Annotated in this window: 54 protein-coding genes and 1 tRNA gene (2 of these 55 running past the window's edge); 37 read left to right on the plus strand and 18 right to left on the minus strand. The window is 40.3% G+C overall.

What is annotated here, in order from left to right; translation table 11 throughout:
* The 4 genes from miaA to glnA form a co-directional block, all read left to right on the plus strand.
* On the plus strand, positions 1-705 hold the 3' portion of the coding sequence (gene miaA, locus AYR53_RS08335; protein WP_068223767.1) for a tRNA (adenosine(37)-N6)-dimethylallyltransferase MiaA. 228 nt of this gene lie to the left of the window's left edge; only the last 705 of its 933 coding nucleotides appear in the window; its start codon lies off the left edge, out of view; its stop codon occupies positions 703-705.
* Between the two features lie 5 nt (positions 706-710).
* Positions 711-1,979, plus strand: coding sequence for a methionine gamma-lyase family protein (locus AYR53_RS08340; RefSeq protein WP_068280821.1), 1,269 nt, complete (start codon positions 711-713; stop codon positions 1,977-1,979).
* A 189-nt stretch (positions 1,980-2,168) separates the two neighbouring features.
* Positions 2,169-2,567 (plus strand): MerR family transcriptional regulator, encoded by a 399-nt coding sequence (locus AYR53_RS08345; RefSeq protein WP_068223776.1) that lies wholly within the window; start codon positions 2,169-2,171, stop codon positions 2,565-2,567.
* 21 nt (positions 2,568-2,588) lie between these two features.
* Positions 2,589-3,929, plus strand: a complete 1,341-nt coding sequence (gene glnA, locus AYR53_RS08350; RefSeq protein WP_068223778.1) for a type I glutamate--ammonia ligase — start codon at positions 2,589-2,591, stop codon at positions 3,927-3,929.
* An 89-nt stretch (positions 3,930-4,018) separates the two neighbouring features.
* On the opposite strand, the gene AYR53_RS08355 is transcribed toward glnA, so the two are convergent.
* From AYR53_RS08355 to AYR53_RS08380, 6 genes are all read right to left on the minus strand, one after another.
* Positions 4,019-5,302 (minus strand): ISL3 family transposase, encoded by a 1,284-nt coding sequence (locus AYR53_RS08355; protein ID WP_068224565.1) that lies wholly within the window; start codon positions 5,300-5,302, stop codon positions 4,019-4,021.
* 344 nt (positions 5,303-5,646) lie between these two features.
* Positions 5,647-6,819, minus strand: a complete 1,173-nt coding sequence (locus AYR53_RS08360; RefSeq protein WP_068224685.1) for a hydroxymethylglutaryl-CoA synthase — start codon at positions 6,817-6,819, stop codon at positions 5,647-5,649.
* Between the two features lie 12 nt (positions 6,820-6,831).
* Positions 6,832-7,239 (minus strand): hypothetical protein, encoded by a 408-nt coding sequence (locus tag AYR53_RS08365; RefSeq protein ID WP_068224684.1) that lies wholly within the window; start codon positions 7,237-7,239, stop codon positions 6,832-6,834.
* 213 nt (positions 7,240-7,452) lie between these two features.
* On the minus strand, positions 7,453-8,187 hold the full coding sequence (locus AYR53_RS08370; RefSeq protein ID WP_068224683.1) for an alpha/beta hydrolase: 735 nt from the start codon (positions 8,185-8,187) through the stop codon (positions 7,453-7,455).
* A gap of 247 nt (positions 8,188-8,434) precedes the next feature.
* A tRNA-Ser gene (locus AYR53_RS08375) sits at positions 8,435-8,522 on the minus strand.
* A gap of 134 nt (positions 8,523-8,656) precedes the next feature.
* On the minus strand, positions 8,657-8,866 hold the full coding sequence (locus tag AYR53_RS08380) for a hypothetical protein (RefSeq protein WP_068224682.1): 210 nt from the start codon (positions 8,864-8,866) through the stop codon (positions 8,657-8,659).
* Positions 8,867-9,245: 379 nt separating this feature from the next.
* On the opposite strand from AYR53_RS08380, the gene AYR53_RS08385 reads away from it, so the two are divergent.
* Both AYR53_RS08385 and AYR53_RS08390 read left to right on the plus strand, forming a co-directional pair.
* A complete protein-coding gene (locus AYR53_RS08385) occupies positions 9,246-9,851 on the plus strand; it encodes an Ntn hydrolase family protein (RefSeq protein WP_068224681.1) in 606 nt (201 codons plus the stop codon).
* 297 nt (positions 9,852-10,148) lie between these two features.
* Positions 10,149-10,337: a hypothetical protein gene (locus AYR53_RS08390; protein ID WP_068224680.1), complete on the plus strand. Its 189-nt coding sequence runs from the start codon at positions 10,149-10,151 to the stop codon at positions 10,335-10,337.
* Between the two features lie 123 nt (positions 10,338-10,460).
* Here the strand turns inward: AYR53_RS08390 and lexA are convergent, their stop codons facing one another.
* Positions 10,461-11,081, minus strand: a complete 621-nt coding sequence (lexA, locus tag AYR53_RS08395; RefSeq protein ID WP_068224678.1) for a transcriptional repressor LexA — start codon at positions 11,079-11,081, stop codon at positions 10,461-10,463.
* Between the two features lie 137 nt (positions 11,082-11,218).
* Between lexA and AYR53_RS08400 the strand changes: the two genes are divergently transcribed.
* Complete coding sequence (locus tag AYR53_RS08400) at positions 11,219-11,458, plus strand: DUF896 domain-containing protein (RefSeq protein WP_068224674.1); 240 nt, start codon at positions 11,219-11,221, stop codon at positions 11,456-11,458.
* Between the two features lie 87 nt (positions 11,459-11,545).
* The gene (locus AYR53_RS08405; protein ID WP_068226225.1) at positions 11,546-11,770 is read left to right on the plus strand and encodes a YneF family protein; all 225 of its coding nucleotides are present in this window, start codon (positions 11,546-11,548) and stop codon (positions 11,768-11,770) included.
* Positions 11,771-11,940: 170 nt separating this feature from the next.
* Here the strand turns inward: AYR53_RS08405 and AYR53_RS08410 are convergent, their stop codons facing one another.
* Positions 11,941-12,567, minus strand: a complete 627-nt coding sequence (locus AYR53_RS08410; protein WP_068280818.1) for a lysophospholipid acyltransferase family protein — start codon at positions 12,565-12,567, stop codon at positions 11,941-11,943.
* Positions 12,568-12,698: 131 nt separating this feature from the next.
* Between AYR53_RS08410 and AYR53_RS08415 the strand changes: the two genes are divergently transcribed.
* The 21 genes from AYR53_RS08415 (at position 12,699) to hemW (ending at position 36,192) form a co-directional block, all read left to right on the plus strand.
* Entirely contained in the window at positions 12,699-13,448 is a 750-nt protein-coding gene (locus AYR53_RS08415; protein ID WP_068224671.1) for a tRNA1(Val) (adenine(37)-N6)-methyltransferase, read from the plus strand.
* Complete coding sequence (locus AYR53_RS08420) at positions 13,441-13,707, plus strand: GIY-YIG nuclease family protein (RefSeq protein WP_068224668.1); 267 nt, start codon at positions 13,441-13,443, stop codon at positions 13,705-13,707. The genes AYR53_RS08415 and AYR53_RS08420 overlap by 8 nt, the downstream gene beginning before the upstream one ends.
* Before the next feature lie 80 nt (positions 13,708-13,787).
* Positions 13,788-14,780, plus strand: a complete 993-nt coding sequence (locus AYR53_RS08425) for a D-2-hydroxyacid dehydrogenase (RefSeq protein ID WP_068224665.1) — start codon at positions 13,788-13,790, stop codon at positions 14,778-14,780.
* A gap of 239 nt (positions 14,781-15,019) precedes the next feature.
* Positions 15,020-15,841 carry a 30S ribosomal protein S2 gene (gene rpsB, locus AYR53_RS08430; RefSeq protein WP_068224662.1) on the plus strand — a complete coding sequence of 274 codons (822 nt, stop codon included), beginning with the start codon at positions 15,020-15,022 and terminating at the stop codon, positions 15,839-15,841.
* Positions 15,842-16,090: 249 nt separating this feature from the next.
* The gene (gene tsf / locus AYR53_RS08435) at positions 16,091-16,975 is read left to right on the plus strand and encodes a translation elongation factor Ts (protein ID WP_068224659.1); all 885 of its coding nucleotides are present in this window, start codon (positions 16,091-16,093) and stop codon (positions 16,973-16,975) included.
* A 116-nt stretch (positions 16,976-17,091) separates the two neighbouring features.
* The gene (gene pyrH / locus AYR53_RS08440; protein ID WP_068224656.1) at positions 17,092-17,817 is read left to right on the plus strand and encodes a UMP kinase; all 726 of its coding nucleotides are present in this window, start codon (positions 17,092-17,094) and stop codon (positions 17,815-17,817) included.
* Positions 17,814-18,377, plus strand: a complete 564-nt coding sequence (frr, locus tag AYR53_RS08445) for a ribosome recycling factor (protein ID WP_178378349.1) — start codon at positions 17,814-17,816, stop codon at positions 18,375-18,377. The genes pyrH and frr overlap by 4 nt, the downstream gene beginning before the upstream one ends.
* Positions 18,378-18,500: 123 nt before the next feature.
* Positions 18,501-19,268: an isoprenyl transferase gene (locus AYR53_RS08450; protein WP_068224651.1), complete on the plus strand. Its 768-nt coding sequence runs from the start codon at positions 18,501-18,503 to the stop codon at positions 19,266-19,268.
* Between the two features lie 17 nt (positions 19,269-19,285).
* Entirely contained in the window at positions 19,286-20,068 is a 783-nt protein-coding gene (locus AYR53_RS08455) for a phosphatidate cytidylyltransferase (protein WP_068280815.1), read from the plus strand.
* 41 nt (positions 20,069-20,109) lie between these two features.
* Positions 20,110-21,381 carry an RIP metalloprotease RseP gene (gene rseP, locus AYR53_RS08460; protein WP_068224646.1) on the plus strand — a complete coding sequence of 424 codons (1,272 nt, stop codon included), beginning with the start codon at positions 20,110-20,112 and terminating at the stop codon, positions 21,379-21,381.
* Positions 21,382-21,445: 64 nt separating this feature from the next.
* The gene (locus AYR53_RS08465; RefSeq protein WP_068224644.1) at positions 21,446-23,158 is read left to right on the plus strand and encodes a proline--tRNA ligase; all 1,713 of its coding nucleotides are present in this window, start codon (positions 21,446-21,448) and stop codon (positions 23,156-23,158) included.
* Between the two features lie 117 nt (positions 23,159-23,275).
* The gene (locus AYR53_RS08470) at positions 23,276-27,616 is read left to right on the plus strand and encodes a PolC-type DNA polymerase III (RefSeq protein WP_068280812.1); all 4,341 of its coding nucleotides are present in this window, start codon (positions 23,276-23,278) and stop codon (positions 27,614-27,616) included.
* Positions 27,617-27,781: 165 nt separating this feature from the next.
* Positions 27,782-28,255: a ribosome maturation factor RimP gene (gene rimP, locus AYR53_RS08475; protein WP_068224638.1), complete on the plus strand. Its 474-nt coding sequence runs from the start codon at positions 27,782-27,784 to the stop codon at positions 28,253-28,255.
* 20 nt (positions 28,256-28,275) lie between these two features.
* Entirely contained in the window at positions 28,276-29,418 is a 1,143-nt protein-coding gene (gene nusA, locus AYR53_RS08480; RefSeq protein ID WP_068224635.1) for a transcription termination factor NusA, read from the plus strand.
* 14 nt (positions 29,419-29,432) lie between these two features.
* On the plus strand, positions 29,433-29,738 hold the full coding sequence (gene rnpM / locus AYR53_RS08485) for an RNase P modulator RnpM (RefSeq protein ID WP_068224632.1): 306 nt from the start codon (positions 29,433-29,435) through the stop codon (positions 29,736-29,738).
* Positions 29,728-30,042 (plus strand): L7Ae/L30e/S12e/Gadd45 family ribosomal protein, encoded by a 315-nt coding sequence (locus tag AYR53_RS08490; protein ID WP_068224629.1) that lies wholly within the window; start codon positions 29,728-29,730, stop codon positions 30,040-30,042. The genes rnpM and AYR53_RS08490 overlap by 11 nt, the downstream gene beginning before the upstream one ends.
* Before the next feature lie 4 nt (positions 30,043-30,046).
* Complete coding sequence (infB, locus tag AYR53_RS08495) at positions 30,047-32,587, plus strand: translation initiation factor IF-2 (protein WP_068224626.1); 2,541 nt, start codon at positions 30,047-30,049, stop codon at positions 32,585-32,587.
* 20 nt (positions 32,588-32,607) lie between these two features.
* The gene (gene rbfA / locus AYR53_RS08500; RefSeq protein ID WP_068280808.1) at positions 32,608-32,964 is read left to right on the plus strand and encodes a 30S ribosome-binding factor RbfA; all 357 of its coding nucleotides are present in this window, start codon (positions 32,608-32,610) and stop codon (positions 32,962-32,964) included.
* Between the two features lie 189 nt (positions 32,965-33,153).
* The gene (gene truB / locus AYR53_RS08505) at positions 33,154-34,071 is read left to right on the plus strand and encodes a tRNA pseudouridine(55) synthase TruB (protein ID WP_068224620.1); all 918 of its coding nucleotides are present in this window, start codon (positions 33,154-33,156) and stop codon (positions 34,069-34,071) included.
* A 25-nt stretch (positions 34,072-34,096) separates the two neighbouring features.
* Entirely contained in the window at positions 34,097-35,053 is a 957-nt protein-coding gene (gene ribF, locus AYR53_RS08510; protein WP_068224616.1) for a riboflavin biosynthesis protein RibF, read from the plus strand.
* Complete coding sequence (gene hemW / locus AYR53_RS08515) at positions 35,050-36,192, plus strand: radical SAM family heme chaperone HemW (RefSeq protein WP_068224613.1); 1,143 nt, start codon at positions 35,050-35,052, stop codon at positions 36,190-36,192. The genes ribF and hemW overlap by 4 nt, the downstream gene beginning before the upstream one ends.
* 103 nt (positions 36,193-36,295) lie before the next feature.
* Here the strand turns inward: hemW and AYR53_RS08520 are convergent, their stop codons facing one another.
* The 4 genes from AYR53_RS08520 to AYR53_RS08535 all read right to left on the minus strand — a co-directional run bounded on the left by AYR53_RS08520 (position 36,296) and on the right by AYR53_RS08535 (position 40,058).
* Positions 36,296-37,567 carry an ISL3 family transposase gene (locus tag AYR53_RS08520; protein ID WP_068279055.1) on the minus strand — a complete coding sequence of 424 codons (1,272 nt, stop codon included), beginning with the start codon at positions 37,565-37,567 and terminating at the stop codon, positions 36,296-36,298.
* Between the two features lie 382 nt (positions 37,568-37,949).
* A complete protein-coding gene (gene tnpC / locus AYR53_RS08525) occupies positions 37,950-39,458 on the minus strand; it encodes an IS66 family transposase (protein WP_068222405.1) in 1,509 nt (502 codons plus the stop codon).
* A 53-nt stretch (positions 39,459-39,511) separates the two neighbouring features.
* Positions 39,512-39,886, minus strand: a complete 375-nt coding sequence (tnpB, locus tag AYR53_RS08530; RefSeq protein ID WP_068222408.1) for an IS66 family insertion sequence element accessory protein TnpB — start codon at positions 39,884-39,886, stop codon at positions 39,512-39,514.
* Positions 39,876-40,058, minus strand: a complete 183-nt coding sequence (locus AYR53_RS08535; protein WP_068222411.1) for a hypothetical protein — start codon at positions 40,056-40,058, stop codon at positions 39,876-39,878. The genes tnpB and AYR53_RS08535 overlap by 11 nt, the downstream gene beginning before the upstream one ends.
* Positions 40,059-40,377: 319 nt before the next feature.
* On the opposite strand from AYR53_RS08535, the gene hrcA reads away from it, so the two are divergent.
* From hrcA to lepA, 5 genes are all read left to right on the plus strand, one after another.
* A complete protein-coding gene (gene hrcA / locus AYR53_RS08540; RefSeq protein WP_068224608.1) occupies positions 40,378-41,421 on the plus strand; it encodes a heat-inducible transcriptional repressor HrcA in 1,044 nt (347 codons plus the stop codon).
* Positions 41,422-41,439: 18 nt separating this feature from the next.
* The gene (gene grpE, locus AYR53_RS08545) at positions 41,440-42,072 is read left to right on the plus strand and encodes a nucleotide exchange factor GrpE (protein WP_075168967.1); all 633 of its coding nucleotides are present in this window, start codon (positions 41,440-41,442) and stop codon (positions 42,070-42,072) included.
* A 35-nt stretch (positions 42,073-42,107) separates the two neighbouring features.
* Positions 42,108-43,970, plus strand: coding sequence for a molecular chaperone DnaK (gene dnaK, locus AYR53_RS08550; RefSeq protein WP_068280805.1), 1,863 nt, complete (start codon positions 42,108-42,110; stop codon positions 43,968-43,970).
* 192 nt (positions 43,971-44,162) lie between these two features.
* Positions 44,163-45,329: a molecular chaperone DnaJ gene (gene dnaJ / locus AYR53_RS08555; RefSeq protein WP_068224598.1), complete on the plus strand. Its 1,167-nt coding sequence runs from the start codon at positions 44,163-44,165 to the stop codon at positions 45,327-45,329.
* Between the two features lie 164 nt (positions 45,330-45,493).
* Positions 45,494-47,332, plus strand: coding sequence for a translation elongation factor 4 (gene lepA, locus AYR53_RS08560; protein ID WP_068224595.1), 1,839 nt, complete (start codon positions 45,494-45,496; stop codon positions 47,330-47,332).
* A gap of 969 nt (positions 47,333-48,301) precedes the next feature.
* On the opposite strand, the gene AYR53_RS08565 is transcribed toward lepA, so the two are convergent.
* Complete coding sequence (locus AYR53_RS08565; RefSeq protein WP_068223443.1) at positions 48,302-49,477, minus strand: IS256 family transposase; 1,176 nt, start codon at positions 49,475-49,477, stop codon at positions 48,302-48,304.
* A 67-nt stretch (positions 49,478-49,544) separates the two neighbouring features.
* Positions 49,545-50,879, minus strand: coding sequence for a glucosaminidase domain-containing protein (locus AYR53_RS08570; RefSeq protein ID WP_068280802.1), 1,335 nt, complete (start codon positions 50,877-50,879; stop codon positions 49,545-49,547).
* A gap of 377 nt (positions 50,880-51,256) precedes the next feature.
* Here AYR53_RS08570 and AYR53_RS08575 point away from each other — a divergent pair, with 377 nt between their 5' ends.
* The gene (locus tag AYR53_RS08575) at positions 51,257-52,126 is read left to right on the plus strand and encodes an RluA family pseudouridine synthase (RefSeq protein WP_068280799.1); all 870 of its coding nucleotides are present in this window, start codon (positions 51,257-51,259) and stop codon (positions 52,124-52,126) included.
* Positions 52,127-52,255: 129 nt separating this feature from the next.
* Here the strand turns inward: AYR53_RS08575 and AYR53_RS08580 are convergent, their stop codons facing one another.
* Entirely contained in the window at positions 52,256-52,867 is a 612-nt protein-coding gene (locus AYR53_RS08580; protein ID WP_068280793.1) for a hypothetical protein, read from the minus strand.
* A gap of 157 nt (positions 52,868-53,024) precedes the next feature.
* Here AYR53_RS08580 and AYR53_RS08585 point away from each other — a divergent pair, with 157 nt between their 5' ends.
* Positions 53,025-54,119, plus strand: coding sequence for an FAD:protein FMN transferase (locus AYR53_RS08585; RefSeq protein ID WP_068280792.1), 1,095 nt, complete (start codon positions 53,025-53,027; stop codon positions 54,117-54,119).
* A gap of 518 nt (positions 54,120-54,637) precedes the next feature.
* Here the strand turns inward: AYR53_RS08585 and AYR53_RS08590 are convergent.
* On the minus strand, positions 54,638-55,522 hold the full coding sequence (locus AYR53_RS08590; protein WP_105782191.1) for an IS3 family transposase: 885 nt from the start codon (positions 55,520-55,522) through the stop codon (positions 54,638-54,640).
* Positions 55,507-55,764 (minus strand): transposase, encoded by a 258-nt coding sequence (locus AYR53_RS08595; protein ID WP_017866964.1) that lies wholly within the window; start codon positions 55,762-55,764, stop codon positions 55,507-55,509. Before AYR53_RS08595 ends, AYR53_RS08590 begins: the two co-directional genes overlap by 16 nt.
* Before the next feature lie 80 nt (positions 55,765-55,844).
* Between AYR53_RS08595 and AYR53_RS13530 the strand changes: the two genes are divergently transcribed.
* Positions 55,845-55,997, plus strand: a complete 153-nt coding sequence (locus AYR53_RS13530) for a hypothetical protein (RefSeq protein ID WP_156520048.1) — start codon at positions 55,845-55,847, stop codon at positions 55,995-55,997.
* A gap of 228 nt (positions 55,998-56,225) precedes the next feature.
* Here AYR53_RS13530 and AYR53_RS08600 read toward each other — a convergent pair whose 3' ends face one another.
* Positions 56,226-57,671 carry the 3' portion of a phosphoenolpyruvate carboxykinase (ATP) gene (locus AYR53_RS08600; RefSeq protein ID WP_068280791.1) on the minus strand. 207 nt of this gene lie beyond the right edge of the window, so only the last 1,446 of its 1,653 coding nucleotides appear in the window; its start codon lies beyond the right edge, outside the window — the gene reads right to left on this strand; it ends in the stop codon at positions 56,226-56,228.

The following is a 57,671-nucleotide window of genomic DNA, read 5'->3' on the forward strand; positions in this document are numbered from 1 at the left end:
GATTTTACGGATTTAGCCGCTAAAAAAATCACGCAAATTATTACCCGCAAACAACAACCATTTGTGGTTGGTGGAACGGGCTTTTACTTGCAGTCTTTATTACGCGGTTATCAGTTAGGCGGTGCTAGATCCGCCCAAGATTTAACCTTACGCAAGCAATTAAGTTTAATTGCTGAGCAAGAGGGTAATCAGGTCTTATGGAATCGACTTACTCAAGTTGATCCAGCCGCGGCCAAACGGATTCCGTTGGCGGATACCCGGCGGATTATTCGAGCGTTAGAGGTTTATACACTGACGGGTAAACGTTTTTCGGCGCAGACAGATCAAATAAATACAAACTACGAACCGTATATTATTGGACTGACAACCCAGCGGGAATTACTTTATCGGCGAATTAATCAACGAGTTGATCTAATGATGCAGGCAGGGTTACTGACAGAGGCAAAATGGTTGTACGAGCGGCGGCAGCAAGCTCCTCAAGCCAGTAAGGGAATTGGGTATAAGGAGTTTTTCCCTTATTTTTCAGGAGAATGTGATTTAGCAACGGCGGTGAGTAAGGTCAAACAGAATTCACGTCATTACGCCAAGCGGCAGCTAACTTTTTTTCGAAATCAGTTACCAGTTCATTGGTATGATTTAGTCACAAGGCCAGAAGATTTACCGCAAATTAAGCAAGCTGTTAAAAACTTTTTAAATGAGGAGTGATTTAAATGAGTTGGCTGGACAAATTAGATCCAAAATTACAGTCATTCGTTAAAGTGGTTGACCAACAGGTTGAGCCACGGTTTGAACAAATTAGAGATAACGTTTTAACTAATCAGGAAAAGGTTCTAACGGCTTTTCGTGAACACCATGTTTCGATGGATAGCTTCACGGGTACTAATGGTTACGGCTATGATGATGAAGGCCGTGATCAATTAGATGCAATCTACGCTGATGTTTTTGGTGGTGAGGCCGCAATGGTACGCCCACAATTTGTTTCGGGAACCCATGCGATTGGAACAGCCTTTTTTGGTCTATTACGACCGGGAGATGAACTACTTTACATCACTGGTAAGCCTTATGATACCCTACAAGAAGTGATTGGTATTGCCGGAAATAAAATTGGTTCACTAGCGGAGTTTGGAATTGATTTTGATTACGCACCACTTCAAGAAAATGGCCAGATGGACCAGCTGATTGTAAAAGAGAAACTAGCGAAGAAGCCTAAGGTAGTTGCAATTCAGCGCTCCCGTGGCTATGCCATTCGTGATAGTTTTACCATCGAACAAATCACCGCAATGATCAAGTTTGTTCGACAGATTTTGCCGAATGTGATCATTTTTGTGGATAATTGTTACGGCGAATTTTCTGAAACTACTGAGCCGCTGCAGGTTGGCGCTAATTTAATGGCCGGTTCGTTAATTAAAAATCCGGGTGGTGGATTAGCAAAAACTGGTGGGTACATCGCCGGTGACCAGAAATTAGTTGAAAAGGCCGGCTACGCGTTGACTGTTCCTGGAATTGGCGCCAGTGAATCAGCAACTTTGAACACTATGGGCGATATGTTTCAAGGTTTCTTTTTGGCACCACACGTTGTTGGTGAAGCAATTAAAGGTGCGGTTTACGCCGCGGCATTATTGGAAAAAATAGGCTTGGATGTTCAGCCTAAATGGGATGCACCCAGAACGGATTTAATTCAAACGATTAATTTTGGTCAAGCTGAGCTAATGACTAAATTTGCGGCGGCAATTCAGAAGTATTCGCCAGTTGATGCCTACGTTACACCAATTCCCGAAGCCATGGCCGGCTATGAAGACGAGATTATTATGGCCGCTGGAACCTTTGTTCAAGGTGCTAGTGTTGAGCTTTCGGTGGATGGACCATTGCGCCCACCGTACACACTTTATTTGCAGGGTGGTTTAACGTTTGAACACGTAAAGCTGGCCATCACTTCTGCAGTTAACGAAACGTTTTTTAGCAAAAAGAAAACCAAGTAAAGTTTTTATTTCATGACTGGTAGTTTATCGCTATAAATAGCCTGTGTTAGCCGAGTACAAAGGCCCTAAGCATACTTTAAATAAATTGGTCTGGCCGGCATTCATAGGCTATGTTATAAAACATAACATAAGTTATTGACAAATAGTTTTGGCCTTGTTATGATGAGTTTGTCTAAAGGGAGGGTCGCTATGAAAGAGAAAGAGCTGCGACGTTCGTTATCTGTTTTTCCAATTGGTACGGTGATGAAGCTAACTGATCTTACCGCACGTCAGATTCGCTACTATGAAGAGCAAGATTTAATTCACCCGAAGCGAAACGACGGAAACCGACGAATGTATTCATTGAATGACATTGATGTTTTATTGGAAATTAAGGACTACTTGGCAGAGGGTATAAATATGGCGGGAATTAAACATATTTATGACATGAAAGAAGTCGCGAAACAAAAGAAGCAGGCCGATCTGAAAAAGCCCGTCACAGATGAGGATGTTCGCCGAATTTTCCATGATGAATTACTACAGGCTGGGCGCCTAACTAACGAAGATCAGAGTTCAACAACTCTTTTTCATACGCACAGGCCTCTGTAAATTAATATAAGGAGCAATATGATGGCAAAAGTTAACTACACAAAAGATGAGATTCGTCAGATTGTTAAGGATGAAAATGTTCAATTTCTCCGTTTAATGTTTACTGATATTGGCGGAATTATAAAAAACGTTGAAGTTCCGGTTAATCAACTAGAAAAGGTATTGAATAATAAGATTATGTTTGATGGTTCTTCAATTGACGGTTTCGTTCGCATTGAAGAAAGTGATATGTACTTATATCCAGAATTAGATACCTGGATGATTTTCCCATGGGGTTCTGAACACGGGAAGGTCGCGCGCCTAATTTGCCGGATCTATAATACTGACGGTACACCATTTATGGGCGATCCCCGAAATAATTTGATTCGTGTCCTTGACGAGATGCGTGAAGCTGGTTTTACTGATTTTAATATTGGACCTGAACCAGAATTTTTCTTATTTAAGTTAGATGATAAGGGTCAACCAACTTTGAATCTTAATGATAAGGGTAGTTATTTTGATCTTGCCCCCGTTGATTTAGGTGAAAATTGTCGGCGGGACATTGTTCTTGAAATGGAAAACATGGGTTTTGAAGTTGAGGCTAGTCACCATGAAGTTGCACCGGGCCAACACGAAATTGATTTTAAATATTCTAATGCTTTAGCTGCGGCAGATAAAATTCAGACTTTTAAATTGATTGTTAAAACGGTTGCCCGTAAGCATGGTTTGCACGCTACCTTTATGCCCAAACCATTGGATGGTATAAATGGATCTGGCATGCACATGAATATGTCTTTGTTCCATGATAAAGGAAACGCCTTCTTCGATGAAAAAGGTGAGATGCAGCTATCAGATGATGCTTACCACTTCTTAGCTGGTCTTTTAAGCCATGCTCGCGGATTGACGGCAATTGCTAACCCAACCGTTAACTCTTACAAACGTTTAGTTCCTGGTTTTGAGGCACCAGTTTACGTGGCCTGGTCAGGCAAAAATCGTTCACCACTAGTTCGAATACCTGCATCACGAGGCTTATCAACCCGTTTGGAGTTGCGTAGTGTTGATCCAACAGCTAATCCATATTTGGTTATTGCCGCAATGCTGGAGGCTGGTTTAGATGGTGTTCGCCAAAAGGCAGAACCACAGCCAGCAGTTGACCGCAATATTTACCGGATGAATGATGATGAACGAGAAGCAAATCATATTATTGATTTGCCATCAACGTTGCATACTGCGTTAAAGGTTTTGCAAGGTGATGAGGTATTAAAGTCTTCACTGGGACCACATCTTTATCAAAGCTTCCTTGAAAGCAAACGCTTGGAATGGGCTTCATACCGCCAGGTTGTTTCGCAATGGGAACGTGATCAATACCTTGAGCTTTATTAGATGTTATTAATGTAAAGTGCGGTCTAATTGTTAGATTTATTTGGCTCTCTGTCAAATCCTGTTGATAGCCAATTTTACAGTGTTAGAAGTTAGGCAACTTCTAATGCTGTTTTTTTATTTGGTTTGGTGCGCATTTGTTGTAGTTTGATCCGTGAAACTAAATGGTGATAGTTGCGAAAACCAAAGGCCGTTCGCTGGATCTGTTTGATCATGCGATTGATGCCTTCAATGGGACCGTTCGAATACTTTGATTCACTGGCATTGAGGATGATCTCTAGGTTTTTCTTGAAAGTGATTAGTGTGGCCTTCATTTTGGGACTGAGTTGCTCATTGTGATATAAATAGATCACGAGCCCATCTTTATCGTAATTTTTTAGACAAGTCATGATGCCTTGCATGATGGTGTAGGTGTTCGCTAACGTTTCATCAAGCTCAAGACCCAACTGAACGCGTTCTTGCTGGGTTACTTGTTGGCGCAGATGGCGATCATAAAATAATTGTTTAACCTCCAGGTCATCACAATGTTTTAAGTACAGTTTCCAAGCGAATTTTAGGATCCGATATTCTTTGGTCCGTTTAGAATATTGTTTCATAAGCTGCACGCGACTTTGGTTGAACGCTCTGGTCATCATGGCGATAATGTGAAACCGATCGACGATGATCTTAGCGTTGGGGAATACGACTTTAACAATGTCTTGGTAGTAACTATTAAGGTCTAAAGTCACGGTTTTAACGCGCTGACGCACGCTGAGCGGAAACTGCTTAAAGTAAGCTATAATGTTTTGTTTCAACCGATCCGGCAGGATCTGTTGAATTTCATGATCACCAGCACCGTTAATACAAATAAAGTGCAGGACACCGCCAACACCACGTACTTCATCCATCGCTAAATGTTCTGGCAGATAGTTGTAATTCCGGCGAAAGAGATCATCATATTTATCTAGGTAGCGACAAACAGTACTGGGTGAGACATTATTGTCACAAGCAATACTCTTTTGGGTCCGATCATCTTGTAAATGCATAAAGATCTTTTGGCGAGTTGCCCGGGAGATATTGCAATATTTATCAACTAGCTCGGTCGTTGCCATCACACTAGTCCCACAGTTTTTACAAAGCAGGCGCTCTTTATGCAGTTCTAGGTACACCGGCTCACTGGCGTTGGCGGCTAGGTAGGTCACCCGGGAAAGGTAGTGACCATTATGATTGAACTGATCAAAGCCACACTGGGGGCAACGTTCAAGGCCGGTCTTGACAGTTGCGCGATAGACTTTAATTCGTCTGTTTTGTTTGTATTCGTAACCATAATCGAAAAAAATGACATTTGGGTCTTTAATACTGAGCGCAAATTTTATATGATTGTCTATAGGGTTCACGGTTTTCTCATATCCTTTCAAATGATACTTGTGGTGGGTAGATTTTTGGATGAGAGCTGTGAGCTCTTTTTCTGCACAAAAATCCTGTTAATAGTTTACCATTTGTAAACTATCAACAGGAAAAAGTATAGAGCCTTATTTATTAAAAGCAGAATGGCCGCCGTCAATAGTTAGAATTGACGGCGGCCATTCTGTTTTCTTTTAACAAAATTAGATAATGTAGTGATGTAAACTAACGGTATTTAAAAAGTATGAGAAACGAATTTTCAAATCGTTGAGATCAAATTGATCTGGAGAATCCTAGTAAAAATTGTTTTCAAATACAACCAAGGGACTGAAAATGATTACTCGGCCGTTACGCAGTATTGACGTTGATGATTGGCAATACCCGCCAAATAATAAGTTGCTTGCTCGTAAGTGGTGTCAAGTTCAACGGTGGTACCATTTGTTGGTAATTGAGTGTTAAACAGTCTTTCGTAGGTTGCTAAATCAACTTCTTGGCGATTATTTAGGTCCTGCCGTTCAGATTCCTTCAGCAGAGCATCCTTAAAGTTACCTTGTAAGATACCCGTGAAAAATTCACTGACGGCACCTGAACCATAGCTAAATAGACCAATTCGGTCACCAGAGTGGAGTGTTGTCGTATTTTCCAAAAGGGAAAGCAAACTGAGATAAAGCGAACCTGTATAAAGGTTGCCAACGTCCTGGTTGTAGCTACGGGAATCCTCAAAATTAGCCCTTAGTTGCTCTTGTTGTCTTTCACTGGCCTCAGGTAAGATGGTTCGTAAGGCCTTCAGCCCCATTTTAGTGTAAGGTAAATGAAAGGCGAAGGCCTGAAAGTTGGCAACTGTCATGCCTGTTTGTGTTTTAAAACGGTTAAAAACGTCCCGGAAAAAGTCAACGTAAACGTTACCGGAGTAATGACCATCCACCATTGCTTCAGTGGCATAATTTGGCCGCCAAAAATCCATGACGTCTTCGGTCATAACTGTACTAGTATCTTCTAAGGCTAGAAGACGGGGATTGGCACTCACAATAAAAGCAGCAGCACCGCCGCCTTGAGTTGGTTCGCCCGGAGTATGCAGTCCGTAGCGGGCAATATCACTGGCGGTGACCAAAACCTTTTTATCAGGGTGTAAAGCAACAAAGCCGCGTGCAAATTGAAGGGCGGCCGTTGCTGAATAACAAGCCTGTTTAACTTCAAAGGCACGGGCACTCTTTGGTAACTTGAGTAATCGTTGTAAGTAGACTGCACCAGATTTGGACTGGTCAATCCCCGATTCCGTAGCAAAAATAATTGTATCAATTTGTTGCTTAATTTCTGGCGTTAATAGCTTGGCCGCAGCGTTGGCCGCCAAGGTTACGCTATCTTGGGTTGGCGGGATGACTGCCATTTTGCGTTGGCCAATTCCGATTAAATATTTATTTGGGTCCTCATTACGGGCTTTGGCCAATTTAGCCATATCGATAAAATAATTGGTTGTATAAAAACTGAGTTGATCGATACCAATTTTCATAACGCAACTCCTTTAGTGTTTTTTTGTTTGCTTCGTTTTTTGTTGCTTGGCTTGATTGCGCTGGGCCGTTTGTAGCGTTAAATAAATCACAATGATGAGTAAAATTAAGGGAATCAAGCTATGGTACGGAAGCAACCATAACATAAAAAAGGCCGCAATTCCTAAAATATTGGCCAACATCATTGCTGGGATTTGAAGGGCGTGAAAATAGGAATTGAGGTGTAGCAGAATTCCTAACCAACAAAGCCAAACTAATTTACTAGTCATTTCCGTTAGGCCCGCATTAAAAGTAGCGAAGCCCAGAAGATGTTGTAAGGGTGAAATAATTGTCGTTAGACTAGCAATGATGATTTCTAATAATAAAAGGCAAACAATTAAACAGTCGTATAGACCTGGTAGTTTTAACGGAGAAATTTTCATGCGGTCGAACTCCTTAGTGGACTTAACTATTGAGGAACTATTTTTAGTATAACCAAATTTGAGTGCGTTCGCAGTATTTCTAATTAAAATTAAAGGAATTATGACTTTTAAAATTTAACTGGTTGGGTAGTGTCACAGCAACCAGTTAAATCAGTTTAGGGGAATGTTTTGTAAAATAGTTTCAAGACCCAACCCGCCAATCATCAGGTTTAATTACTGAATCGTTTTTAACCAAGCAGTGAGTACTTGTGTAATTTTTGATTGTTGTTTGGCGTTTGAAATTGTGGCGTTGCCATCGTGTTTTTGTTTACCGTAATTGCCAAAGCCGGCGTGATTACCACCTTTAATTTGGTTAAAGACCGCTACTTGGGGTAAATATTGCTTGGCGGCCCGGTAGTTTTTCCAATTTAAAACCTGATCGTGACTTGCGGTGATGGATAGACTTGTGATTTTTTTGTGGGCTAGGCTTCCTTTTTTATCTGGGTAGCTTGCTAGGAAGAAAACGCCACGTAGGTTTGAAGTCGTTGCTTTAGCAGCAAAGCGACTGGCAACGACACCCCCCAAAGAGTGGCCACCAACAACATAGGTTTGTTTAGGTTGTTTTTGAACAATTAGTTTGGCCTGATTTGGAGCCAAAATAGCCAGATCAAGGGGGGACTTTAATAAATAAACATTGTAGCCGTTAGTAGCCAAATTTAGGGCCAATGAGCTGTAACTGGCCGCATCAACTAAGGCACCTTGATAAAAAATAACGGTTGGTTTATTTTCTTTTGGGTGGTGCGCCTTGAAATAGAGGTAGCTATTCGTTTCTTTTGTGGCCTGTTTTGCCGCGGTTAGTGCTATTTTTTGTGGATGGTGAAGCTGACTTTTCGTGTAAAGATAGCCACCACCTATAAGGAGTAGCAGCAAGGTTAATAAGATGATTAAAGTGTTTTTTAGTTTTTTCATAAAATTTGGCCTTTCAAATTGCGTAACTAAAGTTAATTTCGGAATCCGATCTTGCTGCTGGCATTATTAACGACTTTATTTCAATTAAATATTACAGTGTGATTCGTTATAGCCGAGCTGAATTTTAAGTTTATCGGATTTCGGTCCGTCTGGATTTTTTAAAAGATTGAAAAATAGGCCGGACAAAAAAATAGCAACGTTCCAACACTAATGTGTTTAGGAATGCTGCTGTATCAATGATTATTTAAGGAGAGTACAGGATTTGAACCTGCGCGCCGGTATAAGCCGGTTCGGCGGATTTCGAGTCCGTTGCATTACCACTCTGCCAACTCTCCAGAAAAGTACTCAATAAGTATACCAAAAATCTGGTCCATTGGCAAAAAGCAATTTTACTTTTCAAAATTCAACAGTCAAGATAAGGAAGTTCAGTTTTAAGAAACTTTCTTGGATAATAAAAATCACTGCCGATTTAGTCGACAGTGATTGATTTAATGTCAGAAAGGTTTAATCCCATGACAAGATCAGTACCGTGGAAGAAGACGTAGCGTTTTACATCCTTAACATCCAAAAATTCGCTTAGCTCGTATGAATGGGTACCATTTGTGCGCGTATAAACAATGACCTGAGTAATATTATCTAAATTATATTCCTTATCATTATTTGTTTGGATAGTGATCAATTTTATCACCTCAATGACTTCAATTCTAACATGTTTCTCAAAATAAAGATATCTTTCTAGTGTCATACTTGAATCGAAGCGATGTTATTGCCAAAAAAGAACTATTTCTTGCATGTTTCACAGGATATGTTATATTAAGTGGATAGCTTAACTAATTAAATAAGTGTGAGGTGATTTGAATGGCTATTCTGATCGGTATTTTTCTACTTTCAGTCTGGATTGCTGGCTATAACCGAACACACATTAATACTAATGTTAAGCGGCGAGCTAGCCATCCAACCATTAAACTATAATGGTGTAATAAGTGTTTTGAGCATAAATTATTATTGCTCAAGGCACTTATTTTTTGTGGTAAACTACGTGGAATTGAGGTGTGCAGATGACAATTGTTGGTGTAATGGCAACACAAAAACGAATTATAGTTGGTTCTGATTCACGCTTGACAACAATTAATAAGCGTGGACGTTTGATAACCACCGATCACGCTCAAAAACTTTTTTGGTTGGCCAATCCAGGTTGCATTATTGCCACCGCAGGGAAATTTAGTTTGCAGCTTAATCATCACTGGGCGCGATTGAATGAACTAATTGTTTTGTTTGAACATCAATTGGCAGTTAAGGTGACTTTTGATGAAGTAGTGCAGGCTTTTCGAGAACTTATACATCAGTATAAATTAGATCAAAATGATTTTATTTTAGCGGGTTTAGGTGATGCTCGGCTCCGGTTGATCCACCTAATTAATGGTCGTTTAGAAACCCTGGCCTTAGGTACTGATCAATTGCCTAAGTCTTATTTTTTTGGCCAATCAGAATTAGTTATGGCCTTAACTGCTGCGACTAAACAGCAACTGATTGATTTGGAATCAAGCGGTTTAACCGTTAAGCTACAAACTTTATTGAGTGATACGGTTAAGCAGGCTCAGAGTGACGCTCAGGTTGCAACTGTTGGTGGCCCAATTCAGTTATTAGAAATAAAAAAATCTTAGTAGCGTAGATTGTTAACGAATTTACTGGAGTAGGACAAAAGTCGATTTTGGCGCACGTTTTAGAGTAACGTGGGGAAACAAGTAAGAACCCAGACTCCCGTAAATAAAAGAATTCTACTCAGAGTTTAATTTAGTTAAGGCCATTAGTGTTCGGAATGGATTTCAAATAAGTTGCTAAGTATAAATTTCTAGCAGGGTCAGCCATCAGAATTGTTAGATAGTTTACTTTTTGTGAATTTTTTGTTAAACTATTTCTTTGTTTGGATTGCACCGAGATTGAATTAGGGGGAATAAGTTGTGAATCACTGGATTTTTGTGGTTTATTTTGCTGATTATACGGCTGACGAATCAAGCTTTGAAATATTGCGTGCTTTTACAACAGAAAAGCGGGCTAAGGAGTTTGTCACGATGCTAACGGCTGCACCATTTGAGCGGCACTCCCTGGACTCCGGTGCTTACCACTATAAAAAGGTTACTCTAATATAAAATAGATTTACGAAGTTGGACTCGTACCATTTTTAATCAGGTGAACAACAGGTTAAAGGTGATTTGGGTAAATAAAAAAGATTGGCGCCAAACTAAAAAGTTCGTTGTCAATCTTAAAATGATTTAAATATGACTTCTGTACAGGCCTACAACTTTGCCTAAAATAGTAACATTTTGTAAAATGATTGGGGCAAAAGTGTCATTTTCTGGCTGAAGACGAATGTGGTCGGATTCTTTGAAGAATCGTTTACAAGTTGCTTCATTTTCTGCCGTCATTGCGATAACAATCTCGCCGTTATCCGCGTTCGCCTGTTTGCGAACAATGACGTTATCGCCGTCAAGAATTCCGGCATCGATCATGCTTTCACCACGAATGGTCAACATGAATAAATCGCGGTCATCATCATCCATATCAGGCGGAATTGGGAAAAAGTCAGTTGCTTCTTCAACGGCTAAGATTGGTTCACCAGCAGTTACAGTTCCTAAAACAGGGATCTTCGCTGGTGTAATACCTAATGCCGCTAAACCATCAGGTGTGAGCTCAATTGCCCGCGGTTTTGTTGGATCCTTTTGTAAGTAGCCTTTTTTTTCTAAACGAGCTAGGTGGCCGTGCACTGTAGATGTTGAAGAAAGAGAGACGGCTGCTCCAATTTCGCGAACGGTGGGCGGATAGCCTTTTTCATTAACTCGTTCGTGAATGAAACGGAGCACCTCTAATTGCTTTGTTTCATGGGCTTTTATCATGATTGACACCTCAATCTATTTAATATGTTTAGTTTAGCATAGAAAAATGGGCTTTTCAAACAAATGTTCGCGTTTAAATGGTTGATTATCCGCATTTTTTTGTTAAAATAGTCTACAAAATAAGGGAGTCGATTAAAATGGCAATTACTAAACGACTAAAACGAATTAACGAGCTGGCCGCAAAGGCGAAGAAATCAGAATTAACGGCAGATGAAAAGCAAGAGCAACAGCAATTACGTAAGGAATACATTGCTAGTTTTAGAGAAAATTTACGTCAACAAATTGAAACAACGCAGCTCTTTGACAAAAAGGGCAAAGAAATCACACCAGATAAGGTTCAACGAATCCAACGTGAAAAAGGTTGGCGAAAAGACTAAAAAGCCAAAAGCAGTCTTTTCTTTTAGCTGTGAGTTGTGTAGAATTATGTGTGAGTTTAATTATGAAGGGAGAAACACGACGTGGGAATGTTAATTTTGGTCTTTGTTATTGGGGCGGCACTCGGTGTTATTGGTGGTTTCTTTGGAGCCCGTCAGTATATGAAACGTTATTTAGCTGACAATCCACCAATTTCAGAAGATATGATGCGCCAAATGATGATGCAGATGGGTCAAAAACCATCAGAGAAAAAACTAAATCAAATGATGTCTTCAATGAAAGCTCAATCAAAAAAGGCAGCTAAGTCAAAATAACCGTTAATTTATTTAGGGAGTCGCCTTAAATTGTTTTTAGTACTCAATGATAAATTGAATTAAAAGAGTCTGGGAAAGCCAATTTAGGCTACCTTTGAGTAATAAGTTTGATCGGCCTTGTAATCATTGAATTACAGTTAATATTAATCAAAAAAAGAACTGACGATAAGTCAGTCCTTTTTTTGTGTTGGGTTATATTTGAAATCAGGGTTGATTTCTTGATCTAATTGGTTAAAAGCGGCTTGCATTTGGTCATCGATTTTTGCTATACCCGCCTTATCCGTTTTAGCTTTGCTACCCACGTAGATCGGTTCACCGAAGCGAACCGTGATCCGTTTCCGGCTAAATAACTGTTTGAACGAAAGGGGGCCTTGATAAACGGTTGGAACGAGGGGCACACCACTCATTTTAGCAATGATTAGTGCACCACCCTTGAGCTCTTTAGAGTGCCGCGTACCTGAAGGAAACATAATTAAAGATAATTTTCCCTGACGTAAGATCTTAACGGGGCGCTTAATTGCTGACGGACCTGGATGTGCCCGGTTAACTGGAAAAGCATTTGCGTGAACCAAAATGAAACGAATAATTGGATTTTTAAATAGTTCTTCTTTAGCCATAAATGAAAATTTCATTGGACTAGCGGCCAAGGCAAAATAAATGGGATCAAACCAGGTACGGTGGGGCCCAACTAAGATATAAGCACCTTTAGGTAATTGTTCTTTATTTTCGTAATGTGCATTGCCGTTAATTAAGAAAACTAGAATACGCACTACTACGCGTGCAAATGAGTAAAACATAACAGCATTCCCTTCCGGAATTAATTCAGACATCATTATACCAGATTTTCTTTGGTTGTGAATGTCACTTTTGTTTGTTTCACTTAAATAATTGCCGTATAATTTTGACATTAATAGGTGGAGGAATCGATATGCTTGAACCAGGAGAACGAATTGATCAACTTTATAGTCAGAATATTAAAATCATCCAAAGCCCAGACGTTTTTTCATTTTCATTGGATGCAGTCCTATTAGCCGATTTTGCGGTTTTGCACCAGCATAGTCAAATCGTTGACTTATGTGCCGGCAATGGTGCAGTCGGTCTTTTTTTAACGCAGAAAACGGCAGGATCAATTAGTGCAATTGAATTACAACCACGACTTGCCGACATGGCTCGCCGCTCAGTTATTTTAAATCATCTAGAACGGCAGATTAACGTTTTTGAGCGGGATTTAGCGACAACTTTTGAAGTGATCCCTAAAGATAGTGTCGATGTCGTCACTTGTAATCCGCCGTACTTTTCTCATTTACCAACTAGTAAAAAGAACCCTAATCCTTACCTGGCGATTGCCCGGCATGAATTAAAAACTAACTTGGACAGCATCTTAACGATCACCAGTGGTTTACTTAAAATGAACGGTAAGGCCTATTTTGTCTACCGGCCCGATCGATTTGTCGAGTTAGTGACCAAGGCCCAGCAGCACCGATTAATTGCTAAACGAATTCGTTTGGTCCATCCTTTAGCTCAACGGGAAGCTAATATGGTGTTAGTTGAATTCATTAAAGATGGTAAGTTCGGTGGGCAGCGCTTCTTACCACCGCTAGTCGTTTACGCTAAGGATGGAAATTACTCACCCGAAGTTCACAAATTGTTATACGGGGAGACGGTAACGGGTGACTAAGTTTTATTTTTACGTTTTACTTTGTGCAGATAACACCCTTTATGGTGGCTTTTCAACGGATGTTACCAAGCGAGTAGCGACGCATAATTCTGGTAAGGGAGCAAAATATACACGTCTAAAAAAGCGCCGACCAGTAAAATTACTTTATCAACAGGAATTCTTAACTAAATCGGCCGCTTTGAAGGCAGAATACGCTTTTAAACACCAACTGCGATCAAAAAAACTTCTTTTTTTGCTGTTTAAAGGTGCTATCTTTTGAAAAAAATTGAATTGGCCCTTTACCAAAATTAAACTGGTGCTTATAATGTTAATGTTAGAGAAGGGAGAATTACTATTATTATGAAATATATCGTTTATGGTGTTCGTAAGGACGAAGAAGGCTATGCCAATGCTTGGTCAAAAGAACATAATGCAGAAGTAAAACTTGTTTCTGAGTTGTTAGACAAAAATACGGTTAAGCAGGCTAAGGGCTATGATGCCATTGTCGCTTACCAACAATTGCCTTATGATGAAGAAATCTTTCCAGCAATGAAGGAATTTGGTATTAAAGACCTATCAATCCGTAACGTCGGTGTTGATAACATTCCTACAGATGTTGCTAAGGCTAACGGCGTTCGAGTAACCAATGTACCTAGTTACTCACCAAGTGCTATTGCTGAACTTGCAATTACAGGTTTAATGCAATTACTTCGTCGGACACCAGAATTCAACGAAAAAACCGCAAAAGGTGATTTCCGTTGGGAACCAGATATTGCTAAAGAATTGCACACAATGACCGTTGGTGTTGTTGGTACTGGACGTATTGGCCAGGCCGGAATCAACATCTATAAAGGTTTTGGTGCTAAAGTCATCGGCTATGATGTTTACCATAATCCAGCCCTTGAAGCAACTGGTATGTACGTTGACACAATGGATGAACTACTGGCTCAATCCGATGTCATTACGTTACATGCTCCAGCTACAAAAGAAAATTATCATATGATTAACAAAGACTCCATTGCTAAAATGAAGGACGGCGTTTATATCATTAATACCGCCCGTGGCGACTTGTTGGATGCTGAGGACTTACTTGCCGGTTATAAATCAGGTAAGGTTGCCGGTGCCGTACTTGACGTTTACGAAAACGAAGTTGGCATCTTCAACAACGACTTTACTGGCAAAGAAGTACCAGACGCAACTTTACGTGACTTATTGGCACAACGTGATATCTTAGTTACACCGCACGTTGCTTTCTATACTGAAACTGCCGTTAAGAACATGGTTGACGTTGCCTTAGATTCAGCAACAGAAATGGTTGAAAAGGGCGAAAGCAAGAACGAAGTTAAGTTCTAAACTTGCGCTACCGAATAAAGCTCATACGGATAATTATCCGCATGAGCTTTTTTTGTTGGCTGACCAGCAAATAATCAGGGATAATAAAAATAGTTGCGGACTGGTTTGTTTTGGGGTATGATATTAACCGGTGTTAAATAACATCAATTCACACCTTGCGTGATAATAAGCGTGGTGCTTTTTACGAAGTTCACTTATTACTTGATCGCCGGGGAGGAAAAACCAAGGAGGAATTTATCATGGCAGTAATTACAATGAAACAATTGCTTGAAGCTGGGGTTCATTTTGGTCACCAAACACGTCGATGGAATCCAAAAATGAAACCATACATTTTTACAGAACGGAATGGCATCTACATTATTGACTTACAAAAGACTGTTAAGTTAGTTGACAATGCCTATGACTTCATGAAGAACACAGCCGCTGACGGTGGCGTTATTCTTTTTGTTGGAACTAAAAAGCAAGCACAGGATTCTATTCAAGAAGAAGCAACTCGTGCGGGCCAATATTACGTTAACCATCGTTGGTTAGGTGGCACTTTAACTAACTGGCAGACAATTCAAAAACGAATTGCTCATTTAAAAGAAATCAAACAAATGGGTGAAGATGGTACTTTTGACAAGTTACCTAAGAAAGAAGTTTCTCAATTAAACAAACAACGTGAGAAGCTTGAAAAGTTCTTAGGTGGGATTGAAGATATGCCACGGATTCCAGATGTTTTATTCATTGTTGACCCACGCAAAGAAAAGATTGCCGTTCAAGAAGCTCATAAATTGAACATTCCAATCGTTGCAATGGTTGATACTAATAGTGATCCAGACGATATCGACGTTATTGTACCATCAAACGATGATGCAATCCGTGCCGTTCGTTTAATCACTTCTAAGATGGCTGACGCAATTGTTGAAGGCCGTCAAGGTGAAGAACAAGAAGTTAGCGAAAAGACTTTTGCTGCCGAAGATCAGAAGGAAGATAGCGCCGTTGCTGATTCAGAAACACCAAGTAACGAAAGCTTAGCTGATTTACAAAAAGCAGTTGAAGGCAAAAATCGTAATAACTAGGCGTGTTTTGAACTTTATAATTTTGTTAAGTATGCGATAACAAACAGGTTTAAACGATGATTGTCTGTATTTAGCAGCGATTAGTGAATTATTTACTAAGCGAGGTTATTGTTCAGAATCGGAACGCTTTTTAGAAACTCAGTAAATTTAAACTAAACATTTTTTTGAGGCTGTCTTAAAGGTAGGCACAGTAATGCAAGCCTTATATCTAAGGCAGTCTCTTTTTAAATTAAATAAGGAGGTCGTATTATGGCGACTAAAATTACTGCAGCACAAGTAAAGGAATTACGTGAAAAATCTGGCGCTGGCATGATGGCTGCTAAGAAGGCTTTAGTAGCATCAGATGGTGACATGAATAAGGCAATGGAAGCATTGCGTGAAAAAGGTGTTAAAACTGCCGAAAAGAAGAGTGGTCGAGTGGCTGCTGAAGGGTTGGCTGACGTTTCAATCAAAGGCAATGTTGCGGCAATCGTTGAAGTTAATTCCGAAACGGACTTTGTTGCGAACAATAAAGATTTCCAGAAATTAGTTCAAGATATCGCTGATGCAATGGCAGTAAATAAACCTGCTGATCAGAAGGCTGCTGAAGCAACTAAGTTAGCTGATGGCACAACGGTTGCTGCTGCTGTTATCAACGCAACAGCAACAATTGGCGAAAAAATTAGTTTCCGCCGTTTTTCTGTTCTTGAAAAAACTGATAATGGCCATTTCGGTTCTTACCGGCACATGGGCGGTCGAATTGCCGCTTTAACAGTTGTTGAAGGTGCTGATGACGAAACTGCTAAGGATGTTGCCATGCACGTTGCGGCTATCAATCCACAATATGTTTCTCGTGAACAAGTACCAGCTGATATTATGGCTAAAGAAAAGGCTGACCTTACTGAAGAGGCAAAAACAGAAGGCAAGCCAGAAAAAATTGTTGAAAAGATTGTTGAAGGTCGCTTAAATAAATTCTTGGCCGAAATTAGTTTAGACGATCAAGAATTTGTTAAGGATTCTGATCAAACAGTCGCTCACTACGTTGATTCTAAAAACGGTAAAGTTAAGCATTTTGTTCGTTATGAAGTTGGCGAAGGTATCGAAAAAGAAGAAAAAGACTTTGCTGCCGAAGTACAAAGCGAAATGAATCGTTAATTCATTTTAAGTAAGGGAACGCAGAATCCTGCGCTCCTTTTTTTTGGATAACATACTCGCTAGTTAGTCAGGTATGCTAAAATGAAGAAGAAAACATTACGGAGGTTAGTCATAAGATGGCAGATATTAAGTATAAGCGTATCGTTTTAAAAATTAGTGGCGAAGCGTTAGCCGGTGAAAAAGGTTTTGGCATTAATCCACCAGTTATTCAGGATGTGGCAAAAGAGCTTAAAGAAGTTTATAAACTTGGTGTCCAAATTGCGATCGTTGTTGGCGGCGGTAATATTTGGCGTGGCCAAACTGGTGCTGAAATGGGGATGGAACGTGCTCAGGCCGATTACATGGGAATGCTCGCAACTGTCATGAATGCCTTAGCGTTACAAGATAATTTGGAACAACAAGGTGTTCCAACACGTGTTCAGACCTCAATTGAAATGCGTCAAATTGCTGAACCCTATATTCGCCGGAAGGCAATTCGTCATTTAGAAAAAGACCGCGTTGTTATTTTTGCTGCGGGCACGGGTAATCCATATTTTTCAACGGACACTACGGCTGCTTTACGGGCCGCTGAAATTGATGCGGATGTCATTTTGATGGCCAAGAATAATGTTGACGGTGTTTATTCTGCTGATCCAAATAAGGATAAAAATGCGGTTAAGTACGAAGAATTGACGCATTTAGATATTATCGATAAAGGACTGCAAGTAATGGATACAACGGCAAGTTCACTTTCAATGGATAATGACATTCCGCTGGTTGTTTTTAACCTTAACGAGACCGGTAATATTAAGCGGGTAGTTGAGGGTGAACAAATTGGAACAACAATTAGGGGGAAAGAATAATGGCAAGTGATCCAGCTTTAGTAGAAGCACAAAAAAAGATGAAGAACGCAGAAGAGGCACTACAGCGTGAGCTTGGAACAATTCGGGCTGGTCGTGCTAATGCAGGTATTTTAAGTCGAGTTATGGTTGACTATTATGGTGTTCCAACACCACTTAACCAAGTTGCCACGATTACAATTCCAGAGGCCCGAGTATTAATGGTAACACCATACGATAAATCAAGTTTAAAGGATATTGAACATGCTATTTTAGTTTCTGATTTGGGCATTTCACCAGCTAATGATGGAACGGCCATTCGGTTAGTTATTCCACAACTTACCCAGGAGCGCCGTGCAGAATTGGCCAAGGATGTTAAAAAGCAGGCCGAAAATTCAAAAATTGTTGTCCGTAATGCCCGTCGTGATGCAATGGAAGACTTACGCAAACGTGAAAAGGCTAATGAGTTAACTGAAGATGACTTACATGGTTTAGAGGATCAGGCGCAGAAGCTAACTAATGAATCAACTAAACGAGTTGATCAGATTGCTGCTGACAAGGAAAAAGAAATCATAAGTGATTAATTTATTTCGGGGAATTCGTCGTTGGGCGTTTTCCTCTTTTTTTCTGTTAGCAGATGATAGTCAGTCAGCAGGTTTTTTGTTACAATAAGGTTTGGCTTTTAAATTTCGACTGGAGGGATCCGTGTGTTTTCATTTCGAAAAAATAAAACATCAGAATTAGGGTCACAACTTGATCCGCAGCGGATACCAGCACATGTTGCCATCATTATGGACGGAAACGGACGTTGGGCGCAAAAGAAACACCGACCACGACTTTTTGGTCATAAGGAAGGGATGGAAACGGTTAAGCTGATTACAAAGCATGCAAGTCAGCTTGGTGTTAAAGTGTTGACACTTTACGCGTTTTCGACAGAAAATTGGAAGCGCCCTGAAGACGAAGTAAGTTATTTAATGCAATTACCGGTAGATTTTTTTGATACCTTTGTACCGGAATTGGTTGCCGAAAATGTTCAAGTCAATGTAATGGGGTACACGGATCGTTTGCCAAAGAAGACACAAAAGGCAGCCGCTGATGCGATTGCCGATACCAAGGCTAATACCGGTATGATCCTTAATTTTGCACTTAATTATGGCGGCCGTTCTGAGATCGTAACGGCTGTTCAAAAAATTGCGGCCCAGGCGGTTAGTGGGCAGTTATTACCTGCCGATATCAATGAAGAAACTGTTGACCAGGCATTGATGACGGCTTCACTTGGCCAGTATGCAGATCCAGATTTATTAATTCGTACTAGTGGTGAAGAACGAATTTCCAATTTTCTTCTGTGGCAAATTGCCTATAGCGAGCTAGTGTTTACAGAAAAGCTTTGGCCCGATTTTGATGCGGCGGCCTTTGACGCTGCCATTGCAACTTACCAAAGCCGTGACCGCCGATTTGGCGGATTAAAAAAATAGAAAGAAGTGTTAGGTATATGCGCCAGCGTGTGATTACAGCAGTGGTTGCGTTGATTATTTTTATTCCCATCGTAATTATTGGTGGTCCCATTTTTGATATCATGGCGGTGGTCCTCGGACTAGTTGGCCTATCAGAAATTTTTATTATGCGAAAAAAGATTATTGTTTCGGTGGAGGCATTGCTGGGAGCATTAACGTTGCTTGCGGTTATGGTTCCTGATAGTTGGCTACCGGCGAATATTAACCGGTTGTACTTTATTTATCTGTTTGTTATGTTACTTCTCGTTAACATGGTATTTTCTAAAAATCGTTTAAATTTTGATGATGTCGGGGTCACAACATTGGCGGCCTTATATATTGGCACCGGTTTTTATTATTTTATTGTGACGCGTGAGACGAGTGTCCTGATGCTTTTTTATATTATGTTTGTTATTTGGTCAACGGATATTGGTGCTTACCAAATTGGACGTAAGCTGGGAAAGCATAAATTGGCGCCACTCATTAGTCCAAATAAAACTTGGGAAGGATCAATTGGTGGTACTATTTGTGCCCTAATTGTTGGCGGCGTCTTTACCTATTTTGTACCGCAAATTCAGGTTTACGCTTGGCCAGTTATGTTGTTGCTGACGTTAGTCTTTTCAATTGTTGGCCAATTGGGCGATTTGGTTGAATCGGCTTATAAACGTTATTATGGTGTTAAGGATTCAGGTAAAATCTTACCGGGACATGGCGGTATTCTTGACCGTTTTGATAGTTTGTTATTTGTTTTACCCATCTTGCACCTATTTCTATTAGTCTAAATCCTAGGTATCAGTTTTCAATTTATTGAGGAGGAAACTGTGTGGAAACACTTATTGTATTCATTCTAATCTTTGGTGCAATTGTTATTGTCCATGAATTTGGCCATTTTTATTTTGCGAAACGTTCCGGTATTTTAGTTCGGGAATTTTCGATTGGAATGGGACCAAAACTCTGGGCTTCGCGACGCAACGAAACAACCTATACTTTACGCCTACTACCAATTGGTGGTTACGTTCGAATGGCTGGGATTGCGGATGATGAAGACGACGAATTACAGCCTGGTACTTCGGTTCTCTTGACGTTAAATGAACAACAGAAAGTAAGCCGGATCAACGTTAGTCAAAAGGTCACTTTAAATGAAGGAATTCCGTTTGAAATTGCTAAGAGCGATTTGCAGGATGATTTATTTATTGAAGGTTATGAAAATGGTGATGAGGCCGAATTACGCCGCTACGATGTCGATCACGATGCGACAATTATTGAAAAAAGTGGGACTGAAGTTCAAATTGCACCACGTGATGTGCAATTTCAATCGGCCTCAATCCCGAAACGCCTGCTAACTAATTTTGCCGGGATTTTAAATAATTTGATTTTAGGAATTATTGGTTTTATTTTGGTGGCGTTTTTAATGGGTGGTGTTGCTAAAACATCCAATGAATTAGGAACGATCCAAGATAATTCACCTGCGCAATCGGTAGGATTAAAGGCAGGCGATCATATCACTGCTGTTAATGGTGTTAAAACGCCGACCTTTCAGGATGTCGCCCAGCAGGTTAATCGTTATCCGAATAAAAAAATAACGCTGACGGTCCGGCACAAAGGGACTTCTGAAAAAATCACCGCAACGCCAAGGGCACAAAAAACGAATGGTAAAAAGGTTGGTGTGCTTGGTGTTGCAGTGGCACTTGACACGAGCTTCAGCGCTAAGATTGCCTATGGGTTTACACAGCCTTGGTTTATTGTTTCCCAGACCTTTAAGGTTATTGGTGGTATGTTTGTTCATGGCTTTAATTTGAATAATTTTGGTGGACCTGTGGCCATGTACGCGATGACTTCTCAAGCCGCACAAAGTGGCTTGCCAACGATTATTAATTTAATGGCTTATTTATCAATTAGTGTTGGGGTCATGAATTTATTACCAATTCCGGCGCTAGATGGTGGTAAAATTCTATTAAATCTGGTTGAAGCCGTTAGAGGTAAACCGATTGATCCAGAAAAAGAAGGAATTATATCATTGATTGGTTTTGGGTTAATGCTACTATTAATGATCTTAGTGACGTGGAATGATGTTCAACGCTTTTTCATCCGTTGAGTGTTTGCTGATTAGTGATTGTTCCAAATAGCTATATGTTTGTGATTAAAAAGGAGACGACTTTATGAAACAATCGAAAATGTTCATTCCAACCTTAAAAGAAACTCCAAACGATGCAGAATCTAAAAGCCACCAGATGATGTTGCGGGCGGGTTATATTCGGCAGGTTTCGGCTGGTATTTACAGTTATTTACCTTTGGCTTATAAGGTCATTCAAAAAATCAACCGGATTATTGAAGAAGAAATGGACAAAATCGATGCCGTTGAAATGCTAATGCCAGAAGTGATTCCGGCAGAATTATGGCGCGAATCTGGCCGATATGATACTTATGGCCCTGAATTATTTAAATTTAAGGACCGGCATGATCGTGATTTTATTTTGGGACCAACGCACGAGGAGACTTTTACCGACCTTGTTCGGGATAATTTAAATTCTTATAAAAAATTGCCTCAAGTTTTATACCAAATTCAACCAAAATATCGTGATGAAAAGCGCCCACGTTCCGGCCTTTTACGGGGCCGTGAGTTTATTATGAAGGACGCTTACTCATTTACGGCTAATTTGGCCGATTTAGATGTCGTTTTTCGCAATATGGCGAAGGCCTACAAGACTATTTTTGAACGCTGTGGTTTAAAATTCCGTTCGATCATTGGTGATGCAGGTGCGATGGGTGGTAAGGATTCTTTAGAGTTTTCGGCAATGGCTGATATTGGGGAAGACACGATCGTTTATTCTGATGCAAGTGAGTACGCCGCTAATTTGGATATGGCCACAAGTTTAAATTTGGGTAAAAAGTCCCATGAGGATTTACAGGCTTTAGAAAAAATTGCAACACCTGGTGCTAAAACAATTGATGAAGTAGCTGAACTTCTGAAGTTAGACACTAAACAGGCGGTAAAGAGTATGCTATTTATGGCCGATGGTGGGCCGGTTATGGTTTTGGTTCAAGGTAATTACGAAATTAATCCCATTAAATTAAAAAACTATCTTGGCGCTGCTTCCTTGGAATTAGCGAGTGATGCCGATGCAGTCCGAGTTTTGGGTTCCAACTTTGGCTCTTTGGGTCCAGTTGGGTTGCCACCAGAAGTTCGTTTATTGGCTGACAATAGTGTTGAAAATCTTGTGAATGTTGTTGTTGGTGCCAATGAAGAGGGGCAACATTACCGTAATGCCAATTTAACTCGTGATTTTACACCAGAGGCATTTGCTGATTTACGTTTTGTTACTGAAGGTGAAATGTCTCCTGATGGTGCAGGCGTTTTAAAGTTTACCAAAGGAATTGAAATTGGGCATGTCTTTAAGCTGGGTACGCGTTATACTGAAGCCATGAACGCTAATTTTCTTGATGAGAATGGTCGAAGTAAACCAATTATCATGGGCTCCTACGGGATTGGCGTGAGTCGATTACTCACGGCGGTTGCAGAGCAGCGAGCTGATGATCGAGGTTTAGTTTGGCCACGGACGATTGCACCATTTGATATTCACGTTGTTCCAGTTAACGCAAAAAACGATGAACAAATGGCTTTGGCCAAGGAGGCCGAACAGTTGTTAGAGGCTGCCAATTACAGTGTTTTACTAGATGACCGAAAAGAACGGGCCGGGGTTAAGTTTGCTGATGCGGATTTAATTGGCTTGCCAGTAAGAATTACCATTGGTAAGAAGGCCAGCGAGGGCATCGTTGAAGTTAAAATTCGAGAAACTAGTGAAACAATCGAAGTCCAGAAGTCTGAATTGGTGGATACAATCAGTATTTTATTGAAACAAGTGGAAGACTAATTAAGAAAGTGTGACGCAAATTTTTTGGCCAGTGTGATTTTTTGCTAACAACTGCCAAATATTTTTTTGCGTCACTTTTTAGTAACTGTGCGTGCTTTACAAGAAAGGATGGCCATAGTGAGTTTAAGCGAAAGTGAGTTGTTCAGTAAATTACTTGAACAGATTAAGCTTGATTTACCAGATGAGCAAAGTCAGTATTTTGAACAGGCTAAAGTCAAAAAAGTAGTTGTCCATCAGCAATCCAAGGTTTGGCAATTTTATTTTGAATTTGCCGATATTTTACCATTTGGCCTATTTACTAAGTTAGGGCAACATTTACAACAGGCATTTGCGGATATTGCGCGAGTAAAATTCTCTATTAGTAGTCGCGAGGCTCAAGTCGACAATCAAAATCTTGCCGATTACTGGCGTTATGCTGTAAAAACCAGTGGCATTACTTCGCCCTTCATTCAAGATTTATGTGAAAAAGGCCAACCATATTTGAATGACCGGCGGGTCCTGTTATTAGCCGATAACGAAATTATCAAAAACTTTTTAGTGACCCAAGCCTTAGAACCAATTGAGACGGCCTACCAAACAGTGGGATTTCCTAAACTGGCGATTCACCCGATGATTGATGAATCGGCATCGCAACAAAAAATTGATGAGTTTAAGGCGCAAAAGGCCAAACAGGATGCGGCCTTGGCCAAGCAGGCGGCTGTTAGTTTGCAAAAGGCTGCGGCCCAAAAAGAGAAAAAATCAGCAGAAGCAGTTTCTGGACCAATTTTAATGGGTCGGCAGATTAATACTAAAGAAGAAGTTCGCCGAATGATTGATTTGACTGAAGAAGAGAATTCAGTTGTGATTGAAGGTTACGTTTTTGACGTTGAAGTTCGTGTTTTACGATCGAAACGACAGTTGCTTATTTTTAAAATGACCGATTACACTTCTTCTTTTACTGTTAAAAAGTTTTCCCGGACTGATGAAGATGAACAATTATTTGCAGCCATGAAGCCTGGTATCTGGGTCAAAGTAAAGGGCAGTATTCAGGAAGATAACTTCATGCGTGATTTGGTTCTAAACGGGCGTGATATTCAACAAATTAAACACCAAGAGCGGTTGGATCAGGCTTCTGAGGGTGAGAAACGGGTTGAGTTACACTTGCACACTAACATGAGCCAAATGGATGCGACGAACAATATTAGTGAGTATGTTGCCCAGGCGGCCAAGTGGGGCCAAACAGCAGTGGCGGTTACGGATCATGCCGCCGTTCAGGCTTTTCCCGAAGCACACACAGCAGGACTGAAAAATAACGTTAAGATTCTTTACGGTGTTGAGGCTAACCTTGTTGATGATGGGGTTCCGATTGCTTATAACCTAAGTCATGCGCCGCTAAAGGATACTGAATATGTGGTCTTTGATACAGAAACAACGGGTTTATCGGCAGTTTACGATTCAATTATTGAACTTGCCGCTGTTAAAATGAAAAACGGTGAAGTAATTGATGAATTTGAAGCGTTTATTGATCCAGGTCACCCATTATCGGAAACAACCATTAATTTGACAAGTATCACTGATGATATGGTTCGAGGAACTAATACTGAACAGGAAGCCTTCACAAAATTTCAGGCCTTTTATCAAGGCACCGTTTTAGTGGGCCATAACGTTACGTTTGATATTGGCTTTTTGAATGCAGGTTATGCGCGTCATGATATGGGCGAGGTGGAGGTTCCAATTGTCGATACGTTGGAACTTGCCCGTTTGCTCCATCCAGAATTTAAAAATCATAAATTAGATTCATTGGCAAAACGTTTTAAAGTTAACTTGGAGCACCATCACCGGGCCAATGCGGATGCCGAATCTACCGGGCACTTGTTATTTATTTTCTTAAAAGATGCAGAAAAACGTTACAACATGCAATATATTGATGATCTAAATTCGCATTTAGGTGAAAATGATGCCTATAAACAGGCTCGGCCGTTTCACGCCGTCTTAATGGCCAAAACGCAGGCCGGTTTAAAGAATTTGTTTAAGCTGGTCTCATTATCAATGATTAGTTACTTTTACCGAATTCCGCGCTTACCACGTAGTGTGGTAGAAAAGTACCGGGAGGGCATTATGATTGGCTCTGCCTGTTCTAGCGGTGAGGTTTTTACAACAATGATGCAAAAAGGCTATAACGAAGCGCGTAAAAAGGCCAAGTTCTACGACTATTTAGAGATTATGCCAAAGGCAGTCTACGCACCACTGTTGGAGCGGCAACTAATTAACAATAATGGTGACTTAGAAGAAATTATCCAAAATATTGTTAAAATTGGCGCGGAACTGGGTAAACCAGTTGTTGCAACCGGAGATGTACATTATCTGGATCCTGTAGATAAAATTTACCGTAAAATTTTAATTAATTCCCAAGGTGGTGCCAATCCACTGAACCGAATTAATTTACCCGATGTTCATTTTCGGACGACAGATGAGATGCTGAAATCATTTCATTTCTTAGGGGAAGCAACCGCCAAAGAAGTGGTCGTTACTAATCCACAAAAGATTGCGGCAGAAGTTGAAGTTATGTCGCCAGTTAAAGATAAATTGTACACACCTAAAATGCCTGGCGCCGAAGATGACATTAAGACCATGACCTACACAACGGCCCATGAACTATATGGTGAAAAGTTGCCTGAAATTGTTGAAGAGCGAATTTCTAAAGAACTGAAAAGTATTATTGGTAATGGTTTTGCGGTACATTATTTAATCGCTCAGAAATTAGTGCATAAAAGTAATAAGGATGGTTATTTGGTTGGTTCACGTGGATCAGTTGGTTCAAGTTTAGTAGCCTATCTGGCCGGAATTACGGAAATCAACGCTTTACCACCACATTATCGTTGTAATAAGTGCCATTACACTAAGTTTTTCACTAAGGGTGAATACGGTTCTGGTTATGATTTACCTGACCAAAAATGTCCTGACTGTGGGAGTGACTTAGAAAAAGACGGTCATGATATTCCTTTTGAAACTTTTCTAGGCTTTCACGGTGATAAAGTGCCGGATATCGATCTAAATTTCTCTGGTGACTATCAGCCAATTGCCCATAATTATATGAAGGTTCTTTTTGGTGAAAATAACGTTTACCGTGCTGGTACGATTGGCACGGTGGCAGACAAGACTGGTTATGGCTACGTTAAGGCCTACGAGCGTGATACTGGGCAAACGTATCGTGGCGCAGAAATTGATCGCTTAGCGAAGGGTACAACGGGAGTTAAACGAACAACAGGGCAACATCCGGCTGGTATTTTGATTGTGCCGGATTACATGGATATTTACGACTTTACACCCATTCAATATCCGGCCGATGATCAGAGCGCGCCTTGGAAAACGAGTCACTTTGATTTCCATTCGATTCACGATAATATTTTGAAGATGGATATTTTAGGGCATGATGATCCGACAATGATTCGTAAGTTACAGGATCTGTCGGGAATTGAGCCGAAATCAATTCCACCAGTTGACCCCAAGGTAATGTCCTTGTTTTCAGGTACCGACGCCTTAGATGTTACGCCGGAGCAAATTGGTTCAAAAACTGGGACGCTAGGAATTCCGGAATTTGGAACTCGCTTTGTTCGTGGCATGTTAGAAGAAACTCACCCAACAACCTTCTCTGAATTACTCCAAATCTCTGGCTTATCACACGGGACGGATGTTTGGTTGGGTAACGCTGAAGAACTAATTCAAAAGAACGTTGTCACTTTAAAGGATGTTATTGGTTGTCGGGATAATATTATGCTTGATTTGATTCATTACGGAATGGATGCTTCGATGGCCTTCCAAATAATGGAGCACGTTCGTAAAGGCCGCGGGATTCCCGATGAGTGGCAAAAGGCCATGCGCGAAAATGAAAATGTGCCCAATTGGTACATTGATTCCTGTTTGAAGATTAAATACATGTTTCCTAAGGCGCACGCGGCTGCTTATATTTTAATGGCATTACGAGTTGCCTACTTTAAAGTTTATTATCCAATTCTTTATTACGCGGCCTACTTTACAGTTCGGGCCGAGGATTTTGATTTGGTTGCCATGGCCCACGGAAAAGATGCAGTTAAAGCGGCCATGAAAGAAATCACGGATAAGGGCATGGATGCTTCAGCAAAAGAAAAGAATCTCTTAACTGTTTTAGAGTTGGCTAACGAAATGCTTGAGCGTGGTTTTAAATTTGAAATGGTTAGTGTTGAGCGCTCAGACGCGGCAGAATTTGTTATTGAAGATGATGGCAAAACACTTCTGGCACCATTTAGGGCAGTTCCAAGTCTAGGGATGAACGTTGCTAAACAAATTGTTTCTGCCCGGGAAGAAAAACCGTTTTTGTCTAAAGAAGACTTAAGTAAACGCGGCAAAGTGTCTAAGACGTTAATTGATTATTTGACTGAGAATCATGTTCTTGATGGGATGCCAGATGAAAACCAGTTATCCTTGTTTGATATGATGTAGTTAAGGTAAGGAAAGTTGCGCTAGCACAGGTTCTATGGTATTATATAAACAGTATTTTGATACCTTAGTTGGAGTGAGCAGCGATGCTCGCTCTTTTTATTGGTTAAATTCTAGACACACTTTAATCATGTAAAAAGTAACCGAATTTTTAAAGGAGGCGTCAGTGTGAGTAGCGTCATAGAAACAGTTCAGGATGTTGTAACGCCGATTGTGAGTGATCTTCATGTTGAATTGGTTGACATTGAATTTGTGAAGGAAGGAAAAAGCTGGTATTTACGCGTCTATATTGATAAACCAGGTGGCATTGATATCGAAGAGTGCGCGCTTGTAAGCGAAAAGGTTAGCGAACAGCTTGATGCCATGGATCCTGATCCCATTCCACAGGCTTATTTTCTTGAAGTTTCATCGCCTGGCGCAGAACGTCCTTTGAAAAAAGAGGCCGATTATCAAAGAGCAATTGGGGACTACATTCATATTTCCTTATACCAACCGGTTGCTGGTGCTAAAATTTATGAAGGTACCTTGAAATCAGTTTCAGCGGATGAGTTAACATTGGACATAAAAATTAAAACACGACATAAAGAAATGACTTTTGATCGTAAAAAAATTGCGCAAGCCAGATTGGCGATTGAATTTTAAGTTGAAGGGACCGAACAAAAATGAGCAAGGAAATGCTGAGTGCCCTAAATGCACTGGAAACGGAAAAAGGCGTCAAAAAAGAAGTTGTGATCGAGGCACTAGAAGCTGCCTTAGTATCAGCTTATAAACGTAACTACGGTCAAGCACAAAATGTAGAGGTTGAGTTTGATCAAGCTAAGGGTGATATTCACGTTTACGCTGTTAAAGAAGTTACTGATGAAGTGTTTGATTCTCGCCTCGAAGTAAGTCTCAAGGACGCCTTAGTCATTAATGATGCTTATGAGGTTGGCGATGACATTCGTTTCGAGGTAACTCCGAAAGACTTTGGTCGAATTGCGGCCCAAACGGCCAAGCAAGTTATCTTACAACGTGTTCGTGAAGCCGAACGTAATATCATTTATGACCAGTACATTAAGTACGAAAATGAGATTATGCAAGGTGTCGTTGAGCGCCGGGATAGTCGCTATATTTACGTTAGTTTAGGTAAAATTGAGGCCATTTTGGCCAAAAATGATCAAATGCCGAACGAACATTATGAGCCCCATGATCGGATTAAAGTTTACGTAACTAAGGTTGAAAATACACCAAAGGGACCGCAAGTATACGTTAGTCGGACACACCCTGACTTAGTTAAACGATTATTTGAACAAGAAGTTCCGGAGATTTATGATGGAACAGTAGAGATTGTTTCAATTTCTCGTGAGGCCGGCGATCGAACTAAGATGGCGGTTCGTAGTAATGATGAAAACGTTGATCCAGTTGGGACTTGTGTCGGTCCCCGGGGCCAGCGTGTTCAAGCAATTGTTAACGAACTTTCCGGTGAAAATATGGATATCATTGAATGGATGGATGATCCGGCGGCTTACATTGCCAATGCTCTAAATCCAGCCCAAGTGGTCGATGTGACTTTTGATCCAGAAAATGAAAAGGCCGTGACCGTTATTGTACCTGATTATCAATTATCATTGGCCATTGGAAAACGTGGTCAAAATGCGCGACTTGCTGCTAAGTTGACGGGTTACAAGATTGATATCAAATCTGAAACTGAGGCTGATGAACCAGAAGAAGCAGAAGAAGAAAAACGGCCAGAAACGTCAGCAACAGAAGTAAATGATACGCCAGTTGACGACGGTGACACCGACCAAACTAATCAGGAAGACTAATGGGGGTGACACACATGAAACAACGAAAAATTCCCATGCGCAAAGATGTTGTCAGCAACGAAATGAAACCTAAAAAAGAAATGGTTCGGATCGTTCGTGATAAAGAAGGTGCTGTCACTATTGATTCAACTGGTAAAAAATCCGGCCGCGGCGCGTACATTTCGCTTGAACCGGTAGCAGTTGAAGAAGCAGGCAGCAAGCATATTTTAGATAAGGCCTTAAATGTTGCGGTAACTGATGATTTTTATGCAGAATTATTAGCCTACGTTAAGCATCAAAAGGCACGCCAAGAACTTTTTGGCACTAAAGATGCTAAGTAATCAAAAAGCGTTGAATTTGCTGGGACTTAGTTTGCGAGCCGGGCAATTGGTGATGGGTGAGGGCCTCGTGATCAAGGCAATTCAACAGGAAAAGGCCAAATTGGTTTTGGTTGCAACTGACGCAAGTCAAGCAACTCAAGCTAAATTTGCTGCAAAGGGTGACACTTACAGTGTGCCCGTTTTAAACGCCTTCACCAAAGAAGCAATGAGTCAAGCATTAGGCCGACCACGAACAATCATCGCAGTGGTTGATCAAGGCTTTGCTAAGCGACTGATTGCGCTACTGAATACGCAAGGAGCGTGAAGATATGGCTAAAAAACGTATCTATGAACTAGCAAAAGAATTAAATGTCGAATCTAAAGTGATCTTGGACCATGCAAAAAAGACCGGAATTTCGGTCAAAAATCATATGTCCACTGTTGACGATAGTCAAGAAAAGACTTTACGGGCAACTTTTGGACCGAAAAAGGAGGAGAAAAAGCCAAACACACAAACTAAAAGTGTAGTAACTAAAAAGCCAGTTCAACCGGCTAATCACGAACACCATTCGGCCAGCAAGCCGGTAGTTCGCAACACACAAAGTACGCAAAATCATCAAAGTAATCAAGGTCATACGAGTAGTCAAGCGCACCATTCAACTACTCAGTCGCAGAATAATAATGATCATCGTCAGGGCCAACGGTTTAATAATAACCGTGGTAACCAGCAGAATAATAATCATGGTCAATCAAATAATAATCACCAACATAATAATAACCATGCACGAATTAACGCCAACCAAAACGTTAACACACAGGCTAAATCACCTAACCGTGCACCAATAAATGCTGCGAATCCACAAAACGTGACCAGTGGCCACACAACTCGGATTAATAACAGTAATCGCACCGGAGTTACTGGTGGTAATGGTAATAGTCGCAATAATAATCGTTTTGGCGGAACGCAGAACCGTTTCGGGGGTAACAATAATCGGGGTGGCAATCGTTTTGGCGGTAATAATCGTGGTCGCTTTAATAAAAAGAAGGGCCGGCGCTTTAATCGTTCAAGCAAGCCCCAGGCACCAGCTACTCAGCGTAAGGATCGTGCGTTGCCAGAAGTATTGCAATATACTGAAGGTATGAACGTTCAGGACATTGCTAAATTAATTCATCGCGAACCGGCCGAAATCATTAAGAAGTTATTTATGATGGGAACAATGGTTAACCAAAATCAATCTTTGGACAAGGACACGATCGAAATTCTTGCCGCTGATTATGGGATTAAGGCCGAAGAAAAAGTTACCGTTGATATTTCTGATTTAGATAAATTCTTTGAAGATGGTCAAACGAATACTGAACACCTTGAAAATCGGCCACCAGTTGTTACCATCATGGGTCACGTTGATCATGGTAAAACAACATTACTTGATAAACTTCGTCACACTAATGTCACTGAGGGCGAAGCAGGCGGAATTACGCAGGCAATTGGTGCCTACCAAGTAAAATCAAATAATCGTTTAATTACTTTCTTGGATACACCAGGACACGCTGCCTTTACGGATATGCGTGCTCGAGGTGCAGATATCACCGATATTATTGTGCTGGTTGTTGCCGCCGATGATGGGGTAATGCCACAGACGATTGAGGCCATTAATCATGCTAAGGCCGCCCACGCACCGATTATCGTTGCGGTTAACAAGATTGATAAACCTAACGCTAATCCTGATAATGTGATGAAGCAATTAACCGAATACGGTTTAATTCCTGAAGACTGGGGTGGCGATACCATTTTTGTACCTATTTCCGCAAAATTTGGTAAAAACCTTGACCAATTACTCGAAATGATTTTGCTTGAAGCCGATATGCTTGAATTAAAGGCTAATCCAGAACAAAAAGCAGCCGGAACTGTAATTGAGGCTCGTTTAGATAAGGGTAAAGGTGCGGTTGCTTCGTTACTTGTTCAACAAGGAACTTTGCACATTGGTGATCCAATTGTGGTTGGGAATACCTTTGGGCGTGTTCGGATCATGACCAGTGATCAAGGCCGCCGAGTTAAGGAAGCAACACCTTCAACCCCTGTTGAAATTACTGGTTTAAGTGACGTTCCAGAATCTGCCGATAAGTTTGTTGTTTTTGCAGATGAGAAAACAGCGCGTGCTGCTGGTGAGGAACGGGCTAAACGTGCTGTATTAGAACAACGTAATCATACTAAACACGTTACCTTGGATAATTTGTTTGAAACCATGCAAGAGGGTCAACTTAAAGAGGTTGACGTCATTATTAAGGCGGACGTACAAGGTTCAGTTGAGGCTTTAGCCAACAGTTTGCAAAAGATTGAGGTTGAAGGCGTTCGGGTTAATATTATCCACGAGGCCGTTGGTGCAATCAATGAAAGTGATGTTACTCTGGCCGCAGCAAGTAATGCGGTTATTATTGGCTTTAACGTTCGACCAACTGCACGAGCAAAGGAACAGGCAGATTCAGAAGACGTTGATGTTCGTTTGCATAACGTTATCTATCAAGCAATTGATGAAGTTGAAACTGCAATGAAAGGCTTACTCGAACCAACCTATAAAGAAAAGGTTATTGGGCAGCTTGAAGTTCGTGAAATCTACAAGGTTTCTAAAGTTGGGACTATCGCTGGTTTTTACGTCACAAGTGGCTTAGTTCAACGAGATTCAGGTGTTCGCTTAATTCGTGATGGTATTGTCGTTTATGATGGTAAAATTGCTAGTTTGAAGCATTTGAAGGACGACGTAAAAGAAGTTCGTCAAGGCTTTGAAGGTGGTTTGATGATTGAAAATTACAATGATGTCAAGATTGGTGACACAATTGAAGTTTATATCATGGAAGAAGTTCCGGTTAAGTAGTAGACCTTGGAGGTAAACTAATGGCACATTATCGGATTGGTCGTGTTTCACAGGAAATCCAAAAGGAAACAACGGATATTTTGATGAAACGAGTACGTGATCCACGTGTACAAGGCGTCACAATTACTGGTGTTAATGTAACTGGTGATTTACAACAGGCCACTATTTATTACAGTATTCTTTCTGATACTGCACATGATGGTGAAAAGGCACAACAGGGCTTAGAAAAGGCAAGCGGTCTAATTCGTAAGGAATTAGGGCAGCGAATTCGCTTATATAAGATTCCTGAACTAACCTTTGAACGTGATGAATCAGTTCAATACGGCAATCGAATTGATCAATTAATTGATCAATTACACCGACAAGAACGTGGATAACCTATGAGAGAGTGGGAGAAAGACGCTTACGATTGAATTTTGTGGTTTCGTACAAGCGTTTTTCCACACTCTTTTTTGTTTGCCAAAATGATAGCGGCTTCTTTTGTGACTTGGCCGCTTTTTTGCTATAATAAATACGTCTAATTAAAAGTAAGTGTAAGTTAAATAAAATTAAGCGGGGGATGTCAAATGGATGGTATTTTACCATTATATAAGCCTAGAGGAATGACAAGTCGGCAATGTGATTCAAAAGTTCGTCATATTTTAAAAACGCGTAAAGTGGGTCATGGGGGCACATTGGATCCTAACGTTGATGGTGTGTTACCAATTTGTATTGGCAAAGCAACTAAGGTCGTTGATTATTTGGTTGGGAGTGGTAAAGTTTATCAAGGTGAGGTTACCTTGGGTTTTGCGACGACAACTGAGGATCTGGATGGTGAGGTTATTGCCACGAAGGCAGTTGCGGCAGCACCCAGTAATGAAGTAATTGATCAAACCTTGCACCAATTTACTGGTACTATCACTCAAACCCCACCAATGTATTCGGCAATTAAAGTTAATGGTCGGCGACTTTATGATTACGCACGGGCAGGAGAAACCGTTGAACGACCTAAACGGCAGGTCACCATCACGGATTTTAAACGTTTAAATGAACCGCAATATGATGAACAAGCTAAAACGGTCAAGTTTAAATTTGAGGTTAGTTGTTCAAAGGGGACCTATGTCCGAACCTTAGCCGTTGATGTTGGGGTTAAGCTGGGTTATCCAGCGGTAATGTCCGCTTTAACGAGAACATACAGCGGTGGTTTTGCACTCGCTGATACTATCAGTTTAGAAGCACTGACCGACTTAGTGGAAAAACAACAATCGTTAACGGCTTTACGACCGTTGGATTATGCTTTGCGTCACTATCCCGCCGTAGATTTAACAATCGAGCAGTGGCACCAAGTTCAAAACGGCGCCTTTTTACCTGCAGAAATTTTCAGTATGGTTGCCGACGAAGCGTCGGTTGCCGTTCGTTTTGAAGGATCAATTAAGGCGTTGTACCACCAGTCACAGTACCCAAATTTATATAAACCAGAAAAGATGTTTTCAGTTGAAAACTGATCTTTGAATTAAAGGAGTAATTGATATGGACGTCGTTCGAATTCACCACCCGTACTCAGTTAAACAAATTAAACCAGAACCGGTTGTCTTGACCTTAGGCTTTTTTGATGGCGTACACCGTGGGCATCAAGCGGTTATTGGGCGTGCCCGGGAGGAAGCAAGGAAACGTCATTTACGTTTGGCCGTAATGACGTTTAACCAACATCCATCACTAGTCTTTCATCAATTGGATCGTCGTTCGGCAACTTATCTAACCACGATTCCAGAAAAGATAGATCGGATGGCAGAGTTAGGGGTGGATCTTCTTTACATTGTTGATTTTACTTCGGCTTTTGCTAACTTAGCGCCGGAAAAATTTGTTAAACAGTACATTGTGGATTTACATGCCCAAGTAGCGGTAGCAGGGTTCGATTATACTTTTGGTCCACAACGTGCGGGAATGGCCGATTTACCACAATTTGCAAAGGGACGTTTTGACGTTATTCAGGTCGGTCAATTGAATCAAAATGCAGAAAAAGTCAGTTCAACAAGAATTCGGCAAGCAATTGATGTTGGTGATATCGATGAAGCGGCTAGTTTATTAGGTTATCCTTACCATTTACTTGGCACTGTGGTCCATGGTGAAGCACGCGGGCGGACGATTGGTTTTCCAACGGTTAATATTCGACCTGAACCTTATTCACGGGTGCCAGGAATTGGAATTTATGCAGTTCAAATTAAAATTTGTGACGTTTGGTATTTAGGAATGGCCTCGATTGGCCGTAATATTACTTTTGGTGATGATCGTGACGTTACAATTGAAATCTACATCCTTAATTTTGGCAAAATGGTTTACGGCGAACCAGTTGAAATTGTTTGGTACAGTCGTTTACGTGGTGAAGTTAAGTTTGATAGTGCTGCCGGTTTGATTGACCAGCTTAAACTTGATGAAGTGGCAACCCGCGATTACTTTACGCAATATAGGGGGGAGCTACTTTCATGACCGGGGCTTACTTACATATTCCCTTCTGTGAGCATATTTGTTACTATTGTGATTTTAATAAAGTCTTCTTAGAAGGACAGCCAGTTGATGAATATATTGATCGCTTGATTACGGAGATGCGGCTGGTAATGGCAGCACATCCTGAAGAAGAAATTAAAACAATTTACGTTGGTGGAGGAACGCCGACTACATTAACACCAAAACAGTTGGCCCATTTATTGGCGGGAATTCGTCGTTACTTACCTTTTGAAGAAGGAGAATTTACGTTTGAGGCCAATCCCAATGATTTACTCACAACTGATAAATTGCAGGTGTTGCGTGATTACGGGGTTAATCGCTTGAGCATTGGCGTTCAGTCTTTTAATGACGAAATTTTGAAAAAGATCGGCCGAATTCATACTAGCGCCAATGTTTATACAGCCATTAAAAATGCTCGTAAAGTTGGTTTTGATAACATCAGTATTGATTTAATCTTTCGTTTGCCAGGGCAGAGCATTGCTGATTTTACGGATAGTTTAGACCGGGCAATTGCTTTAGATTTGCCGCATTACGCAACGTATTCATTAATTCTCGAACGTAAAACTGTTTTTTATAATATGATGCGTCAAGGAAAGCTGTTCTTGCCAACGCAGGATATTGAGGCTGATATGTATGAACTGGCCATTGAAAAATTTGCTCAGGCAGGTCGTGCGCAGTATGAGATTAGTAATTTCGCGTTACCAGGTATGGAATCCCAGCATAATTTAATCTATTGGCGCAATGAAAAATATTTTGGTTTTGGTGCTGGTGCCCACGGTTATTTAGGAAAGGATCGTTACCAAAATTTTGGTCCGATTCAACAGTATTTACAGCCTTTACGGGCCAACAAATTACCCGTTTTTGAGCATCGTGTTTTATCTTTATCTGAACAAATTGAAGAGGAAATGTTCCTTGGTTTGCGTAAGAGGGAAGGTGTTTCCCAAACGCGTTTTGAAGAGAAATTTCATTTGCCGATTGCGGCTGTTTACGGCCAAACCGTTAATAACTTGATTAAGCGTGGTTTAATGAAGCAACAAGGCGATCGTTTAAGTTTAACGAAGCGAGGTGAATTCTTGGGTAACGATGTTTTCCAAGAATTCTTAATTGATGAGGCAATTTAAAATAAGACGACTTAAAAATAATCTAATGAACTAGATTATTTCGAGGTTGTTTTTATTGGCTCTTCGTCAACTGTTGTTGGTGAATCCATATTTCGAGTTCTAATCACTTCGTGATTAGGGCTCTTTTTGTTTTGATTTTGAAAACGTATAGTACTCGAGTTCTAAACCTCCAGAAGCTGCGATAGCCAAAACTGGCTCGTTTGATCGCCTTGATTTTATTATTAGAACCTTCCAAAGGACCATTTGAATAGTGTGTGGTAAAGGTGTTACGAATCTCATCATGATGGCTTTCAAGTGTTTTAATCGTGTTCTTCATTTCTTCAGAATACGTTTTGTTATTCCAAAATGCCGCATTGTAGTTATGCCAATCTTGATGTTGGACAGCTGACCGGACGCTGTTTAAGACTTGATAAGTTTGTTCTAGTTCTGAATCCAACGATAACAGCTGATGGACAACATCGGTGGCAGCCATCCAGTAAGGAAAATTAGTCCACTTTTTGAATTGTTCAAAGTTAAGCTGTTCAGTTGGTACTAACAACAGCTTCCAGTAGCGCTTAAGGGCGTGAAATTCGCGAGAAGACGGGGTAAACTTCTTCATCACCTTGATTCTGGTTTTGTTAAACGCCCGATTTAGGGCGTTGATAATATGAAACTTGTCCATGACCACCATGGCATTGGGGAACACGGTCTGCACAAGCTTGGGGTAGGTATAATTCATATCAGTCACAATAATTTTGACGTTTTCTCGGGCAGCTTGATCGAAGCGGTAAAAATACTTCTCTAGTTTATTGATGGTTCGATAAGGGAGTAAGTCGATTAATTCATGGGTTTCGCCATTCATGAACTCAAAGCTCATGGCACCAGTAGCGCTCTTGGTACTCTTCACCTCATCCATTAAGATGATCTCTGGTAAATAGTGCCAATTGGTTTGAAAGTCTCGTTCAGCGCGCATTAACTGGCGGCCCACAAATGAATCTGATGCCGATACTTCATTGGCAATGTGCTTCAAAGAGACCGGTTCACCGAGCTTCTCTAGGCATTCTTTGCGGCTGGTGTTTGAAATTGTACAGTGTTTCGGAACTGCCAATGTTTGTGCAAGAAAGTTGCCGTGACATTCTTTACAGTGGAAATAGCGGCGCTTTAAGGCTAAGATGACGGTGTTGCTCAGAACCTTCGAGAATCTGATAGTGGTATTGCGCCAGCCGTAGTTAATAATCTTTTGATCATTGATAATCCCGCACTTGGGACAAGCCTTCGGCGTGTAATCCAAGTGGCCAGTTAAGCGAATAACCCCGTCTTCTCCAGTTTCACCGTCAGTAATTTTTAGGTTCTCGTCAGCTATTCCTAATAATAATTTTGTAGTATCATGACACATAGGGCATTTCCTTCTTTCTGAAAAATCTTCGTGGTGGTTGACTTGGATGAACGGACAGGAAATGTCCGCTTTTTTATTCTAGCCATAAATAAAAAATCTGTCATCAGTAATAGATGAAAATCTATTACCAACAACAGATATTGTAGAACCTTTTTATTTTGCCTTAAATTAAGACGTTACCAAGCAATAAAGTCAAATTTTGACGAAGTTTATACTTAGAGACATAAATTTAATTATTAGTGCGCACTGGAAGATTTATTTTGAATGATGGCTATTAAATAATTCGTAAGCAGTAAATAATCGACCGTTTAAAAAAGGCAAACCGGCTTCTCGAAATTGAGAAATCGGTTTGTCTTTTACATTACGCCACTATTTCTGGCTTCTATTCATTTGACGCTTTATTTCTATCTTGATGTCTTGCCCCAGAATAATTCCATGGTAAATAACCCTCTAGCTGGGCCAAATCGGTGAAACTAGGGTGTTGGGGCATTGTTTTTAATAAATAGGTGATATAGCCTCGCGGATCAAGCCCGTTAGCTTTAGCACTTTCCACTAAAGTTAACCAAATAGCCGTTGATCTTGCGCCTGCTTGGCTGGTACTGAAGAGCCAGTTCTTTCGACCAATCACCAGGCTCTTCATATTGCGCTCCGCCGCATTATTACTCCAGTCCATGATACCAACGTTGACTAGCCGCTCTAGTGTAGATCGTTGATCGATCGCGTAAGTGACGGCTTTACCCAAACGTGATTTAGGTAATACGTCGGCCGAATCGATCCACTGCCAGAATCGCTTCAATAATTTACGCACTTTACTACGGCGTCTTCGACGACGTACCCGGGGCGAAAAATGTTGCCATTGACGCTCCAAGGCAAACATCTCGTCAATTAGCGCTAAGGGAACACTGCTAATTGGCTTACCATTAGCTTGGGTGGCATCGTAAAACTTACGGCGCACATGCGCCCAACAACCGATACGCGTAACACTATTTTCTAACAGATTATAGCCGGTATAGCCATCACACTGCAGGATGCCGGTAAAGTTCCGATATAACTTTTGCGCAAAGGTTCCTGAACGCGTACTGCCATAAGCATAAAAAATGATTTGCTGCGGACTTTGTTTTACTGTTCTAGCCACCCACATATATGATTTAGCGGCTGCTGTTTTACCAGGCTCACGTAACACCTGCATCGGTGTTTCGTCACCCTGTAAATAACGTTGGTTGCTGAGTCGCTGCTGTAATAAATTATAAATTGGTTCGACCAACTGACTCGTTTTGATAATCCAGTTTGAGATTGTTGCCTCTGATAACGCAATACCCAAGCGCTGCCAATCTGCTAACTGTCGGTATAGTGGTGTTGCCAATAGAAACTTTTTATGAATGATCTCCGCGACTAACGAAGCCGAGGCGAGACTATGCGGAATTAAAGCGACTGGCGTTTGGGCTTGCACCAAATGAGCGCTGCCAGCTTCAAGCTCACATTCAGAACACTTATAGGTTTGCGTATAAATATGTTCTCGATAAAGTTTGGCCGGAATGAAATGCACCTCTTCACGAACAAACTTTTTCCCAACCGGTGTCAACTCGTGCCCATAGGCACATTGTTGCGTTGGTAGATCAATAACAGTTTCTCTTACTGGTAAATCACGACTTAGAGTTTCTTGCCGTGTCTTTTTGCGCTTTTTCTTTGCCGGTACTTGATCTGCGTCGCTTTGTTGGCCAGGTTGCTCTGGCGTGATAAAAACACCGTCATTACCTTCTAGTAGTGACAGTTGGTTAGGATCAATTTGTTCTGATTTTTGACCGTAAATTTTTTTAGTCAAGTAGGCAACCATTTCAGTTAGTTCCGCGACTTGCTTACGTAGCGCTATAATTTCTTCTTCGGGTGTCATTAGCTTTATCCACTCAATCCGTATTTGTTGAATTGAGTTTACCATGTCTTACACTAATTTGGATAGTTATTTTTTCTTCTTTCATGTCCAGGCGGACATGTTTGATGAATTGTCGCGTCTAATGACCAACCACTGAGTAATCGTGTCAACTGTTTAGAATTTAATTTACGGAGTGCATTCTGATCAGTCGGCCATTGAAGTCGACCGTTTTCGATCCGCTTATAAAGTAATAAAAAACCATCACCGTCCCAAAATAAGGCCTTAAAACGGTCTTTTCTGGTTCCACAGAATAAATATAAGGCGCGATTGTATGGATCTAAATCAAATTGATCTTGGATAACACCAGCTAAACCATCGATTCCCCGACGTAAATCGGTTTTTCCACAAACTAAAAAGACCTGTTGAATCTGTCGTTGATCAATTATCACCAGCGAACACCGCCTTTAAAACTGCCTCTAAAATATAGTTGTTAATTCGATTGTAAACTACGACCGATTTATTAGCATCAACTCTAATTTGCAGGGCTTTTGTTGCCATAGTAGATCGCGATTGAGAACCAGAATGATCCATTTTAATTTGAACAATATCCGGTTTATCCAATAAAAATCACCTCACCAATTATTTGATGAGGCAATCATAACTTGAATTAAATTATTTTTGAAGTCGGTCAGTTATTTACTGCTTACAATAATTCACGACCTGAATTACTTTTTTCAACACATTTATACTAAATTAGTCAAGAAATACCTAATAAAGCTATTTTCCAAACACTCCTGGGGTTAAACTACTCGTTTGTTTTGTAAAATAATATTTTTGTAAGAAAAAGGTTGTCCTGCCTTGACTTAATTCATGGAAGTTGTTATATTAATAATTGTGTTAGCACTCATAGATGCTAAGTGCTAAAGAAGAGGTGGTTAGAATGCTGACCAAGCGACAGTTACTTATCTTGAAAGAGATTGTTCGTTTGTATACTGAATATGGCCAGCCTGTCGGTTCGAAAAAGCTTCTTGAACAGTTGCCAATGCACGTCAGTTCTGCCACTGTCAGAAATGAAATGGTTCATTTAGAGGATATGGGGTTAATTGAAAAAACACACTTATCTTCCGGGCGCATTCCATCGATGAAAGGGTATCGTTATTACCTTGATCATTTAGTCGAGCCTAGCAGTGTAGACGCAAATGATATGGCAGTTATTGAAACATCCTTTGACCAAAGCTATCATGAGATTGATCAAATTGTTGCGCAGTCCGCTAAAATTCTATCAAGTTTGACTAGTTATACCGCAATTTCTTTAGGCCCAGAATTAAAGGAAGCACGTTTAACTGGTTTTCGTTTAGTACCACTGGACAATAACCAGGTGATGGCAATTTTAGTGACTGATAGCGGTGCGGTTGAAAACCAAATCTTTTCGATCCCTAATGGAATCGATAGTGATAGTTTAGAAAAGGTCATTCGAATTATAAACGATGAGTTGGTCGGCCTACCACTAACGAAAGTGATCAAAAAGCTGCATACAAGTATTCCGCAGCTTTTAACGCACTACATGATTACACCATCTGGTTTCTTAGATATATTTGGTGGTGTTTTGAAGAAGGCGGCTCAAGAACGCTTTTACGTTGGTGGTAAGATGAATCTAATTAATACTAGCACCATTAAGGACGTTAACCAATTAAAATCACTTTACGCCATGATTGATAAAAACGATGATTTGGCTAAGCTACTAGGGGAACCGGCGGATCAGCCAATTGAAGTACGTTTAGGCGATGAAATGACGAATGACTTACTGAAAAATTTTAGTTTAATTACCGCAACTTATAATGTTAGTGAACATGGACGGGGTATGATTGCACTTTTAGGACCGACTAGTATGCCATATTCACGAATGATTGGGTTATTAGACGTTTTTCGTGAGGAACTAGCAAAAAAAATTACTGATTATTATGCTCACTTTGGGGATGAATAGTCACTGGAGGTGAATGATTTGGCTAATAAAAAGACACCATCTACGAAACAACCAGAATTTCCATCTGAAAAAAATTTAGATCAAGAAACTACAGCGGCAACTACTGAAAAGGTAGTTAAAGGTGATAAAAAAGAAGCTACCGTTAAAAAAGAAACGGTTAGTGATGATGCGAACGTAACCAAGCAACATGAATTGGATCAAGCTGAAATTAAAAAATTACAGGCCTTGGTTGCTAGTAATGAAGATAAATATCTTCGTGCCGAAGCAGAAATCCAGAATATGAATAATCGTTTTAAAAAAGAACGGGAGCAACTAGCAAAATATGATGGCCAAGATTTGGCTAAATCCGTTTTACCTGTTGTTGATAATTTAGAACGTGCTTTGGCAATTGATGTTTCGGATCCAATCGGACGGCAGTTAAAAAAGGGTATTCAAATGGTCTATGACCACCTAGAGAGTGCCTTAAAAGAGCACAACGTTACCGAAATTGAAACTGAAAATAGAACTTTTGATCCGACTATTCACCAAGCAGTTCAAACTGTGCCCGTGGAGAGTGATCAAAAACCTGAGACGATTGTTAAGGTTTTACAAAAGGGCTACTATTTAAAAGATCGCGTTTTGCGACCTGCTATGGTAGTAGTTGCACAATAAAAATAAATATTAAATAATAAAAGAGGTTATGAGTTATGGCAAAAGTTATTGGGATTGACCTTGGGACAACTAACTCTGCAGTTGCTGTTCTCGAAGGTAAAGAACCAAAGATTATTACAAATCCAGAAGGTAATCGGACAACACCATCTGTTGTCTCTTTCAAAAATGGTGAAACACAAGTTGGTGAGGTTGCAAAGCGCCAGGCGGTAACTAATCCAAACACAGTTGCTTCAATCAAGCGGCACATGGGTGAAGCAGGTTATAAAGTTGAAGTTGATGGTAAGTCTTACACACCTCAAGAAATTTCAGCGATGATTTTACAATACATCAAGAAATTCTCTGAAGATTACTTAGGTGAAGAAGTTAAGGATGCCGTTATTACAGTACCTGCTTACTTTAATGATAGTCAACGCCAAGCAACTAAGGATGCTGGTAAGATTGCCGGTCTTGATGTTAAGCGAATTATCAATGAACCAACTGCTTCCGCATTAGCTTACGGGCTTGATAAAGGTGATAAGGACGAAAAGATCTTAGTTTACGACCTTGGTGGTGGTACCTTTGATGTTTCTGTTCTAGAACTTGGCGATGGTGTTTTTGAAGTTCTCTCAACTAATGGTGATACGCGTTTAGGCGGGGATGACTTTGATCAAAAGATTATTGATTGGTTAGTTGATAGTTTCAAGGCTGATAATGGCATTGATTTGGCCAAGGATAAAATGGCCTTACAGCGTTTAAAGGATGCTGCTGAAAAGGCTAAAAAAGATTTATCTGGGGTTAACGAAGCACAAATCAGTTTACCATTTATTTCTGCTGGTGATGCTGGTCCATTACATTTGGAAAAGACATTAACGCGGGCTAAATTTGACGAAATGACGGCCGATCTTGTTGCTAAGACTAAAGGACCTTTTGATAATGCCTTAAAAGATGCTAAATTATCTACTGGTGATATTGATAAAGTTATCTTAAATGGTGGTTCAACTCGTATTCCTGCTGTTCAAGAAGCTGTTAAAAAGTGGATGGGTAAAGAACCTGATCATTCCATTAACCCTGATGAAGCAGTTGCCTTAGGTGCTGCAGTTCAAGGTGGTGTCATTACTGGTGATGTTAAAGATGTTGTTTTACTTGATGTTACACCACTATCACTTGGTATTGAAACCATGGGTGGTGTCTTCACTAAATTAATCGATCGTAACACAACTATTCCAACAAGTAAGTCACAAGTATTTTCAACGGCTGCTGATAATCAACCAGCTGTAGATATTCACGTCTTGCAGGGTGAACGTCCAATGGCAGCAGACGACAAGACACTTGGTCGCTTCCAGTTGGCAGATATTCCGTCAGCACCACGAGGTGTCCCTCAGATTGAAGTTAAATTTGATATCGATAAAAACGGGATTGTTAACGTATCTGCTAAAGATATGGGAACACAAAAAGAACAAAAGATTACCATTAAGAGTTCTTCTGGTTTATCTGATGAAGAAATCGAAAAGATGCAAAAAGAGGCTGAGGAAAATGCCGATGCCGATAAGAAGAAAAAAGAAGAAGTTGATTTACGTAATGACGTTGAACAACTTATCTTTACAACTGATAAGACATTGAAGGAGCTTAAGGGTAAGGTCACTGATGAAGAGATCAAGAAGGCCCAAGACGCTGAAGATGCTTTGAAGAAGGCACAAAAAGACGACAATTTGGATGATATGAAGACTAAACGTGATGATTTAAATAAAATTGTCCAAGATTTATCCGTTAAGATGTATGAACAAGCCGCCAAAGAACAACAGGCTAAAAGCGATGCCGGCCAAGGCAGTGATGCCAAAGGCGACAATAAGAGTGACGGCGATGGTGAAACAGTTGACGGTGACTTTGAAGAAGTCGATCCTGATAAGAAGAAAAAATAAATCTTGTTGTTGCGTACCTTAATGAGTAGCAGGAAGCCAGGGCCATTGCGGCTTTTGGCTTTTTGTTTAATTTATGGTATGCTTAATTCGATTTTCTGCAAAGAATATTATTGGTTTAATTTATTGTGTCTAAATTAACTTAGATGAGATTGGTGAGCAATAATTAAATCGTTATAAATTAGGAGGTTAAGCATGGCGGAAGAACAACGTGATCCCTATGAAGTTCTTGGGGTAGCAAAAGATGCGTCCCAGGATGAAATTAAACACGCCTACCGAAAGCTTTCAAAGAAGTATCATCCTGATCTTAATAAGGCGCCAGACGCTGAGGCAAAGTTTAAAGAAATATCGGCTGCGTATGAAGTTATTGGTGATCCTGATAAGCGGGCCCAATATGATCAGTATGGTGCCGCGGGTCCACAAGGTGGCTTTGGCGGCGGTGGCGGTCAAGGCTTTGGTGGTTTTGATACAGGCGGTCAGAGTTTTGGCGGTTTTGATGATATCTTTAGTCAATTCTTTGGTGGCGGTGGTGGCCAACAACAGTCTAACCCATCGGCACCTCGGCAAGGTTCTGATCTACAGTACCAAATGGATCTAAAGTTTGAGGAAGCCATTTTTGGTAAGGAAACAACAATTTCTTATACACGTGAGGCGATGTGTCATACTTGTAATGGGACTGGTGCGAAGCCTGGTACTTCACCAGTAACCTGTCATAAGTGTCATGGTGCTGGCTATATTCAAGTTACTCGTCAAACACCACTTGGCCGGATGCAAAGTCGTGAAGTTTGTGATGTTTGTCGCGGTACAGGTAAAGAAATTAAAGAAAAATGTGCAACTTGTCATGGCTCTGGTCACGAACAAGAACGTCACAGTGTTAAAGTTAAGGTTCCAGCTGGTGTCGAAGATGGTCAACAAATGCGTTTATCCGGACAAGGCGAAGCAGGAACAAATAGTGGCCCTTACGGTGATTTATTCATTGTTTTCCGAGTTGCACCAAGTGATAAATTCAAGCGTGATGGTGCCGAGATTTACATTGAAGTACCAATTAGTTTTGTGCAGGCTGCGTTAGGCGATGACTTACAAGTTGATACGGTCAACGGCAAGGTCAAGTTAAAGGTACCAGCCGGCACTCAAACTAACACAACGTTCCGTTTACGCGGTCAGGGTGCACCACGATTACGTGGTAATAGCAAAGGTGACGAACACGTTACGGTCAAGGTAATAACGCCTAAACACTTAAGTAATGAGCAAAAGAATGCATTGAAGACCTTTGCTGTTGCTAGTGGCGATGAAGTGAGTCAGACCGAAGGCAGTTTATTCGATAAGATTCGTGAGACTTTTACAGGCGATAAAAAGAAATAAGAAACGACTAAAGAGTGAGCATAATACTGGCAGTTGTATAAACTAGGTGATGATGACCTAGTTTCGCGGCTAGGTTGGCTTACTCTTTTTTGAGTTATTTCCAGTATAAATTGCGTCGTCTTAGTCGGCTTGTTATAATTTAAACTAGAAAGTAGGTTGACGAAATGGATGTTGAACAAATGCATCAGCGCCAAAAGAATATTCGTAATTTTTCAATTGTAGCGCATATTGATCACGGTAAATCAACACTGGCGGACCGAATCTTGGAGCTGACGCATACCGTGGCTAAGCGTGATATGGAAAATCAAATATTGGATACAATGGATTTAGAACGTGAGCGTGGCATTACAATTAAGTTAAACGCCGTTGAACTAGAATACCACGCAAAAAATGGTGAGAAATATATTTTTCATTTAATTGATACACCAGGACACGTTGATTTCTCTTATGAAGTTTCGCGTAGTTTGGCAGCCTGTGAGGGTGCAGTGTTAGTTGTTGATGCTGCTCAGGGTGTTGAAGCACAGACACTGGCTAACGTCTATTTAGCGATTGATAACGACCTTGAAATTATTCCGGTGATTAATAAGATTGATCTGCCTTCCGCCGATCCAGAACGAGTGCGATCTGAAATTGAAGACGATATTGGTATTGATGCCTCTGACGCAGTTTTAGCAAGTGCTAAAGAAGGTATTGGGATTGAAGATATTTTAGAGCACGTTGTTAGTGATGTACCGGCACCAAGTGGTGATGTTCAGAAACCCTTGAAGGCATTAATCTTTGATTCAGTTTATGATAATTATCGCGGCGTTGTGTTGAACGTTCGTATTTTTGACGGACTAGTTAAGCCAGGTGATACAATTCAACTGATGCAAGATGGTAAAACATTTGAAGTGACGGAAGTTGGTGTTATGTCGCCCAACGCTGTTTCGCGGGATCAATTAATGGTCGGGGATGTAGGTTACATTGCAGCCAGTATTAAGACCATTCAAGACACGCAAGTTGGTGATACTGTAACACTGGCCAACAATCCGGCCGCAACTGCTTTAAAGGGTTATCGAAAGATGAATCCGATGGTTTATTCAGGTTTATATCCAGTTGATACAGCGAAATATAACGATTTACGTGAATCCTTAGAAAAATTACAATTAAACGATGCTGCTTTAACTTTTGAACCAGAGACTTCTGAGGCATTAGGTTTTGGTTTTCGTTGTGGTTTTCTTGGTTTACTGCACATGGATGTTGTTCAGGAACGACTTGAGCGTGAATTTGGGATGGATTTAATTACCACAGCACCTTCAGTAACTTACCACATTAATTTAACCGATGGTACGCAGAAGATAGTTTCTAATCCCTCTGAGATGCCTGATCCAGCGGCAATTAAGTCAATCGAGGAGCCCTTTGTGCACGCCTCCATTATGGTGCCTAATGATTATGTTGGCGCCGTGATGGAGCTATCGCAAGATAAACGGGGAGAATTTGATACGATGGAGTACTTAGATAATAACCGAGTAAATGTTGTTTATCATTTACCGTTATCAGAAATTATCTATGACTTTTTTGATCGCTTAAAATCCAGCACAAAGGGTTATGCCTCCCTCGATTACGATATTGAAGGTTATCGTGAGAGTAAATTAGTTAAAATGGATATTCTATTAAACGGAGAATCAGTTGATGCGTTGAGTATTATTGTTCATCAAGATTTTGCCTTTGGACGCGGTAAAGAAATTGTTGATAAACTAAAAACAATTATCCCACGCCAACAATTTGAGGTGCCTATTCAGGCTGCTATTGGGAACAAAATTATTGCGCGGACCAACATTAAAGCTTTGCGCAAAAACGTTTTGGCCAAATGTTACGGTGGGGACGTTTCCCGAAAGCGCAAATTATTGGAGAAGCAAAAGCGTGGTAAAAAAAGGATGAAGCAAATTGGTTCAGTAGAGGTTCCCCAGGAAGCCTTCATGGCCGTTTTACAAACTGGTGAGGAAGAAACGCATAAAAAATAAAGCCTGCTTAGAGGCTTTATTTTTTTGATATTAGGCAATTAATTAAAATTGTAATCTGTATTTCGAAAACTAATCTTAGATTATTTTTACTGTTAATCCGTTTTGGGTGAACTTATTCACCTAGAACGGATTTTTTAAATGATAACCATAACTACTTGGTTGTCAAATAAGCCTGTCATCTTCATTAAGTGATACGGATGAAACTTCGTGGCGTTTTAGGGCAGTATGACCACAATCTGAAGTAATTACGTACTTATCTGCTTGGCCAATATTGAAGAAATTTCGGGCCGTGGTTTCGGGCCGTGGTATTGATTACTGCATCGTCGGTGATCACCTTAACGTTAGCAATCTGTTTTAGCGTAAGTGTTTTTCCAGAATTTAGATTTACAGTTAATGTGTGTGCCATTTTTTCAACTCCAATTTAATTAAAATTTATTATAATAATAAGATAGCAATGATTAATGACTAAATGCAAAAATAACGCTTTATTTTAAGTGAGGGGAATGAGGCTGGGACAAACGTCCGCTTTTTATTTCCAAACTTTACTCTAGAACGTGCGTCAAAACCGACTTTTTGTCTCACTTTGTGTAATTTATTAGTGATACGTAAAATTAGCGTAGTATTATTGGTGTGATTTCTAGTCTCGTAAATCGTAAAAGGTAGTGCTTGCTATAATTTTATTAAGTTGGTAAAAACTTTATTGATCTAAGGACCGTTTTTCGTGTCCATTAGCATAGAAACAGAATGGGACCTGCCTTAAGTTGTTTTCGATGAAAATACGCAGTGGTTAATGGTTTTATTTGTTTTTTGTAGTTTTTTTTAACAAAATTAATTTGCCGAGTTTGTTTTGCCTTTTGATCATATTTAGTTAAGTGATAAGTAGTAATAATTTGATTAAGTTTCAAATTGAGAGTGTCAATAATTTTGTGTAAATGAGTAACTCTTATTCGCACGATTAAATAACCAATTTCAAAACATTGATTCTAATGTATCTTGGCATTGTTTGAAACCACGATGAGACTTACCAAAGTTCTTATCGTTGTAGGCCAACATCTGTGTGACTAGGAAACGATCCAACGCAGCTTCATTTGGAAATTGTTCTTTCACTTTGGTTTTTCGCTTAATTGATTTGTTGAAAGATTCAATAAGATTGGTTGAGTAGATCGAGGCTCTAATACTTGTCGGGAAATCAAAGAAAGTAAGCAGATTTTTGGTCTCCGCTAAGTGCTTCGTCATTCTAGAATAGCTAGGTGCCCAGTGTGTAATAAAGGTGGCCAGAATCGCTTGTGCCTCAGATTTGGTCGTTGCTTGATGGATCTGCTTGAATTCAGACATAACGGCCTGTCGGTCACTAACACGTACTTTTTTGAAAATATTACGACTCATATGAACGAGGCAACGCTGAAACTTTGCCTGTGGGTAGCTTCTTTCAAGTGCTGATTCAAGGCCCACCATTCCGTCAGCGATGACTAGTTGGACGTTGCTGATACCTCTTTTTACAAGTCCACCTAATAATTCTGACCAAACTTCACCATTCTCAGTTGGAGCGATTTGGTAATCAAGGATCTGTTTCTCACCGCTTGCTGTAATGCCAATCGCGATATGGACCGCCTCACGTTCAACCGTCTTTCGTCTGAGCGGAAGATAAGTCGCATCGATGAAGAGACAAACGAAGCTTGACTCAGTAAAATGACGCTTATGAAAAGCCGCAACTTGCCCTTCGACGACCTGGGTCATGTTTGAGATTGTGGTTGCGCAGTAGTGCGATCCATACATTTTCTCAATGAGATCGGCAATTTCACGTGTTGTGATCCCTTTTTCGTAGAGCTTGAGAACCATTTCTTCTAGGGCATCAACCCGGCGCGTATAGGATGGAATAAGTGCTGCTTTGAATTCACCATTACGGTCACGGGGCACACAAATATTTAGTTTTCCATACTCGGAAGCTATTTGGCGAAAGTACTGTCCGTTTCTGGAATTACCGCTGTTGAAGCCACTGCGATCATATGGATCGTAGCCTAAAATTGCGGTCAGTTCAGCTTGAAGCAGGCTGTTGACTGTTTTCTCCAATTGAGTACGAAAAACCTCCTTTAAATTTCCTTGAGCTAGTAGTGTTTGGGCGATTTCTTTGTTAAACTGATCCATGGGGAAGGCCTCCGTTGATTATGTTTGGCGATTTAATCATACGGGGAAGGTCTTCCCTTTTCAATTACTATTTACACAAAATATTGTACACTCCCTTCAAATTATAGTTGGTATCTGTTGCGTAGCGGCCAGTTAAAAACTTGGTTGCTTTTTGGTAGTTTTTAGCGTTTTGTTTCCAGGCTCCAGCGTAGAAATTTGCCATTGTTCCCGTTGTTAATAAATTTGTATAGTCAGTTAGGGACGCCTTATAGGAATCATAACGCTTAAAATTTGTTTTAATGGTAAACAATTGGCCGAAGCCATTGTCTTCTTTGGTGACCATTTGAGTACTTCGGCCAACAGAGTCGCTTTTGATACCGAAGAGATTGTAATTTGGCGCGGTAGCCAGATCACTATTGCCCCAACTACTTTCTAAGGCTGCCTGTGCAATCATAACTGAGGCGTAAATACCATGTTTATAAGCAATTTTTTGCGCGTTTTTTGCAAATAATTTAATAAATATTTTGTGTGACGGAACGGCGATTCCTGGTTGGAGCAGAATCTTTTCTTCGATCGTAGCGTTAGGTTTTGCAATAATGGTAGTCGAAAAGGTTGGTTTTACGCTTGAAATTGAAGCAGTGGTCTGATTTGATTTTGGAGCCTGTTGTTGAGCCGGCCCTTCTTCGCCGGCGATCACTCTAGCAACGCCTTGATTACGGTCAACACCAGTAGTCACTGTCTTAGAATCTTTCGCGCTACTCTGGGCAGGGTTAACGGAGACCACTGTTTTTGAATCTTCTTTTTTAGTTGGTAGTTGTTTTTTGGCCGCTGTTTGTTCATTTTTTTGTGCTAATTCGTTTTGGCAATTTGTTTGACCGCGTTGGTAGCCTAGTAGATAACCTGTCTGGTAAACTGGGCCAAATTGGGCTATCACAGTGGCGTCCTTTTTCTTTTGTTGCTGGCCGGCACTATACCCGGCGTTCTCCCCCTTGTTATACAGCGTTTGGGCCGTAGAAAATTCAACTTCGTAGGCTTTAATGAAGTAGCGCGTGGCCGTTGTTGGTTTACTAGTGTTTATTGGGTTAGCCTTTGTGACGTCCAAATTGGCGGCCCGTTTACCTTTAAGGTAATCTATTTGGTCTTGCCGGTACTCGTTGGTATAGGCTTGGGTATAGTCATTACCACCAGTGGAAACTAGGGAAGTCCCTTGTTCTGCCGCGGCAAGTACATCTTTTTGTGCGGCCTGCTGTCCTTTTTGAGTATCAGTTTGGACCTGAGTTTTGGTAACAGCAGTGGCTGAGCTTGCCGCCTGAACACTCTTCAGACTAAAAAGCCCACTTGCAGAACTTAATAGTATACCGGTAGTACTCAAAATTGTCAGTTGTCGTAGTAATATGTGGTGGCCTAACTTAGAAGTTAGCATTTCAATCAACCTCTTTTCCTTATTTTTGCTGCAGTATTTACCTTCCTATAGATAAATTACATGAAGTTGTGTCAATCTAGTTAAATTAGATAGTTTTAAGGAAAACGGTTTTATTTTAGATTAGGTCATCACTAAATAGTGTTATCATTTTCTGATGATGTTTTTTCATGGCGCTATGACCAATGGGTACCTTACGTTTGAAGTAGGCTAAGCGTTTCAGGAGGTAATCTTGGGAAATGCGTTAATTAAACAGCGCTAATTACGGCTTAGACTATAAATGTTATAATAGAAAAATAATTTAGTTGAATAATTGCTGATTTTACTGAGGCAAATACGATCAATGGCAAATGGTTTGACTAATTTTTTGGGGGATATTAATGGAATTTATGTGGCAACAGCATGAAGAAAAACAAGCAATGAAGGATTTTTTAGGTCAACGGGGAATTGGTAGTCGTTTCTTTCGCTATCTCCGTCAAAACGGTGGTCAAATCTTAATTAATGGGCGACTAACTAATGGGCCAACCAATGTTGTACGCAATGATCAGGTTACAGTCCGGCTACCAGTGGAGCGTGCCGATCCGCGGGTTGCGATCAGCCACCAGCCGCTAACTATTTTGGCAGAAGATAATAATTGGCTGGTCATTAATAAACCGGCGGGATTGACTGCTGTTCCAGGCCCCGCTAACCGTGTGGATACGGTAGTTAATCGAGTTAAGGGTTATCTGATCGACGCGGGAGCACAGGATCAAGTTCCGCACATTATAACGCGATTGGATCGCTTTACTAGTGGGATTGTTCTAATTGCTAAGCACCGTTTGGCACAAAATCTTGTCCAGGCACAGCCATTAGATAAAGTGTATTTGGCCTTGGTAAATGGCCGTTTAGAGCAGGCACATGATTTGATTGATGCACCGTTAGGGCGGCAACCCGATGAGTTCAAACAGTCAGTTCTAGAAACGGGGAAAAAGGCGCAGACTGAATATTGGTTGGAACGTTATTTGCCTGCTTTAGATGCTTCCCTCGTGCGGGTGAAATTGCTAACGGGTCGTACCCACCAAATTCGGGTGCACTTTGCCTATTTAGGACACCCACTCTTAGGTGATGAACTCTATCAAGGGCCACTGGATCGGGGAATTAAGCGGCAAGCATTACATGCAAGTCGATTGAGTTTTTTCGATCCCTTTACGAAAATCGTTAATCAGTATGAGGCAGAATTGCCAAGTGATTTTCAAAAGTTATTAGTTTAAAGTCGACGGGTTACTTATGTCTCTTATGTGTGCTGTGATCTGAGTCGGTTTGAAGCAATTTAACAGGCAAATTAATGACAAAAAATGACTAACCAGTTGAGCTTGTAACAGCAACTAGTTAGCCATTTTTTAATCTGTTTTAGTTTGTATTTGAAACGTTTTTTTAGCAATTTTTGGGGCGGTGTATTGATATAGATCATCATAAATATCCCAAAATTGAATGAAGGCAATATCCTTCAACGAAATTATTAGCGGATCGGCAACTGTGTAATTAAACTCGTAAAACGGTTGAAAAGTGAAGCCGTGTGCCGAAGCAGCCAGAATTCTACCAGTTGGTATTATTTTGAAACGGCCGCCAATCGTAACGAAAGCCCGTTTCTTTGCTAACAAGATAAGTAATTGTCGACTAAGATTTCTTTCCCAATGTTTAATTTGTTTCTGCCGGTCTGCCAATTTTAGTGGATCGTAAAGTTGATGGGCCTTAGCAAAATCGATGTAGTGGTGAACAATAGTCAAATAGGCGGTACCAACCTTAATTTTTTTGATTCGTTTTAGGGCAAAGAGGGTAAAACCGTCAAATTGGCCTTCAGTATTAATTGCCGCAATAATCAGCCAGCGATGATCACTAGCAATCGGGAAACCAACCTCAAAATCATCGACTTGTTTTTTGACGTGGACTTCGATTAATTCATGCGCCTTTTTTGCAGCTTCAATTCGACTTAAAATTTTTGTCTTTTTCATAAATTTGCACCTCGCATTATGTTGCCATCATCATTGTAACGGATCCGTTGCCTAATAGAAACGATAAAGTGTGAAACCTTACTTTTTTATTGATTGTCAAAGTGTTACTGGTCCCTTAAAATAAAGAAGTAAGTTTGAATTAGAAAGGGTGCACAAAATGAAACCCAAGAAACAATGGTTACTTGGAGTTGTTCTATTATTAATTTTACCACTCATATTGAGTGCGTGTCAGGCTAAAAGATCAACGGCTCCAGTGATAAAACGGCCGTATCAAAAAAGTGAGTTTATTATGGGAACGATTTGTACGTTGTCAATTTATAATAAAGGGAAAAAGGCTGTGCTTGATAAAGGTTTTGCCCGAATTCATAAGTCTGATAACCAAGCAAGTTTAACCAAGAAGAATACTGAGTTAGACAAGATAAATCAGAATGCGGGCATTCGGCCGGTTAAGGTTAGTGCTGACATGTGGCCAATGGTGGAGAAGGCAATGTACTATAGTAAAAATTCGGCCGGCGCCTTTGATATGTCAATTGGGGCCATTACCAACCTATGGAAAATCGGACTACCAGGCGCACGTGTGCCCAGTCAGGGAGAAATTGATCAAGCGTTACCGCTGGTTGATTATCACGATGTGCAGCTTAATGCAAGGAAACGAACTGTCTATTTAACTAAAAAGGGCATGCGTTTGGATTTTGGTGGTATCGCTAAAGGTTATATTGCGGATCAGGTTCGTGAAGTTTTTAAGAAAAATGGAATTACGACGGCTGTCATTAATCTTGGTGGTAATATTGTTGTGATGGGCCATTCACCAGTTGGCAAGGACAAACCGTGGAACGTTGGCGTTCAGAATCCATTGGCAGCACGAGGTAAGGCACTAGGGGTTATTCCAGAAAAGAATGTGTCGATCGTAACTGCAGGTATTTATGAGCAATATTTAAAGGTTAACGGCCACAGGTATATCTATTTAATGGACATGAATACGGGTTATCCGTACGAGAATAACTTGGCTGGGGTTACGATTGTTTCACCTAAGTCGGTTGATGGGGACGCGTTATCTAATGCGGCCTTTAACAAAGGTGTAAAGGGTGGCTTGGCTTATATTAATAATAAACATAAGCAAAACATTCAGGCAATTTTTGTAACGAAGGATAAGCAAATCTATCTAACGAATGGCTTAAAGAAGAAATTTAAGCTTAATACGGGTAATGGGTACCGGCTGGGGGATCCAACCAAATTGACTGGTAATGAATAATTAATGATCTAGCTAGTGGAAGACTGACGTTAATCTGAAAACTAAGTAACATAAATTTAATTATGTAAAATAAAAAAGTCCGTTTACTTATCACGTATTTGATAGGTAAACGGACTTTTTATTATCAAATTGAGTAATAGCTATCTTTAATATAATAATCTATAAAAATTATTAAAAACTAAAATATTTAATCTAATTGTTTTAAAATAGTTATAAAATAGATAAACTAATTATAAAAGATTAATTAATTTTTATAATTAGTTTAAATTCTATTTTAAATGAGCATATAATCTTTTAATCAATTTGCTGCATTAACTAATTCACGTTTAGTAAAGCGCTTAACAGATGAGGTGAATTGCGCTATATTAGAATAGATACTAATAAAAAAGAGGCAATAGGTATGGATGATACAAAGCAATTGATAACTGTAATTTTAAATGATGAAGATGTTCACTATAAATTTGATACATCGGATAAATGGATTTAGGTCAAGAATCTGGACACATTTTATGTATAATTTAAGCGACTAATTTTTCCTTTTCATTTGGAGTTAAATAATCAATGCTACTGTGAATTCGAGCACTGTTATAAAAGCTCTCAATGTAGCTGAATATTGCAGCATTTGCTTCTTCAAAATCCTGATAATGGTGTTGGTAAACCTCTTCTTTTTTCAAACTGGCGTGAAATGATTCCAAACATGAATTGTCATAGGGACAGCCACGCTTGCTATAAGAATGGCGAATATGGTGTTGCGCTAAGATCTGTTCAAAGCCAGCACTGCGGTACTGGCTACCCAGATCGGTATGCACAATTAAGTTATTAGTCGTCTTTCTAGTTTCAAAGGCTTGTTGAAAAGTGCTGATCACAAGATCAGCAGTCATATGACGGCTGATTTTATGGGCAATGATTTTACGTGAATATAAATCCTGAATGCTTGATAAATAACACCAGCCATTGGCTTTGGTGTGAATATAAGTTATGTCTGCACACCACTTTTGATTTGGACTGGTTGTACGAAAATCTTGCGCGAGTATATTTGAATAATCAGTCGCATCAATATCATTAGTTTGTTGATAATGCCACTTCTTGCGCGTGATTGATTTTAACCCCATTTGGCGCATTAATCGTTGAACTAGCTTAATACTGGCAGTCTTACCTTCTTTTTGTAACGCTTTTAGAATTTTAGGTGCCCCGTAGATACGTCTAGAATTAAAGTAAATGCGTTTAATCGACTGGCTAAGTGTCTTACGACGCTTGGCTTGTGGCGATACATGATTCTGCTGATGTTCATAGTAAGTTGAGCGTGGAACTGAGAGTACTTTACAGGTTTCTTTGATACTATGGTGCTTCAAATTAATATCAACGGCTGTCTGCCAGTCATCTGGGTTTACTTTTTGGCGAATATGGTTAAGGCTTTTTTTAAGATGTCATTCTCACTTTCTAGCTGTTTCAAACGTTTTTGCAACGCTAAAACATCTGATTTGGAAATTCCACTTCCTTTGTCTTCTTTATATAGATTAATCCATTTGTAAATAGTTACATTTGATACACCATATTCGTCTGTAAGATCAGCTACCGGGGCGCCATCCTGGTACAGCTTGACAATCATTTTTCTAAAATCTACTGAGTACTTTTTCTTGGTCATAAAAACACAATCCTTCCTATTATGGAATTATACTAAATCGTGTCCATGATTTCATACTACCTTCAAAAGCACATTTGGAAGTGGCCATTAAACAAATAAAAAACGATAAGCGACCATTAGAATCGGTTAAAGACGAAATTAAAGAGGAATTTGATAAGGCCGATTTTACCTATCACGACGATGTTAAACCAGAATCACAGGATGCAGATTTATTGTTCTTAATTGATCGTTAATTATAAATTTGATTAAAACAATGAGGCTAGGACAAAAAGTCCTAGCCTCTTACTGTTTTCGAACATTGCTCTAGAACGTGCGCCAAAAGTCTGGATTTACGTGCCTAACTACAGCTAATTCAATAACCATAGTACGGTTATTGGATTAGCTTACGTTACGCAGTAAACCCAAAACCGACTTTTGTCACACTCCCTATTGTTTCCGAACATTACTCTAGATCGTGGGCCTTATGCATTAAGCTGATCAATTAATGTTTGTAGACTGGTTTGAATTTCTGAAGGTAGTTCTTGCCCAGTGTGATTTTGATCATAGTTTTTTAACCAGTCCAGGCGAATTTCTAGGTGTGCTTTTAGTGTTATGCGGTAATCCGAATCCGAAAAATCGACTGGGTAACCAGGTAACGCCAAGTAGCTTAAATAGTTCAAAGATCCGAAATTCTGCCAGTTGGCAGTTTGATTGGCAATTTTTTCTAAAATTGCTAGTGTATCTTCTTTTTGAACTTTTATACCATTATAGAAACCAGTGTTAAGAATATAACAGGCAACTTTTTGTTCTTCGAATAAACTCTTAAAATCAGAGTAATCTTCCTTTAATGGGTACGCACGAAATGGATCGGCAAACGGTTCAATCACTAAGGCCTTACGATCAATTTTACCGACTAAATTTTCGGCAGAAGAACGTTTTGTGGCCAACGTTACGCCTAAGGTAGCGGCCAGAATTGGGTCAGAAACTTTAATAACTGGTGGTAGACTATCATCCTTCATGATCCAGAAAATGGCATTAATTGGAGCACTTTCTTTATCTACCCGGTTAGTAGAGGCATAACGTGATTTAACTGTTCGACCATTACCATTTCGTAGATCTTCGGTAACCAACGTTTTTTGACCCGCCGTATTTAAGGTGACCCCAACGTTCATCAAGGTCATAAAATACTCGGTTTCGGCTGTACCGGAGGGATAATCATTCGTTTTATCGAAGTAGGCCGGTTCAAGCGCAACTGAGCTACCGTTCTTACGGGAAATAACAAAGGCATCATCGTGCAAGACAGTCGTTTTAAAACGGCCACCATGTTTTGCGTGGGTCAAAGTTGATTTGCCGGAACCAGAAAGGCCAAACATCGCGTAAACTTGGTCAGGTCGATCAGTAAAGTGAAACGCTTTTTCACCACCATGACAAGCAACATAGCCATTACGGTGAGCAGTTGCCCAGGCCAAAGTAAGTGTGGCCTTTTTTAATTCACCAAAATAACGTAACCCTAGGATAATGGCAACGTTATGTTGCGGGTCAAAAAGTGCAAGTCCATTTGGAAAATCAGGGTGCTGAAAGTCAGGGTTGGCGTAAATGAAAATATCACCCTCGTTGTAAGCTGTCGAGGCCTGATAGTGTTTTGCGTAATGTTGATTAATGGCTTGAAAATTTAATAAGTAAGAAAGTAAATTATTTTCAAATCCTTTTGGAATCGCTAAGTGGGCTTTTAACATAAAATCTTCATCCAGGCCGACAACCACGCTGGTTTTGTAAAAAGTCTGCTTGGAGCCTTGGTAGATGGCCTCCCGAGCAATTTTGGCCATGACTGCAGTATCGACGCCGGAATGACCAAGAATACGGCGTGCGGCTGCTGTTCGTCCGACTATTTGGCCATTATTATCAACCAACATGACGGCATCGGCAGG

It is taken from the genome of Loigolactobacillus backii, from assembly GCF_001663675.1.
Classification (GTDB): domain Bacteria; phylum Bacillota; class Bacilli; order Lactobacillales; family Lactobacillaceae; genus Loigolactobacillus; species Loigolactobacillus backii.

Coding starts and splice junctions, on each gene's coding strand:
- AYR53_RS08340 (WP_068280821.1), top strand. CDS start 711: ATGAGTTGGCTGGACAAATTAGATCCAAAATTACAGTCATTCGTTAAA.
- AYR53_RS08345 (WP_068223776.1), top strand. CDS start 2,169: ATGAAAGAGAAAGAGCTGCGACGTTCGTTATCTGTTTTTCCAATTGGT.
- glnA (WP_068223778.1), top strand. CDS start 2,589: ATGGCAAAAGTTAACTACACAAAAGATGAGATTCGTCAGATTGTTAAG.
- AYR53_RS08360 (WP_068224685.1), bottom strand. CDS start 6,819: ATGAAAATTGGTATCGATCAACTCAGTTTTTATACAACCAATTATTTT.
- AYR53_RS08365 (WP_068224684.1), bottom strand. CDS start 7,239: ATGAAAATTTCTCCGTTAAAACTACCAGGTCTATACGACTGTTTAATT.
- AYR53_RS08370 (WP_068224683.1), bottom strand. CDS start 8,187: ATGAAAAAACTAAAAAACACTTTAATCATCTTATTAACCTTGCTGCTA.
- AYR53_RS08385 (WP_068224681.1), top strand. CDS start 9,246: ATGACAATTGTTGGTGTAATGGCAACACAAAAACGAATTATAGTTGGT.
- lexA (WP_068224678.1), bottom strand. CDS start 11,081: ATGATAAAAGCCCATGAAACAAAGCAATTAGAGGTGCTCCGTTTCATT.
- AYR53_RS08400 (WP_068224674.1), top strand. CDS start 11,219: ATGGCAATTACTAAACGACTAAAACGAATTAACGAGCTGGCCGCAAAG.
- AYR53_RS08405 (WP_068226225.1), top strand. CDS start 11,546: ATGTTAATTTTGGTCTTTGTTATTGGGGCGGCACTCGGTGTTATTGGT.
- AYR53_RS08410 (WP_068280818.1), bottom strand. CDS start 12,567: ATGTTTTACTCATTTGCACGCGTAGTAGTGCGTATTCTAGTTTTCTTA.
- AYR53_RS08415 (WP_068224671.1), top strand. CDS start 12,699: ATGCTTGAACCAGGAGAACGAATTGATCAACTTTATAGTCAGAATATT.
- AYR53_RS08425 (WP_068224665.1), top strand. CDS start 13,788: ATGAAATATATCGTTTATGGTGTTCGTAAGGACGAAGAAGGCTATGCC.
- rpsB (WP_068224662.1), top strand. CDS start 15,020: ATGGCAGTAATTACAATGAAACAATTGCTTGAAGCTGGGGTTCATTTT.
- tsf (WP_068224659.1), top strand. CDS start 16,091: ATGGCGACTAAAATTACTGCAGCACAAGTAAAGGAATTACGTGAAAAA.
- pyrH (WP_068224656.1), top strand. CDS start 17,092: ATGGCAGATATTAAGTATAAGCGTATCGTTTTAAAAATTAGTGGCGAA.
- AYR53_RS08455 (WP_068280815.1), top strand. CDS start 19,286: ATGCGCCAGCGTGTGATTACAGCAGTGGTTGCGTTGATTATTTTTATT.
- AYR53_RS08465 (WP_068224644.1), top strand. CDS start 21,446: ATGAAACAATCGAAAATGTTCATTCCAACCTTAAAAGAAACTCCAAAC.
- nusA (WP_068224635.1), top strand. CDS start 28,276: ATGAGCAAGGAAATGCTGAGTGCCCTAAATGCACTGGAAACGGAAAAA.
- rnpM (WP_068224632.1), top strand. CDS start 29,433: ATGAAACAACGAAAAATTCCCATGCGCAAAGATGTTGTCAGCAACGAA.
- AYR53_RS08490 (WP_068224629.1), top strand. CDS start 29,728: ATGCTAAGTAATCAAAAAGCGTTGAATTTGCTGGGACTTAGTTTGCGA.
- infB (WP_068224626.1), top strand. CDS start 30,047: ATGGCTAAAAAACGTATCTATGAACTAGCAAAAGAATTAAATGTCGAA.
- rbfA (WP_068280808.1), top strand. CDS start 32,608: ATGGCACATTATCGGATTGGTCGTGTTTCACAGGAAATCCAAAAGGAA.
- truB (WP_068224620.1), top strand. CDS start 33,154: ATGGATGGTATTTTACCATTATATAAGCCTAGAGGAATGACAAGTCGG.
- ribF (WP_068224616.1), top strand. CDS start 34,097: ATGGACGTCGTTCGAATTCACCACCCGTACTCAGTTAAACAAATTAAA.
- hemW (WP_068224613.1), top strand. CDS start 35,050: ATGACCGGGGCTTACTTACATATTCCCTTCTGTGAGCATATTTGTTAC.
- AYR53_RS08520 (WP_068279055.1), bottom strand. CDS start 37,567: ATGTGTCATGATACTACAAAATTATTATTAGGAATAGCTGACGAGAAC.
- tnpC (WP_068222405.1), bottom strand. CDS start 39,458: ATGACACCCGAAGAAGAAATTATAGCGCTACGTAAGCAAGTCGCGGAA.
- hrcA (WP_068224608.1), top strand. CDS start 40,378: ATGCTGACCAAGCGACAGTTACTTATCTTGAAAGAGATTGTTCGTTTG.
- dnaK (WP_068280805.1), top strand. CDS start 42,108: ATGGCAAAAGTTATTGGGATTGACCTTGGGACAACTAACTCTGCAGTT.
- dnaJ (WP_068224598.1), top strand. CDS start 44,163: ATGGCGGAAGAACAACGTGATCCCTATGAAGTTCTTGGGGTAGCAAAA.
- lepA (WP_068224595.1), top strand. CDS start 45,494: ATGGATGTTGAACAAATGCATCAGCGCCAAAAGAATATTCGTAATTTT.
- AYR53_RS08565 (WP_068223443.1), bottom strand. CDS start 49,477: ATGGATCAGTTTAACAAAGAAATCGCCCAAACACTACTAGCTCAAGGA.
- AYR53_RS08570 (WP_068280802.1), bottom strand. CDS start 50,879: ATGCTAACTTCTAAGTTAGGCCACCACATATTACTACGACAACTGACA.
- AYR53_RS08575 (WP_068280799.1), top strand. CDS start 51,257: ATGGAATTTATGTGGCAACAGCATGAAGAAAAACAAGCAATGAAGGAT.
- AYR53_RS08580 (WP_068280793.1), bottom strand. CDS start 52,867: ATGAAAAAGACAAAAATTTTAAGTCGAATTGAAGCTGCAAAAAAGGCG.
- AYR53_RS08585 (WP_068280792.1), top strand. CDS start 53,025: ATGAAACCCAAGAAACAATGGTTACTTGGAGTTGTTCTATTATTAATT.
- AYR53_RS08595 (WP_017866964.1), bottom strand. CDS start 55,764: ATGACCAAGAAAAAGTACTCAGTAGATTTTAGAAAAATGATTGTCAAG.